At 58.4% G+C, this 57,671-nt stretch carries 49 protein-coding genes and 4 tRNA genes (2 of these 53 cut by a window edge); 14 read left to right on the forward strand and 39 right to left on the reverse strand.

The features are described from left to right. A protein-coding gene (pgl, locus tag Q668_RS02610) for a 6-phosphogluconolactonase (protein ID WP_022988042.1) crosses the window boundary here: on the reverse strand, positions 1 to 237 show its start. It extends 483 nt beyond the left edge of the window; only the first 237 of its 720 coding nucleotides appear in the window; its start codon is at positions 235 to 237; its stop codon lies beyond the left edge, outside the window. Further along, positions 224 to 1,696 (reverse strand): glucose-6-phosphate dehydrogenase, encoded by a 1,473-nt coding sequence (zwf, locus tag Q668_RS02615; RefSeq protein WP_022988043.1) that lies wholly within the window; start codon positions 1,694 to 1,696, stop codon positions 224 to 226. The genes pgl and zwf overlap by 14 nt, the downstream gene beginning before the upstream one ends. A gap of 181 nt (positions 1,697 to 1,877) precedes the next feature. Here zwf and Q668_RS02620 point away from each other — a divergent pair, with 181 nt between their 5' ends. After that, positions 1,878 to 2,750: a MurR/RpiR family transcriptional regulator gene (locus Q668_RS02620; RefSeq protein ID WP_022988044.1), complete on the forward strand. Its 873-nt coding sequence runs from the start codon at positions 1,878 to 1,880 to the stop codon at positions 2,748 to 2,750. A gap of 56 nt (positions 2,751 to 2,806) precedes the next feature. Here Q668_RS02620 and Q668_RS02625 read toward each other — a convergent pair whose 3' ends face one another. The 11 genes from Q668_RS02625 to Q668_RS02670 form a co-directional block, all read right to left on the reverse strand. Continuing rightward, positions 2,807 to 4,651 (reverse strand): SurA N-terminal domain-containing protein, encoded by a 1,845-nt coding sequence (locus Q668_RS02625; RefSeq protein WP_022988045.1) that lies wholly within the window; start codon positions 4,649 to 4,651, stop codon positions 2,807 to 2,809. Between the two features lie 158 nt (positions 4,652 to 4,809). Next, on the reverse strand, positions 4,810 to 5,082 hold the full coding sequence (locus Q668_RS02630) for an HU family DNA-binding protein (RefSeq protein ID WP_022988046.1): 273 nt from the start codon (positions 5,080 to 5,082) through the stop codon (positions 4,810 to 4,812). A 236-nt stretch (positions 5,083 to 5,318) separates the two neighbouring features. After that, positions 5,319 to 7,736 (reverse strand): endopeptidase La, encoded by a 2,418-nt coding sequence (lon, locus tag Q668_RS02635; RefSeq protein ID WP_022988047.1) that lies wholly within the window; start codon positions 7,734 to 7,736, stop codon positions 5,319 to 5,321. Further along, complete coding sequence (locus tag Q668_RS17185; RefSeq protein WP_022988048.1) at positions 7,733 to 7,900, reverse strand: hypothetical protein; 168 nt, start codon at positions 7,898 to 7,900, stop codon at positions 7,733 to 7,735. Before Q668_RS17185 ends, lon begins: the two co-directional genes overlap by 4 nt. A gap of 13 nt (positions 7,901 to 7,913) precedes the next feature. Next, positions 7,914 to 9,197 (reverse strand): ATP-dependent Clp protease ATP-binding subunit ClpX, encoded by a 1,284-nt coding sequence (gene clpX / locus Q668_RS02640; protein WP_022988049.1) that lies wholly within the window; start codon positions 9,195 to 9,197, stop codon positions 7,914 to 7,916. A 76-nt stretch (positions 9,198 to 9,273) separates the two neighbouring features. Continuing rightward, a complete protein-coding gene (clpP, locus tag Q668_RS02645) occupies positions 9,274 to 9,909 on the reverse strand; it encodes an ATP-dependent Clp endopeptidase proteolytic subunit ClpP (RefSeq protein ID WP_022988050.1) in 636 nt (211 codons plus the stop codon). A gap of 174 nt (positions 9,910 to 10,083) precedes the next feature. Continuing rightward, complete coding sequence (gene tig, locus Q668_RS02650; protein ID WP_022988051.1) at positions 10,084 to 11,388, reverse strand: trigger factor; 1,305 nt, start codon at positions 11,386 to 11,388, stop codon at positions 10,084 to 10,086. 217 nt (positions 11,389 to 11,605) lie between these two features. Continuing rightward, positions 11,606 to 11,690, reverse strand: a tRNA-Leu gene (locus Q668_RS02655). Positions 11,691 to 11,756: 66 nt separating this feature from the next. Further along, a tRNA-His gene (locus tag Q668_RS02660) sits at positions 11,757 to 11,832 on the reverse strand. An 88-nt stretch (positions 11,833 to 11,920) separates the two neighbouring features. Beyond that, positions 11,921 to 11,997: transfer RNA gene (locus tag Q668_RS02665), tRNA-Arg, on the reverse strand. A 33-nt stretch (positions 11,998 to 12,030) separates the two neighbouring features. Next, positions 12,031 to 12,107 (reverse strand) — tRNA-Pro (locus Q668_RS02670). 225 nt (positions 12,108 to 12,332) lie between these two features. Here Q668_RS02670 and folD point away from each other — a divergent pair. Then, entirely contained in the window at positions 12,333 to 13,193 is an 861-nt protein-coding gene (folD, locus tag Q668_RS02675) for a bifunctional methylenetetrahydrofolate dehydrogenase/methenyltetrahydrofolate cyclohydrolase FolD (protein ID WP_022988052.1), read from the forward strand. Positions 13,194 to 13,314: 121 nt separating this feature from the next. Here folD and Q668_RS02680 read toward each other — a convergent pair whose 3' ends face one another. The 4 genes from Q668_RS02680 to ltrA form a co-directional block, all read right to left on the reverse strand. Further along, on the reverse strand, positions 13,315 to 15,495 hold the full coding sequence (locus Q668_RS02680) for a malate synthase G (RefSeq protein ID WP_022988053.1): 2,181 nt from the start codon (positions 15,493 to 15,495) through the stop codon (positions 13,315 to 13,317). Between the two features lie 151 nt (positions 15,496 to 15,646). Further along, positions 15,647 to 17,032 carry a cysteine--tRNA ligase gene (cysS, locus tag Q668_RS02685; RefSeq protein WP_022988054.1) on the reverse strand — a complete coding sequence of 462 codons (1,386 nt, stop codon included), beginning with the start codon at positions 17,030 to 17,032 and terminating at the stop codon, positions 15,647 to 15,649. Further along, positions 17,032 to 18,711, reverse strand: a complete 1,680-nt coding sequence (locus tag Q668_RS02690) for a glutamine--tRNA ligase/YqeY domain fusion protein (protein ID WP_022988055.1) — start codon at positions 18,709 to 18,711, stop codon at positions 17,032 to 17,034. Before Q668_RS02690 ends, cysS begins: the two co-directional genes overlap by 1 nt. A gap of 139 nt (positions 18,712 to 18,850) precedes the next feature. Next, the gene (gene ltrA, locus Q668_RS02695) at positions 18,851 to 20,632 is read right to left on the reverse strand and encodes a group II intron reverse transcriptase/maturase (protein WP_022988056.1); all 1,782 of its coding nucleotides are present in this window, start codon (positions 20,630 to 20,632) and stop codon (positions 18,851 to 18,853) included. Between the two features lie 1,172 nt (positions 20,633 to 21,804). On the opposite strand from ltrA, the gene Q668_RS02700 reads away from it, so the two are divergent. Then, on the forward strand, positions 21,805 to 22,305 hold the full coding sequence (locus Q668_RS02700) for a peptidylprolyl isomerase (protein WP_022988057.1): 501 nt from the start codon (positions 21,805 to 21,807) through the stop codon (positions 22,303 to 22,305). Beyond that, a complete protein-coding gene (gene lpxH, locus Q668_RS02705; RefSeq protein WP_022988058.1) occupies positions 22,302 to 23,027 on the forward strand; it encodes a UDP-2,3-diacylglucosamine diphosphatase in 726 nt (241 codons plus the stop codon). Before Q668_RS02700 ends, lpxH begins: the two co-directional genes overlap by 4 nt. On the opposite strand, the gene Q668_RS02710 is transcribed toward lpxH, so the two are convergent. Further along, entirely contained in the window at positions 23,022 to 23,855 is an 834-nt protein-coding gene (locus tag Q668_RS02710) for a hypothetical protein (protein WP_022988059.1), read from the reverse strand. The two genes, lpxH and Q668_RS02710, sit on opposite strands and share 6 nt — an antisense overlap. Next, positions 23,856 to 24,626, reverse strand: a complete 771-nt coding sequence (locus Q668_RS02715) for a ferredoxin--NADP reductase (protein ID WP_022988060.1) — start codon at positions 24,624 to 24,626, stop codon at positions 23,856 to 23,858. It abuts the gene before it with no gap. 158 nt (positions 24,627 to 24,784) lie between these two features. Between Q668_RS02715 and Q668_RS02720 the strand changes: the two genes are divergently transcribed. Next, positions 24,785 to 25,663: a LysR family transcriptional regulator gene (locus tag Q668_RS02720; protein ID WP_022988061.1), complete on the forward strand. Its 879-nt coding sequence runs from the start codon at positions 24,785 to 24,787 to the stop codon at positions 25,661 to 25,663. Here the strand turns inward: Q668_RS02720 and Q668_RS02725 are convergent. Then, positions 25,660 to 26,274, reverse strand: coding sequence for a tRNA-(ms[2]io[6]A)-hydroxylase (locus Q668_RS02725; RefSeq protein WP_022988062.1), 615 nt, complete (start codon positions 26,272 to 26,274; stop codon positions 25,660 to 25,662). The two genes, Q668_RS02720 and Q668_RS02725, sit on opposite strands and share 4 nt — an antisense overlap. A 258-nt stretch (positions 26,275 to 26,532) precedes the next feature. Here Q668_RS02725 and Q668_RS02730 point away from each other — a divergent pair, with 258 nt between their 5' ends. Continuing rightward, complete coding sequence (locus Q668_RS02730; RefSeq protein ID WP_036219010.1) at positions 26,533 to 29,127, forward strand: bifunctional aconitate hydratase 2/2-methylisocitrate dehydratase; 2,595 nt, start codon at positions 26,533 to 26,535, stop codon at positions 29,125 to 29,127. Positions 29,128 to 29,451: 324 nt separating this feature from the next. Here Q668_RS02730 and putP read toward each other — a convergent pair whose 3' ends face one another. From putP to Q668_RS02790, 12 genes are all read right to left on the reverse strand, one after another. Then, the gene (putP, locus tag Q668_RS02735; protein ID WP_036218980.1) at positions 29,452 to 30,942 is read right to left on the reverse strand and encodes a sodium/proline symporter PutP; all 1,491 of its coding nucleotides are present in this window, start codon (positions 30,940 to 30,942) and stop codon (positions 29,452 to 29,454) included. 302 nt (positions 30,943 to 31,244) lie between these two features. Further along, complete coding sequence (locus Q668_RS02740) at positions 31,245 to 32,024, reverse strand: AraC family transcriptional regulator (RefSeq protein ID WP_022988065.1); 780 nt, start codon at positions 32,022 to 32,024, stop codon at positions 31,245 to 31,247. A gap of 68 nt (positions 32,025 to 32,092) precedes the next feature. Continuing rightward, the gene (gene tmk, locus Q668_RS02745) at positions 32,093 to 32,728 is read right to left on the reverse strand and encodes a dTMP kinase (protein WP_022988066.1); all 636 of its coding nucleotides are present in this window, start codon (positions 32,726 to 32,728) and stop codon (positions 32,093 to 32,095) included. Then, positions 32,728 to 33,798: an endolytic transglycosylase MltG gene (gene mltG, locus Q668_RS02750; RefSeq protein ID WP_022988067.1), complete on the reverse strand. Its 1,071-nt coding sequence runs from the start codon at positions 33,796 to 33,798 to the stop codon at positions 32,728 to 32,730. The genes tmk and mltG overlap by 1 nt, the downstream gene beginning before the upstream one ends. After that, on the reverse strand, positions 33,798 to 34,610 hold the full coding sequence (pabC, locus tag Q668_RS02755; RefSeq protein ID WP_022988068.1) for an aminodeoxychorismate lyase: 813 nt from the start codon (positions 34,608 to 34,610) through the stop codon (positions 33,798 to 33,800). The genes mltG and pabC overlap by 1 nt, the downstream gene beginning before the upstream one ends. 7 nt (positions 34,611 to 34,617) lie before the next feature. Beyond that, on the reverse strand, positions 34,618 to 35,865 hold the full coding sequence (fabF, locus tag Q668_RS02760; protein WP_036218982.1) for a beta-ketoacyl-ACP synthase II: 1,248 nt from the start codon (positions 35,863 to 35,865) through the stop codon (positions 34,618 to 34,620). Positions 35,866 to 35,990: 125 nt separating this feature from the next. After that, a complete protein-coding gene (gene acpP, locus Q668_RS02765; RefSeq protein ID WP_022988070.1) occupies positions 35,991 to 36,224 on the reverse strand; it encodes an acyl carrier protein in 234 nt (77 codons plus the stop codon). 131 nt (positions 36,225 to 36,355) lie between these two features. Further along, the gene (gene fabG / locus Q668_RS02770) at positions 36,356 to 37,099 is read right to left on the reverse strand and encodes a 3-oxoacyl-ACP reductase FabG (protein ID WP_022988071.1); all 744 of its coding nucleotides are present in this window, start codon (positions 37,097 to 37,099) and stop codon (positions 36,356 to 36,358) included. A 15-nt stretch (positions 37,100 to 37,114) separates the two neighbouring features. Beyond that, a complete protein-coding gene (fabD, locus tag Q668_RS02775; RefSeq protein ID WP_036218984.1) occupies positions 37,115 to 38,053 on the reverse strand; it encodes an ACP S-malonyltransferase in 939 nt (312 codons plus the stop codon). A 122-nt stretch (positions 38,054 to 38,175) separates the two neighbouring features. Next, a complete protein-coding gene (gene plsX / locus Q668_RS02780) occupies positions 38,176 to 39,180 on the reverse strand; it encodes a phosphate acyltransferase PlsX (protein WP_022988073.1) in 1,005 nt (334 codons plus the stop codon). 43 nt (positions 39,181 to 39,223) lie between these two features. Then, complete coding sequence (rpmF, locus tag Q668_RS02785; protein WP_022988074.1) at positions 39,224 to 39,403, reverse strand: 50S ribosomal protein L32; 180 nt, start codon at positions 39,401 to 39,403, stop codon at positions 39,224 to 39,226. Positions 39,404 to 39,433: 30 nt separating this feature from the next. Beyond that, entirely contained in the window at positions 39,434 to 39,991 is a 558-nt protein-coding gene (locus Q668_RS02790; RefSeq protein WP_022988075.1) for a YceD family protein, read from the reverse strand. A 150-nt stretch (positions 39,992 to 40,141) separates the two neighbouring features. Here Q668_RS02790 and Q668_RS02795 point away from each other — a divergent pair, with 150 nt between their 5' ends. After that, positions 40,142 to 40,738 (forward strand): Maf family protein, encoded by a 597-nt coding sequence (locus Q668_RS02795; protein ID WP_022988076.1) that lies wholly within the window; start codon positions 40,142 to 40,144, stop codon positions 40,736 to 40,738. A gap of 39 nt (positions 40,739 to 40,777) precedes the next feature. On the opposite strand, the gene Q668_RS02800 is transcribed toward Q668_RS02795, so the two are convergent. The 3 genes from Q668_RS02800 to rluC are packed head-to-tail and all read right to left on the reverse strand — an operon-like array spanning position 40,778 to position 43,610. Continuing rightward, positions 40,778 to 41,842, reverse strand: a complete 1,065-nt coding sequence (locus Q668_RS02800; RefSeq protein WP_022988077.1) for a S49 family peptidase — start codon at positions 41,840 to 41,842, stop codon at positions 40,778 to 40,780. Between the two features lie 38 nt (positions 41,843 to 41,880). Next, entirely contained in the window at positions 41,881 to 42,528 is a 648-nt protein-coding gene (locus tag Q668_RS02805) for an HAD family hydrolase (RefSeq protein ID WP_022988078.1), read from the reverse strand. After that, positions 42,528 to 43,610, reverse strand: coding sequence for a 23S rRNA pseudouridine(955/2504/2580) synthase RluC (rluC, locus tag Q668_RS02810; RefSeq protein WP_022988079.1), 1,083 nt, complete (start codon positions 43,608 to 43,610; stop codon positions 42,528 to 42,530). The genes Q668_RS02805 and rluC overlap by 1 nt, the downstream gene beginning before the upstream one ends. 590 nt (positions 43,611 to 44,200) lie before the next feature. On the opposite strand from rluC, the gene rne reads away from it, so the two are divergent. Beyond that, positions 44,201 to 47,314 (forward strand): ribonuclease E, encoded by a 3,114-nt coding sequence (gene rne / locus Q668_RS02815; RefSeq protein WP_036218986.1) that lies wholly within the window; start codon positions 44,201 to 44,203, stop codon positions 47,312 to 47,314. A 2-nt stretch (positions 47,315 to 47,316) separates the two neighbouring features. Beyond that, on the forward strand, positions 47,317 to 47,859 hold the full coding sequence (locus Q668_RS02820) for a YecA family protein (protein WP_022988082.1): 543 nt from the start codon (positions 47,317 to 47,319) through the stop codon (positions 47,857 to 47,859). On the opposite strand, the gene Q668_RS02825 is transcribed toward Q668_RS02820, so the two are convergent. Next, on the reverse strand, positions 47,856 to 48,728 hold the full coding sequence (locus tag Q668_RS02825) for a PHP domain-containing protein (RefSeq protein WP_022988083.1): 873 nt from the start codon (positions 48,726 to 48,728) through the stop codon (positions 47,856 to 47,858). The genes Q668_RS02820 and Q668_RS02825 overlap by 4 nt on opposite strands. Before the next feature lie 85 nt (positions 48,729 to 48,813). Between Q668_RS02825 and Q668_RS02830 the strand changes: the two genes are divergently transcribed. Both Q668_RS02830 and Q668_RS02835 read left to right on the forward strand, forming a co-directional pair. Next, positions 48,814 to 49,113 (forward strand): YciI family protein, encoded by a 300-nt coding sequence (locus Q668_RS02830; protein ID WP_022988084.1) that lies wholly within the window; start codon positions 48,814 to 48,816, stop codon positions 49,111 to 49,113. A gap of 121 nt (positions 49,114 to 49,234) precedes the next feature. Continuing rightward, positions 49,235 to 49,900, forward strand: coding sequence for a TIGR04211 family SH3 domain-containing protein (locus Q668_RS02835; RefSeq protein ID WP_022988085.1), 666 nt, complete (start codon positions 49,235 to 49,237; stop codon positions 49,898 to 49,900). An 85-nt stretch (positions 49,901 to 49,985) separates the two neighbouring features. Here Q668_RS02835 and rraA read toward each other — a convergent pair whose 3' ends face one another. Both rraA and ppsA read right to left on the reverse strand, forming a co-directional pair. Then, positions 49,986 to 50,465: a ribonuclease E activity regulator RraA gene (rraA, locus tag Q668_RS02840; protein WP_022988086.1), complete on the reverse strand. Its 480-nt coding sequence runs from the start codon at positions 50,463 to 50,465 to the stop codon at positions 49,986 to 49,988. 33 nt (positions 50,466 to 50,498) lie between these two features. After that, on the reverse strand, positions 50,499 to 52,871 hold the full coding sequence (gene ppsA, locus Q668_RS02845) for a phosphoenolpyruvate synthase (protein WP_022988087.1): 2,373 nt from the start codon (positions 52,869 to 52,871) through the stop codon (positions 50,499 to 50,501). A 112-nt stretch (positions 52,872 to 52,983) separates the two neighbouring features. Between ppsA and Q668_RS02850 the strand changes: the two genes are divergently transcribed. Beyond that, positions 52,984 to 53,799 (forward strand): pyruvate, water dikinase regulatory protein, encoded by an 816-nt coding sequence (locus Q668_RS02850; RefSeq protein ID WP_022988088.1) that lies wholly within the window; start codon positions 52,984 to 52,986, stop codon positions 53,797 to 53,799. On the opposite strand, the gene Q668_RS02855 is transcribed toward Q668_RS02850, so the two are convergent. Continuing rightward, positions 53,796 to 56,720, reverse strand: a complete 2,925-nt coding sequence (locus Q668_RS02855) for an insulinase family protein (RefSeq protein WP_022988089.1) — start codon at positions 56,718 to 56,720, stop codon at positions 53,796 to 53,798. The genes Q668_RS02850 and Q668_RS02855 overlap by 4 nt on opposite strands. Positions 56,721 to 56,820: 100 nt before the next feature. Between Q668_RS02855 and Q668_RS02860 the strand changes: the two genes are divergently transcribed. Further along, a complete protein-coding gene (locus Q668_RS02860; protein ID WP_022988090.1) occupies positions 56,821 to 57,276 on the forward strand; it encodes a hypothetical protein in 456 nt (151 codons plus the stop codon). Between the two features lie 115 nt (positions 57,277 to 57,391). After that, positions 57,392 to 57,671, forward strand: the 5' end (the start) of a protein-coding gene (locus Q668_RS02865) for a PEGA domain-containing protein (protein WP_022988091.1). Its footprint extends 1,016 nt past the window's final position; only the first 280 of its 1,296 coding nucleotides appear in the window; the start codon lies at positions 57,392 to 57,394; the stop codon falls past the right edge of the window.

The raw sequence follows: 57,671 nt of genomic DNA on the forward strand, positions 1-57,671 counted from the left end.
CTCGTCGGCCAGCAGCATCGTGACCCGGGCCCAGGCCAGCTCCTGCTGCGCCAGCGTTTGAAAGAAGGGCACCGGCGTAGAGCCACCGGACACCACCAGCGAAGCCCGTCCGCCCCGGCGGAGCCGGCCACGCAGGCTTTCCGCTGCGTGTAACGCCAGCTGGCCCGCACATTCCTGCGTGGTCTCACTGAAAAATGCCTGCACCCCTTCGGGTAGCGGCAGGTCACACGTCTTCATACCAGCTCCTGCCATCCCGGGTGATCATGGCAATCGACGCCACCGGCCCCCAGGTGCCTGCGGCGTAGCGCTTCGGCGGTTCGCCGCTGTCGTGCCAGTTACGGATGATCTGGTCGACCCAGCGCCAGGCGTGCTCTACCTCATCGCGGCGGACAAACAGGTACTGGTTGCCCCGCATGATTTCCCACAGCAACCGCTCGTAGGCATCCGGAATTCGATCGGTATCAAAGGTTTCGGAGAACGTCAGCTCCAGTGGCCCCTGGCGCAACCGCATGCCCTTATCCAGCCCCTGGTCCTTGGTGAGGATCTTCAGGGCCATGCCCTCATCGGGCTGCAGCCGGATAATCAGTTTGTTGTTGGCCAGGTGCTTCTGGTCCGGATCGAAGATGTAATGGGGTGCCGGTTTGAAGTGGATGATGATCTGCGACATTTTCTCCGGAAGCCGCTTGCCGGTGCGAATATAGAAGGGCACGCCAGACCAGCGCCAGTTATCAATCTCGGCCTTCAGTGCAACAAAGGTCTCGGTTTCGCTGGCTTTGTTGGCGCCCTCTTCGTCCAGGTAACCGGGCACCGGCTTGCCTTCACTGGTGCCGGAGGTGTACTGCCCGCGCACCACGTATTCCGCCATCATATCCGGGGTAATCCGTTTCAGCGCCTTCAGCACTTTTACCTTTTCGTCCCGGATACTGTCGGCAGACAGGTCCGATGGCGGGTCCATGGCAATCAGACACAGCAGCTGCAGCAGGTGGTTCTGGATCATGTCCCGGATCTGGCCGGCCTGGTCGAAATAACCCCAGCGGCCTTCAATGCCCATGCTTTCTGCCACCGTGATCTCCACGTGGGAGATATGGTTCTGGTCCCACTGGGAAGCGAACAGGTTGTTGGCAAACCGCAAGGCAATCAGGTTCTGGACCGTTTCCTTACCCAGGTAATGATCAATCCGGAACAGCTGGCTTTCCCGATAAACTTCAGCCAGTTCGTCATTGATCACTTTCGAAGATTCCAGGTCGTGGCCGATGGGTTTCTCCACCACCACCCGGGTACGTTCGGTACAGCAACCACCGGCCCTCAGATTCCGGGCAATCACGCCATACATGGATGGCGGCGTGGCCATATAGACAATTAACTGGTTACCGGGATGGCGCCAGTCGTTGAGCACCAGGAAACCGTCGGTATCGGTGAAATCCAGCTCCAGGTATTCCACACGGCTGACGAATCCCTGCGCTACGGTGGCGTCGAACTCCGGCTCCGGAATCTGCTCTTCCAGCCTGGCCAACAGCGCTTTGCGCAGGGCTTCGGTGTCTGTGTCGCGCCGGGCAATGGCCAGCACCCGGCTGTCCGACGCCAGCAATCCGGCCCGGTCAAGCTGATACAGCGCCGGGAACAGTTTGCGCTGGGCAAGGTCTCCCGAGGCTCCGAACAGCATCAGATCGCAGGCACACACAGGTTGATCCACCATCAGCGTCTCCTTCGCCCGGCGTACCGCAAGGCCGGATTTTTCGTAACTTTAGCCAAATAATGGCACTGTCCCGGGGCCAAGCCAAGGGCGCTTCCGATATATGACATATTTACTACCCTTTTGTTTCCCCGCAGCAGGTATAATGACGTCTTACCACCAGAACAGAAGGGAGTATAGCTGCATGGCGGACAACCCGGGACGCAGAGACGACAACCTGCTTGAGCAGATCCAGAATCGCCTGGAATCGCTGAATAAATCCGAGCGCAAGGTTGCCGAGGCCATTCTCAAAGACCCGAGTGCGGCAACCCGGTACTCCATCGCTGCCCTTGCCCGCGCAGCGGATGTGAGCGAGCCGACGGTCAACCGGTTCTGCCGCGGATTCTCCGCAACCGGCTTTCCGGACTTCAAAATCCGGCTGGCCCAGAGCATTGCCACCGGCACCCCCTACGTGGGCCAGGATATAGAGCCGGATGACAGCCCGGCGGAGTATGGCGAAAAAATCATGCTCAGCACCATCGCCAACCTGGACAAGGCAAGGCAGGCGCTGGACCCACAGGCCATTGCCACAGTGGTGGATTACCTGATCCAGGCCAAGCAGATTGGCTTTTTCGGCATGGGCGGTTCGGCCTCGGTGGCCCTGGATGCCCAACACAAGTTTTTCCGCTTCAACATCCCGGTAACCTCCTACGACGACGCCCTGATGCAACGCATGGTGGCCGCCGGTTCCGGGGTTGGCGACGCCATCGTGCTGATCTCCTTTACCGGCCGTACCCGGGAAACCGTGGAGATTGCACACCTGGCCCGGGCCAACGGTGCTACGGTTATCGGCATTACCAATCCGGAGTCGCCGCTGGCGGAAGCCTGCACCGCGGTTGTGGGTGTCACTGCACCGGAAGATACCGAGGTCTACATGCCCATGTCTTCCCGGATCATTCACCTGACGGTCATCGATATCCTGGCTACCGGAGTCACCCTCAAGCGCGGCCCGGATTTCCTGGATCACCTGAAAAAGATCAAGGAAAGCCTGAAGGCTACCCGCTTCCCCCAGAACTGATCCCCGGATACGAAAAAGGGTGCCCGAGGGCACCCTTTACGGTCTGAAGCCTGACCTTAATTCCGCTCGACTTCAGCGGTGTTTCTCAGGTACTGCTGATAGGCCTGGTACTCACGCTGTCCCTCAAGCTGCGCCAGGAACTGCTGCAGCTGGCGGTACTCAGGATTATCATCCTGAACCTCACCCGGGTTAACCGCGCTCAGCACGATCACCGCCGCCTCGCTACCACCCAGCGCCTTGCCGACAACCGGCTGCTCGCCTTCAGGATGCGGCAGGGAGAACACAGCCTGGGCAATGAACGGATCCAGTCCTGCCACGTTACGGCCCTCGCCTTCAAAACCCTGCCACTGGTCAGCCATCGGCTGCTCACCGGCTTCTACCGCAGCCACCAGCTCGGCCGCACGGTCATCCAGGGCCTTGCGGGTTGCACGGCTGGTCAGCAGGTCACGAACCTGGCCTTCAACATCCGCCAACTCCAGCTGGCGCGGCTCCTGATACTCGCGAACCCGGGCCACCACCGCACGATTATTTTCAACATCGATCAGTTCGGTGTTGTAGCCGCCAGTCAGCACGTCGTCAGAGAACAACTGTCGAACCAGTCCGGCGTGGTCAAACGGCCCAGGGCCGCCGTCGCGAGTTACACCAGAGACTTCCTGAACTTCCAGCCCCAGTTCGGAGGCCGGGCCCGCCAGGTCATCCGCAGCATAGGCAGCATCCGCCAGCTGGGACCGCACTTCGGCGAAACGCTCGGTTGCCCGGGCACGGGCCAGCTCGTCACGCAGTTCGGCCTCCAGCTCCGCAAATGCCGGCACATCGGCACGGCGCACTTCTTCAAGGCGAATCAGGTGCACACCAAAGCTGGTTTCCACCGGGCCGGAGGTTTCACCTTCTTCCAGTGAAAACAGCGCTTGCTCGAAAGCTTCGTCATAAACACCGCGACCTGCAAAGCCCAGATCACCACCCTTACGGGCGGAAACGGTATCAACCGAGAACTCTTCCGCCAGCGCAGCGAAGGATTCACCCTCGTCCAGACGCTGCTGGATGGTTGCCATGGTTTGCTCAGCCTCGGCACCCGCTTCAATCAGGATATGGGCGGCACGACGCTCTTCACGGGCAAAGTCTTCGGCCCGCTCATCATAGTAGCCACGCACTTCCTCATCGGAGATTTCGATGGCACTTGCCAGGGCCTCCAGCGACAGGGTGATGTAGGCGGCAGAAACCTGTTCCGGTTTACGGAACTGGTCTTTGTTGTCTTCGTAGTATGCCTCGATGTCTGCATCCGATACCGACACCTGGTCGGCTACCGCATCGGCATTAATCGTCAGTACGCGGAAGTCCCGGGTCTGGTTCTGGATTGCCAGCAGTTGTTCCGCCTGGGCGGGAACCGCAAGGCCGGTCTGGGCAATCGCCGCACGGATCTGGTTAACCACGTAGTTCTTGCGCAGGCTTTCACGGAATTCGGCAACACCCATACCCAGGTTACGCACAGTGGCCACAAAGCGGTCGCGGTTGAACTGGCCATCCACCTGGAACTGGGGCATCTGGGTAATCAGGGAATCGATGTCGGCATCGGAAAGTTCGAGGCCCTGGTTGGCAGCGTCCTGGGTGAGCACGGCTTCCTGGATCAAAGCCTCCAGAACATCCCGGCGAACCTGGTCTTCATCCACCAGTGACGGATCCGGGTTTTCCATCTGCATGAGGCGTTGCTGGGTTTCCAGCTGAACGGTGCGCAGGAACTCCCGTTCGGTAATGTCGTTACCGTTTACGGTGGCCACTTCCGGTTCACCGGTGAAGCCGCCAATGATCGCGTCCATCCCCCAGATCGACAAGGAAATGATCAAAAGGCCGATAATAACCTTTGCGATGGTGCCCTGGGCATTATCCCGAATATCTTGAAGCATGTTATTCCTGAATCCCTGTTCAAGGTCGTGCGGATGTTTTGTTGGCGAGAAGCTGTTCTGGCAGCCCCTTCTTAACGCAAAAAGGCGCACCCTTTACGGAATGCGCCTCGAGTTCCTGCGGCAGCTCCCGCGTGCGAAAGCCGCCAAAGAAAGAACCGTTACTTAACGGCGTCTTTCAGGGCCTTACCTGCTTTGAAGCCAGGTACTTTAGAGGCCGCGATCTTGATTTCAGCGCCGGTCTGCGGGTTGCGGCCGGTACGGGCTGCACGCTCTTTCACAGAGAAGGTACCGAAACCGATCAGGGTAACCTGGTCGCCTTTCTTCAGAGCACCGGTGATGGAGCTGGTCATTGCATCCAGCGCACGGCCAGCTGCTGCTTTGGAAATATCTGCGGATTCTGCAATTGCGTCGATCAGTTCGGACTTGTTCACACTAAACCCCTTCGATTTCAGGTTGAAGATGTTATAGGTCGGATTTTTTTAGCGGACTTTTCCGACTATCGCATAAGCAGTCGGAGAATTCCATTCTTCTGTTTTTTTATTCCTTGCGGTGTTTCACCGGTGATCGGAATAGGCACATACTGCGCGGGAGCCCTTGGTATTGGCTGCTTCACGGCGAAACAGTTATACCAATGGGCTCTCCGACGTGTCAACAACTCATCCCGTCATTAATGAGTATTTATGCGCTCGGTAACATCACTGGCATCTTCTTTTGCTTTCGAAGACGCCGCTTTGCCAGGGGCATTTTCGGCAGACGGATCCGGTGCGTATTCCAGGGCAATGTCCAGCACCTCGTCAATCCACTTCACCGGACGAATCTCCAGCGACTCCTTGATATTATCCGGTATCTCCTTGAGATCACGGACATTTTCATCAGGAATCAGAATGGTCTTGATGCCACCACGGTGGGCTGCCAGCAACTTTTCCTTCAGTCCGCCGATCGGCAGTACCCTGCCCCGCAATGTGATCTCACCGGTCATGGCCACATCGGCCCGCACAGGAATTCGGGTCAGTGCAGAAACCAGCGCGGTGCACATGCCGATACCGGCGCTCGGGCCGTCTTTCGGGGTTGCACCTTCCGGAACGTGGATGTGCAGATCGTGCTTTTCATGGAAATCGTCAGCAATTCCAAGCCCTGCTGCACGGCTGCGAACCACGGTGAGCGCAGTCTGGATAGACTCCTGCATCACATCACCCAGAGAACCGGTTTTCACCACCCGGCCCTTACCCGGAGTCAGGGCGCATTCGATGGTCAGCAGTTCGCCGCCCACCTGGGTCCAGGCCAGGCCCGTCACCTGGCCAACCTGGTTGTTCTCCTCGGCCAGGCCGTACTTGAACTTCTTCACGCCGGAATAATCTTCCAGCATGTCCGGCGTCAGGGTAATAGAAGCGTTATCACTGCTCTCTACGTGCTCACGCACCACCTTACGGCAGATCTTGGCAATCTCCCGCTCCAGGCCACGCACACCGGCTTCCCGGGTGTAGTAGCGGATAAGGTCGCGCAGGGTCTCTTCCGGCAGCTTGAGCTCGTCCTTACGCAGGCCATTAGCCTTGATCTGCTTGGGCAGCAGGTAACGCAGGGCAATGTTGACCTTCTCGTCTTCGGTGTAACCCGGAATCCGGATGATCTCCATACGGTCCAGCAACGCCGGCGGAATATCCATGGAGTTGGAGGTACACACGAACATCACATCGGAAAGGTCGTAATCCACTTCCAGGTAATGGTCGTTGAAGGTGTGGTTCTGTTCCGGGTCCAGGACCTCAAGCAGGGCCGACGCCGGGTCACCCCGATGGTCCATACCCATCTTGTCGATTTCATCGAACAGGAACAGCGGGTTCTTCACCTCTACCTTGGCCAGCTTCTGCAACAGCTTGCCCGGCAAAGCGCCGATGTAAGTTTTGCGATGACCACGGATTTCCGCTTCGTCACGCACGCCACCCAGGGCCATGCGGGTGTATTTCCGGTTGGTAGCCTTGGCGATGGACTGCCCCAGCGAGGTCTTGCCCACACCGGGAGGCCCTACCAGGCACAATACCGGCCCTTTGACCTTCTTCACCCGGCTTTGCACCGCCAGGTACTCAAGGATGCGCTTTTTGACTTCATCCAGGCCGTAGTGGTCCCGGTCGAGAATCTCGCGCGCTTTTTCCAGGTCGTGGCGAACGCGGCTGCGCTTTTTCCACGGCACTGCCAGCATCCAGTCGATGTAGCCCCGCACTACCGTGGCTTCGGCAGACATGGGAGACATCATCTTCAGCTTGTTCAGCTCCGCTTCGGTCTTCTTGCGGGCTTCTTCCGGCAGGCCGGCCTGCTCGAGCTTCTGCTCCAGCTCTTCAAAATCGTTGTTACCCTCACCCAGATTGCCCATCTCTTTCTGGATGGCCTTCATCTGTTCGTTCAGGTAATACTCCCGCTGGCTGCGCTCCATCTGCTTCTTCACGCGGCCACGGATGCGTTTTTCAACCTCGATCAGGTCGATCTCGCCGTCCAGCTTGCCCAGCAGCAGGTCTACCCGCTTGCGTACATCCAGGGCTTCCAGCAGTTCCTGCTTCTCCGGAATGCGCATATCCAGGTGCGCGGCCATGGTGTCTACCAGGCGCTCCAGCTCATTGATGCCGGTGAGTGCATTGGACACTTCCGAAGGCACTTTCTTGGACAGCTTTACGAACTTCTCGAATTCGCCCATCAGGGTCTTGGTGAGAACGTCTTCTTCGCGCTCGGGCAAAGACTCCTCATCCATCAGAACAGCCTGGCCGGTCAGGAAGTCGGCTTCTTCAATGCCGGTAATGCTGGCCCGGGCATTACCTTCAACCAGCACTTTAACGGTGCCGTCCGGCAACCGGAGCATCTGCAGCACAGTAGCCAGCGTGCCCATGTCGAACACATCTTTCGGGCCCGGCTCGTCGGTAGAAGCGTCTTTCTGGGCGACCAGAAGGATTTCCTTGCTGCCCTCCATCGCGGCTTCCAGGGCCTGGATGGATTTTTCTCGGCCCACAAACAGTGGCACCACCATGTGCGGAAATACCACCACATCCCGCAGCGGGAGCAGCGGATATTCTTGCACGGTTTCTTCAGGTATACGGGTCATAGGGAATCCTCTGACAGCGTTTCTTTCAGCATATCACCCATCATTGGGGCGCAGACAAAAATTGCAATCTTTTTACGAAAGGAAAGCACGGGCGGGATGATGCGGTTTTGTGAAAGCAGGCCAATGAAAAAGGGGCGTTGCCGCCCCTTTTTCTGATGCACCATGACGGTCCGGAAATCAGTCTTCCGGTACTGCCTTGGCGTGATCGCTGCTGGCGTAGATCTTGAAGGGCTCGGAATCGCCCTTGATCACGCTTTCATCAATCACCACCTTGGACACATCGTGCTCGGATGGAATCTGGTACATGGTATCCAGCAGAGTGGCTTCCATGATGGAGCGCAGGCCCCGGGCACCGGTCTTGCGTTCCATGGCCCTTCTGGCCACCGCGCGCAGGGCGTCTTCCCGGAAATCCAGCTCCACACCTTCCATATCGAAAAGCTTCTGGTACTGCTTGGTCAGTGCGTTCTTGGGCTCGGTCAGGATCTGCACCAGGGCCTCTTCGTCCAGCTCGGTCAGGGTTGCCACAACCGGCAAACGACCGACGAACTCCGGAATCAGGCCGAACTTCACAAGGTCCTCGGTTTCCACATCACGGATGATGTCGCCGGTGTTCTTGCTGTCGTCCGGGCTCTTCACCGTAGCGGAGAAACCGATGGAGCTGCGCTCGGACCGTTCCTGAATCACCTTTTCCAGGCCAGCGAAGGCACCACCACAGATAAACAGCATGTTGGTGGTATCAACCTGCAGGAACTCCTGCTGCGGATGCTTGCGGCCACCCTGGGGCGGAACCGATGCAACCGTGCCTTCGATCAGCTTGAGCAGTGCCTGCTGAACACCCTCACCGGATACGTCCCGGGTAATGGAGGGGTTGTCAGACTTGCGGGAAATCTTGTCGATTTCATCGATGTACACAATGCCGCGCTGGGCCTTGTCGACATCGTAGTCGCACTTCTGCAGCAGCTTCTGGATGATGTTTTCAACATCCTCACCCACATAACCGGCTTCGGTCAGCGTGGTGGCATCGGCAATGGTAAACGGCACGTTCAGCATGCGGGCCAGGGTTTCAGCCAGCAGTGTCTTACCGCTACCGGTCGGGCCGATCAGCAGGATGTTACTCTTGCCCAGCTCCACGTCGCTCTTGCCTTCACCATAACGCAGACGCTTGTAGTGGTTGTACACCGCTACAGACAGAACCACCTTGGCGCGATCCTGGCCGATCACATATTCGTTCAGGGTCTCCCGGATTTCCGCAGGGGTAGGCAGCCGGTCGCTGGCCTCTTCCTGGGCATTTTCCTGGATTTCTTCCCGAATAATGTCGTTACACAGGTCTACACACTCGTCGCAGATGAACACCGAGGGCCCTGCAATGAGCTTACGGACTTCATGCTGGCTCTTTCCACAAAACGAGCAGTACAGCAACTTGCCGTTATCGTCGCCTCTGCCGTTTCTTTCATCTGCCATTGAAATACCTCTGTTCTTCGTTGGTCGGCGCAATCAAACAGTACGCCGACCAGGGATGATGCGATGACTTTCAGTATTAGTTATTCGATACGCGCTTATCAAGTACTGTATCGATCAACCCGTACTCCTTCGCCTGGACCGGGTCCATGAAATTATCACGGTCGGTATCACGGGCGATGGTATCCAGGTCCTGGCCGGTATGGTGGGCCAGAATGGAGTTCAGAGTATGGCGAATCTTCAGAATCTCGCGGGTGTGGATCTCGATATCCGTTGCCTGGCCCTGATATCCGCCCAGCGGCTGGTGGATCATCACGCGGGAATTCGGCAGGCAGGCACGCTTGCCCTTGGCACCACCGGCAAGCAGGAAAGCACCCATGCTGGCCGCCTGGCCAATACACAGGGTAGAAACGTCCGGCTTGATGAACTGCATGGTGTCGTAGATCGACATACCCGCAGTTACGGAGCCACCCGGGCTGTTGATGTACAGGTGGATATCTTTGTCCGGGTTTTCGGATTCCAGGAACAGCAGCTGGGCAACCACAAGGTTCGCCATGTGATCTTCAACCGGGCCAACCAGGAAAATCACCCGCTCCTTGAGCAGACGTGAATAAATGTCGAAGGAACGCTCTCCACGTGCCGTCTGTTCAATTACCATCGGCACCAGACCGGCGCTGGTTATCATTGTAGGGCCATCAAACGGTTTCTGCGTCATGTGCGCCTGAACTCCTTATGGACAATGGGCATGGACTCCTGCGGAGGATATCCTGAATCGGCGATCAGGACACCCCTGAATACTTATACTCTGCCAGCAGTAAGCCCAGATGAAAACAGCCGGACACGCCGGCTGTTTCCAGAAAGCGGCACCGGGCACCAGGCCCGGGCCTGATCAGCGCTGCTGCTGACCAGCGGCTACCGCTTCTTCGTACTTCATTTTCTTCTCGCTCACCTTGGCCTGGGCCAGGACGTGGTCAACCACGGCATCTTCCAGTACAGAAGACTCAACCTGGGCCTTCTGGTCCGGGTTGCTGCTGAAGTGGGCGATAACTTCGTCCGGCTGCTCGTAGGTAGAAGCGATTTCCTGGATCTTCTCTTCAACCTTGGCATCATCGGCTTTCAGGTCGTTCTTCTTGACCACTTCCTGGAACAGCAGGCCGGTCTTCACGCGGCGCTTGGCCTGGTCTTCGAAGATTTCCTTCGGCAGCTGCTGGAAGTCAACCTGGCCACCGAAACGCTGAACAGCGTCCTGGCGCAGACGGTCGATTTCCTGGTCTACCAGGGCAGACGGAATGTCCAGCTCGGTGGTCGCCAGCAGGCCTTCAACAACGTCGTTCTTGACCTTGTTGGAAACCGCCTGCTTGAGCTCGCGCTCCATGTTCTTCTTCACTTCCTCACGGAAGGCCGCTTCGTCTTCGGCTTCGATACCGAACTTCTGGAAGAACTCTTCGTTCAGTTCAGGCAGCTGCGGCTCTTCAACCTTGTGAATGGTGATAGCGAACTTGGCAGGCTTACCGGCCAGGTCTTCGTTGTGGTAATCTGCAGGGAATTCCACGTCGATTTCCAGCTCTTCGCCGGCCTTACCACCAACAATGCCCTTCTCGAAGCCCGGAATCATCTGGCCGGAGCCCAGGGTCAGGCGATGGCCTTCAGCGGAGCCGCCTTCGAACTCTTCACCGTCGATGGAGCCTTTGAAGTCGATGGTCACAACGTCCTTGTTCTTGGACTTGCGCTTCACTTCCTTCATGGTGGCCTGCTGACGACGCAGGTTATCGATCATGGTATCGATGTCTTTGTCAGTCACTTCAGACACCGGCTTCTCGACTTCAACCTTGCTCAGGTCGCCCAGTTCGATTTCCGGCAGCACTTCAAAGATAGCCACGAACTCGAGGTCTTTGCCCTCTTCCATGGTCTTCGGCTCGAACCGCGGCCAGCCGGCCGGGTTAACGTCCTGCTCCTGCAGTGCCTTGATGTAGTTGTCGCGCATAACCTCGCCAACAATTTCCTGGCGGATGCTGTCACCGAAACGACGCTTGACCACGCTCATGGGCACCTTGCCAGGGCGGAAACCGTTCAGGCGAACAGTACGGGCAGTTTCCTGCAGGCGTTTCTGGACCGCCTGGTCGATTTCCTGGGCGGGCACACCAATCGTCATGCGACGCTCGATGTTGGAGGTCGTTTCAACAGACACTTGCATGGAAGATCCTCAAATTACAGATTCTGTATGTGAATGAAAATTAAAACAAAATCCCGAATGAAGCGGTTCACCCCAAAGGGACGCAAAATTAAAAGCCGGTAGTTTATCACGGTTTACCCTGCCGAGAGAATCACCCGACACGACGGAATAACGGTTTGAGACCAGCACCACAACCGTACTGGACAAAAGATGGGGACAAATCAGAAAAAAGAAAGGGTGGTGCGAGAGGAGAGACTTGAACTCTCACGGGTTGCCCCGCTGGAACCTAAATCCAGTGCGTCTACCAATTCCGCCACTCTCGCATATCCGTCGCAGCACCGATCCCGGAACGGGAAGGTCAGAACCACGGAAACAAACAAGGGGAAAAGTGGGGTGGACGAAGGGGTTCGAACCCTCGACCGCAGGAGTCACAATCCTGAGCTCTACCAACTGAGCTACGTCCACCACATCAGGGAGGTACCTTACGGTACGCATCTGCTTACTTCAACTTTGCTGGTTCGGCGAGTCCGGTGCCAACCTGCTTCGAGCAGTATGGCGCGCCCGGCAGGACTCGAACCTGCGACCATCCGCTTAGAAGGCGGATGCTCTATCCAGCTGAGCTACGGGCGCTTGACCGTTCGCCCACCTGAACATCCAGAAAAATGGTCGGGGTAGAGAGATTCGAACTCCCGACATCCTGCTCCCAAAGCAGGCGCGCTACCAGACTGCGCTATACCCCGTTAACTGAACAACAAGTGCCTCAGCAAAGTTGGCGCGCATATTACCGGCGCCTGAGGCATCCGTCAACACGGTTTTTAAAAAACCTGCGTATAACGTTGATTCAGAAGACTGCCTGCCCCCGCAAAAGTTCCCTCCGGGAAGCTACATTGGCGTTCACGACGAAGCATGAGACAATGCGCGGCCTCACTTCACCACTATTCATGCCCAACCGACAAGACGGAAACATGAGCGCCAAACTGATTAACGGAAAAGACATTGCCGCACAGGTCCGGCAGCGGGTTGCTGCCGGCGTGGAAGCCCGCAAACAGAAGGGGCTTCGTGTACCAGGCCTGGCCGTGGTACTGGTCGGCAACGATCCCGCCTCGCAAGTTTATGTAGGCAACAAGCGCAAAGCTTGCGAACAGGCCGGTATCCTTTCACTGTCTTACGACCTGCCCGCAGACACCTCCCAGCAGGCCCTTGAAGCCCTGGTAGACGAGCTGAACGAAAACCCGACGGTAGACGGCATCCTGGTACAGCTTCCCCTGCCCTCACACCTGGACGCAGACCCGATCCTGGTAAAAATTCGTCCGGACAAAGATGTGGACGGCTTCCACCCCTACAACACCGGCCGCCTGATGCAGCGCAAGCCCGCCCTGCGCCCCTGCACACCGGCTGGCGTGATTACCCTGCTGGACTCCGTTGGCACACCCTATAAAGGCCAGCACGCCGTGATTGTGGGTGCTTCCAACATCGTCGGCCGCCCCATGTGCATGGAGCTGCTGCTCAAAGGCGCCACCACCACCGTATGCCACCGCTTTACCGACAACCTGGAAAAGTTTGTCAGCGAAGCAGACATCCTGGTCGCCGCAGTGGGCAAACCCGGCATCATCAAGGGCGAATGGGTAAAACCCGGCGCCACGGTGATTGATGTAGGCATTAACCGGATGGCCGACGGAAAACTGTGTGGCGACGTGGACTTTGAGGCGGCAGCTGCGCGGGCCGCTTATATCACCCCGGTTCCCGGTGGTGTGGGACCGATGACCATTGCCACGCTACTGGAGAACACCTTGTATGCGGCGGATGTGCTGCATTCGGAGGTCTAGATTCTTCGGAGACCGGCGCTTACAGAAGGGTGGGGTCGTACCCCCGCCGGGGGTACGACCCCCTTGTAGCCTGCAAGGCCCACAAAAAACCCCGCCGAGGCGGGGTTTTTTGTGTCCGGTCTTACTGACCGTACTTGGCTTTTGCCTTCTGACGATAGGCGTGCAGCAGCGGCTCGGTGTAGCCGGCCGGCTGTTCGCGACCTTTCAGAACCAGGTCCACAGCCGCCTGGAAGGCAATGCTGTCGTCGAAGTTCGGCGCCATGTTGCGGTACCCGGCATCGCCGGCGTTCTGCTTGTCGACCACGGCTGCCATGCGCTTCATGGTTTCCATGATCTGCTCTTCGGTGCAGATACCGTGGTACAGCCAGTTGGTCAGCAGCTGGGAAGAGATACGCAGGGTTGCGCGGTCTTCCATCAGGCCGATGTCGTTAATATCCGGCACCTTGGAGCAGCCAACGCCGGAATCGATCCAGCGAACTACGTAGCCGAGGATACCCTGGGCGTTGTTGTCCAGTTCTTGCTGGATGTCTTCGGCCGTCAGGGCAGACGGATCTTCCATCACCGGCACCGTCAGGATGTCCTCCAGGGACGCCCGCTCGCGGTTAGCCAGCTCTTTCTGTACGTCAAACACATTCACCTGGTGGTAGTGCGTGGCGTGCAGGGTAGCGGCAGTCGGAGACGGAACCCATGCCGTGTTGGCACCCGCTTTCGGATGACCGATCTTGGCTTCCAGCATGCCAGCCATCAGGTCTGGCATGGCCCACATGCCCTTACCGATCTGGGCAACACCAGACAGGCCGGTTTCCAGGCCGATGTCCACGTTCCACTGCTCGTAGGCGCTGATCCAGGCCGCCTGTTTCATCTCACCCTTACGGATGAACGGACCCAGCTCCATGGAGGTGTGGATCTCGTCGCCGGTGCGGTCCAGGAAGCCGGTATTGATAAACACGGTGCGCTCTTTGGCAGCGTGGATACAGGCTTTCAGGTTAACCGTGGTGCGACGCTCTTCGTCCATAATGCCGACTTTCAGGGTAAAGCGCGGCAGGCCAAGGGCATCTTCAACGCGGCCGAAGAATTCGTTGGTGAAGGCCACTTCTTCCGGGCCGTGCTGCTTGGGCTTAACAATGTACACAGAACCCTTGGTGCTGTTCTGGAACTTGCCGTCACCCTTCAGGTCGTGGATGGCAATCAGGGACGTAACCAGGCCGTCCATCAGGCCTTCCGGAATCTCGCTGCCGTCTTTCAGCAGGATAGCCGGGTTAGTCATCAGGTGGCCGACGTTACGAACGAACAGCAGGCTGCGGCCCTTCAGGGTAACTTCGCTGCCGTCAGCGCCGGTGTAGCTGCGGTCGCCATTCATGCGACGGGTCATCATCTGACCGCCTTTCTCGAAGGACTCTTCCAGGTCACCCTTCATCAGGCCCAGCCAGTTTTTGTAGGCCAGCACCTTGTCATCCGCGTCTACGGCAGCCACGGAGTCTTCGCAGTCCATGATGGTGGTCAGGGCTGATTCCATCAGAACGTCTTTAACGTTGGCACCGTCGTCTTTACCGATCGGATGGCTGGCATCGACCTGGATTTCGAAGTGCATGCCGTTCTTCACCAGCAGAATACCGGTAGGTGCATCGGCAGCGCCGGTGTAACCCACAAAGCCGGACTCGTCTTTCAGGCCGGTCACTTCACCGTTCTGCAGTTTCACCGCCAGCTTGCCGCCGTCGATGTAGTACCTGGCAGCATCGTTATGGCTGCCGGAAGCCAGGGGCGCGGAGCCGTCCAGCAGTTTGCGGGCCCACTCGATAACCTTGGCACCACGAACCGGGTTGTAACCACGGCCTTTCTCGGCACCGCCTTCCTCGGAAATAGCATCGGTGCCGTACAGGGCATCGTACAGGCTACCCCAGCGGGCATTGGCAGCGTTCAGCGCGAAACGGGCGTTCATGATCGGCACAACCAGCTGCGGGCCGGCCATGGTGGCGATTTCCGGGTCTACGTTGGCGGTAGAAATTTTGAAATCCGCCGGCTCGTCAACCAGGTAACCGATTTCTTTCAGGAAGGCCTTGTACTCGGCCATGTCCAGCTTCTGGCCTTTATGGTCACGGTTCCAGGTGTCCATTTTTTCCTGGATCTCGTCGCGCTTGACCAGCAGGTCGCGGTTGCGCGGAGCCAGCTCGTTCACAATCTTGTCGAACTCGGCCCAGAATTTTTCAGCGTCAACGCCGGTACCCGGGATCGCTTCGTTGTTTACGAAATCGTACAGATTCTTGGCGATTTGAATGCCGCCAACTTGAACGCGTTCTGTCATCGTTGCTTGCCTCGATGGGTTATGTTTCCCGACTCCCCCTTAGCGCACCAGGTGCGGGGGCATTAGTATTTGAGCGGCGCATTGTACGTGAAAATCCCTACAAGGTCATTCCCACTCAGCACAATGCGACTTTATGTGTATCAACCGGATCTCAGGCGCGGCGCCAGGTGGTTCCTTCCCGGCTGTCATCCAGGATAATGCCCTTGTCCAGCAGCTCATCGCGAATGCGGTCTGCTTCAGCAAAATCCTTTCCCTTGCGCGCGTCGGCGCGGGCCTGGATCATCGCCTCGATATCTTCCGCCGTCAGCTCACTGCCGGTATCCGCCTGGAAGAATGCTTCCGGGTCCTGCTGCAGCAAGCCCAGCACCGCACCCAAACGCACCAGCACGGCCGCACTGCGCTTGGCAGCCTCTTCGTCACCTTCCCGGCGCTGATGATTAATGTCATTAGCTACCGCGTGCAACACAGCAATGGCGCCTGCGGTGTTGAAATCGTCGTCCATAGCCTCGGCAAACCGACGATCATGGTCGGATTCCGGCACATCGGCTTCTTTCGCCGGCGTGATGCCACGCAGGGCGTGATACAGCTTGGTCAGCGTGCGGCCAGCTTCGGCCAGGTTGTCTTCTGAATAGTCCACCTGGCTGCGGTAGTGGCTGGACACCAGGAAGTAGCGCACCACTTCCGCCGGGTATTTTTCCAGGATCTCGCGAATGGTGAAGAAGTTGCCCAGAGACTTGGACATCTTCTCTTTGTTTACACGAATGGCGCCGGCATGCATCCAGGTGTGCACAAACTTGTGGCCGGTGGCGCACTCGGACTGGGCAATCTCGTTCTCGTGGTGCGGGAACAGCAGGTCCGGGCCGCCGCCGTGGATATCGAAGGTATCCCCAAGGCACTTGGTGGACATGGCAGAGCACTCGATGTGCCAGCCCGGGCGACCTTCACCCCAGGGCGACTGCCAGCTCACCTCGCCCGGCTTGGCAGTTTTCCACAGGGCAAAGTCCGCCGGACTGCGCTTGGCTTCCTGCACGTCCACACGGGCACCCGCCAGCAGGTCTTCCAGTTTCTTCTTGCTGAGCTTGCCGTAATCCGGGAATGAATCCACCGCAAAGTACACGTCGCCGTTGTCCGCCGCATAGGCGTGGCCGCCGGAAATCAGGGTCTGGATCATGGCGATGATGTCGTCGATGTAAGCTGTCGCCCGGGGCTCGTCATTGGGCGCCAGCACGCCCAGACGCGCTTCGTCTTCGTGCATCGCGTGGATCATGCGGTCGGTCAGGTCGGTGTAGACCTCACCGTTTTCGTCCGCCCGACGCAGGATCTTGTCGTCGATATCGGTAATGTTGCGCACGTAGTGCACATCATAACCACGGTGGCGCAGGTACCGGGTAATCACATCGAAGGCCACCAGCACCCGGGCATGGCCCAGGTGGCAGTAGTCGTAAACCGTCATGCCGCACACATACATGCGCACCTTGCCCGGCTCGATGGTTTTGAACTCTTCCTTTTGCTGCGTCAGCGTGTTGTAGATGCGCATTACTTGCCTCCCTTACCCCAGGAATCCCTCAGGGTCACGGTACGGTTGAACACCGGCTTGCCGGCCTTGGCGGTCAGTTCCTGGTCGCAGAAGAAATAGCCTTCCCGCTCGAACTGGTAAGGCAGGTCGGTACGCGGCTCGGCCAGGCTTTTCTCTACCCGCGCGCCTTTCAGCACCACCAGGGATTCCGGATTCAGGTGGTCCAGGAAGTCGCCTTCCTTGTCGCTGTCCGGGTTCTCGTGGTTGAACAGACGGTCGTACAGATTGATATCTGACTCAACGCTATCAGTGGCCGACACCCAGTGAATCACGCCATTAGGCTTGTAGCCTTCGGGGTTCACGCCCAGGGTGTTCGGATCGTATTCGCACTTCAGCTCGACAATTTCGCCACTGTCATCACGCACAACCTCTTTGCAGGTCATCACGTAACCACCGCGCAGGCGCACCGCTTGGTCCGGGGCCAGCCGCTTCCACTTGCGTGGCGGCTCGATCACGAAGTCTTCCCGGTCGATGTACAGGGTCTGGCTCCAGGTCACTTCCCGCTCACCCATCTCCGGCTTCTGCGGATGCACCGGCAGGGTCAGGGTTTCAACCTGGTCGGCCGGGTAGTTGGTCAGGGTCACCTTGAGCGGGCGCATGACGCACATGGCGCGGGGCGCCCGGTCGTTCAGGTCTTCGCGAATGGCATATTCCAGCATGCCCACATCCACGGTGCCGCCGGCCTTGTTCACACCGATCATGTCGCAGAAACTGCGGATGGACTCCGGGGTGTAACCGCGACGACGCATGCCGGAGATGGTCGGCATCCGGGGATCGTTCCAGCCGTCTACCACGTTTTCGTCCACCAGCCGCTTCAGCTTGCGCTTGCTGGTGATGGTGTAGTTCAGGTTCAGCCGGGCAAATTCGATCTGGCGTGGGTGGCACGGAATGGTGATGTTATCCAGCACCCAGTCGTACAGCGGCCGGTGATCTTCAAACTCCAGGGTGCACAGGGAATGGGTAATGCCTTCCAGGGCATCGGAAATCGGATGGGTGAAGTCGTACATCGGGTAGATGCACCACTTGCTGCCGGTCTGGTGATGGTCGGCATAGCGAATACGGTACAGGATGGGGTCCCGCATGTTGATGTTCGGAGAGGCCATGTCAATCTTGGCCCGCAACACCAGCTCGCCGTTCTGGAACTTGCCGTCGCGCATATCCCGGAACAGCTGCAGGCTTTCCTCCACCGGACGGTCCCGGTACGGGCTGTTCTTGCCCGGCTCTTTCAGGGAACCGCGGTATTCGGCCATCTGTTCGGCGTTCAGCGCGCACACATAGGCCTTGTCCTTCTGGATAAGCTCTTCGGCGAAGGCATACAACTGGTCAAAGTAGTCCGAGGCATAGCGTACTTCGCCCGCCCACTTGTAACCCAACCATTCGACATCCTGCTTGATAGCGTCGATGTATTCCTGGCTCTCTTTTTCCGGGTTGGTGTCGTCAAAGCGCAGGTTGCATTCGCCATTGAAGGTTTCGGCAATGCCGAAGTTCAGGCAGATAGACTTGGCGTGACCAACGTGCAGATAACCATTGGGCTCCGGCGGAAAACGGGTAACGACCGTGCCGGTGTGCTCGCCCTTGGCGATGGCATCTTCGATCAGGCTTTGAATAAAGTTGTGGGCTTTCTTCGACTCGGCGCTCATACAATCTCTGTCAACGGGGGATGAAACATGGGAGCAATCCGAAGGCTCCGTGTCGGGTAGGGACAGGCCATTACTGGCCCATCCCCCCCTAAGAACCGTACGTGCGAGTTTCCCCGCATACGGCTCAAGCCTATTTAAGTCAGGCCTTCGCCTGACCGGCAGCTCGCTCAGTAGAGCGCATTCTAATGCCGCTCCACTTAAGAGTCACCTTTGTTCCGCCCTGGCTATGAACCTGGGCGTGGCAGTTGGGATGAAGTAGTACCCGATTCTGTAAGGTATCGGGGCCGCCGTCCACACGTCGAATGATGTGATGGTCGTGCCAGCCTGTTACCTCCGTCACCGGTTGCCCACAGAGTGCACAGAGTCCTTTTTGCCGGATATACAGGCTCATGATCTGTTTACGGAAACGCAGTTTGTGCCGTTGCCGCTGAACTCTGAGAGCTTCCCACTTCAGTTCGTGCTCTACGTCATAGGGCTGATAATCAACCGGTAGACGTTTATGGCGCACGATGGGCGTTCCAGGCAGGTAATACAGTTCCCGGTAGGCCCTCTCCCCTCTGCGATTTATGTAGGGGTACGCAAATACCCGCTTCCGACCGCCTATGTGATGGAAGTATTTCTTCCTGATCCAATTAGCGGACTTATTCGGATGCCTGCGTTTTGCCCACCTCCAGAGTCGCCAGAAAATCAGATTTTCCAGTTTACTGAAGATTTCCTTCGCCACGACTGGGGAATGGTAACTGGCCCACCCCCGCAGTATCGGGTTCAGTTGCGCGATGAGCGCCTCTTGCGTTAGCGCGCCGCTGCTTTTAATGACATCGCTTACCCTCCGATAGAACGTTTTCACGCTCTTCTTTGAGGGCTTGATCAGCAGCTTTGGCTTCCGGTACGGCGATTTCGGCACATACTTTCTGAAATTCCACCCCAGAAAGTCGAACCCCTCGGTGATGTGAGTCAGGTGCGTTTTCGCTTGTGACAGTTCAACGCCTCGCTGTGCAAGGAATTGTTCTATCCAAGGCTTGATGACGTCCGCCAACAGCTCTTTGGAGTCTGCTAGTACGACGAAGTCATCCGCATACCGTATCACATGCACCTTTCTCTTCCCGGCTTTTGTTTTTCCAAGCTGATCAGCCAGATGGCATTTCAGTTGAGCTTCCAGGCCGTTCAGAGTGGCGTTTGCCAAGCTAGGCGAAATGATCCCGCCCTGTGGTGTTCCGGCTGTGGTAGCCGAGTACTGTTGCCGGTCGATAACCCCGGCTTTCAACCACTTTCTGAGGATTGCCTTGTCCATACAGACATTGCGACTCAGCCACTCATGGTTGATGTTGTCAAAGAACCCCTTGATGTCGGCTTCCAGAATCCACTGCGCACCGGTTTGCGGTGCCAGCAGATGGAAGAGCTCCACCATCGCGTCGGCCGTCGAGCGATCTGGTCGAAACCCATAGGATTTCGGATCACTTGTGACCTCAACAACGGGTTCAAGGGCAAGGAGATGAAGCGCTTGCATGGCACGATCCAGCATGACTGGAATGCCAAGCGGACGCTTCTCCTTTTTGCCGGGCTTTGGAATCCATACCCGTTTTAGGGGCTTGGGTCGATAGCCGCGTTTCTCTGACAGACTTTGTACAGCACACCATTTGGCACTGGGCGTCCCCCAGGTGATACCGTCCACTCCGGGCGTTTTTTTGCCCTGGTTTTCGGTTACTCGTTTAACGGCCAAACATCGGCCGTAGAACGAGCTGACTAACAACCGTTGGAGGCGTTTTACCTTCCGCCAGTTTTCGTCTTTTGCCGCCTGCGCGATTCTCAACTGCGTTTTTCGAACAGTGGTTTCCACCGTGGCCCAAGGAACCTCCTGCCAAGATGTTACCCTGCTGCTGGAAGACGCAGACGTTTCTGGGTAAGCCAGATTTGTTTTCATACTGTCCTCCTTGAGGAATTTAAAGAATCCTCCGGAGGCAGATGTCCCCCGAGGGGGATATCTACCCCCTCGGGTTCGTTGCTTTAATCCTCGCCGAAATCGGCAAGTGTCATCACGCTAATAGACCAGGTGCACGTCAGCCATGGTTTCCCACGTCGGCGTGTTTCAGCCGCTATGCTCGCCATTACAGCCAGCCATTTGCTTTTTGCACCTTCCTACTCCTCACTCTGATCAGCTTCGCTTGCGCGTTGCCTGCCCTTTGCTGGGCCAGAGATCAGGGTTTCCACGTTCCCTGTCTGTCACCAATCCATCCCCTTAGGTTCCATCTATCCACCGGCGGTTCTTCGGTACCGCATCACTTAGTTCCACAGTAATGACCAACCGCGTTGCCGATTTTTGGCTGGGGCCGATAATCGCCGTAGGCCCGTCAATAGTTACGATGGGTTTGTCGATGATTCACATGTGTTAACCGTAGGGAGGGGTCACTAGCCGCACCAACTCCGTGCGATTCGGAGTTGATATCCATCTCGTCGCCGAGTTGGATAATCTCTGGGAATGCGACATTGTCAGACGGGCTTCACACCATCGGGTTGGCCCCAATAGCATGCCGTCGTAGTGAACTCGCAGGTACATGCGAGGATCCGATACCTTTCGCCAGGCAGGCGATCAGCCGGACATTAACAGACAGAGCTTTCGCTCCGCGTGGTTGGATACTAAGCACTCAAGTCTCGCGACTTTAGAGACATTGCACTCAGTAACCTATTTAGAGGGCGCACGAACCCCGTAGGGGTCGTGATCCCCTATAGGGCTTCGTGCTCTGTAACAATTTTTTACAAAAAATTGTCCTTCAGCTTTAAGAAATCACGAAAATCGATCACTTATTGATCGGATAGCCGTAGATTTCTTGTATCGGATGGTCCGATATTTTTCCTGAGCTGTTCGCCCAGTTTGGCTATTCAGCTATGCTTAGTATGCTATTTTCGGCTTCAAATCATTGAATATCAACGATTTCTGGTGCCAAGGCTAGCTACCACCAATCACACGACACGATAACGTGTCGCACGAAACCGCCTATTATACTCACAAATAGTCTCAGGACTCATGCACACAACGAAACTCTTCAGTACAATAGCGACTTTGATCATTCCGACCTCAAACTACAGGAAGCCCTGATGATTCTGCTGAAAACCAACCTCGGTGATATCAAACTGGAACTGGACTACGAAAACGCGCCGGAAACCGCCAAGAACTTCGAGCAGTATGTTCGTGAAGGTTTCTACGATGGCCTGATCTTCCACCGGGTAATCAGCAATTTCATGATCCAGGGCGGCGGCTTCGAGCCGGGCATGACCCCGCGCAAAACCCGCGAGCCGATCCAGAACGAAGCCGATAACGGCCTGAGCAACAAAACCGGCACCATCGCCATGGCCCGCACCATGGACCCGCACTCCGCAACTGCCCAGTTCTTCATCAACGTGCAGGACAACGGCTTCCTGGACCACACTACCAAGAATGCCGAAGGCTGGGGTTACTGCGTGTTCGGTAAGGTTGTTGACGGCATGGACACCGTGAATCAGATCCGCGCCGTTCGCACCACCATGAACGCCGGCCACCAGGACGTTCCCTTCGAGGACGTGGTTATCGAGAAGGCCGAGGTTCTGGAGGACGCGTGACCACGCTGTTTATCTCCGACCTGCACCTGGAAGAATCGCGCCCGGACATCACGGGCGCCTTTCTCGGGTTCCTGAAAACCCACGCCATGGGTGTGGAGCAGCTGTACATTCTGGGCGACTTCTTTGAAGCCTGGATTGGCGACGACGAACGCACGCCGCTGCAGGAACAGGTAGCTGCGGCACTCCGTGAAGTGCGGGACAGTGGCACAGAGATTTTCCTGATGCACGGCAACCGTGACTTCCTGATCGGCAATGACTACTGCGAGCGGGCCGGCGCCACCCTGCTGGACGACCCTACTGTGATCGACCTGTACGGCACCCCTGCCCTGCTGATGCATGGCGACAGCCTGTGCACCGCCGACGTGGAATACCAGAAGTTCCGGGCCAACATGCGCAATCCGCAGATGCAGAAAATGATGCTGGCCCGCCCACTGGAAGACCGCCAGCAGATGGCGCGACAGCTGCGCCAGATGTCCATGGCCAAGAATCAGGGCAAAGCCGAAGACATCATGGATGTCACGCCCGAAGAAGTGGTGAAAGAGCTTGAACATCATGGCGTACAGCTGATGATCCACGGCCACACTCACCGACCGGCCATCCATGACCTGGAAGCCAACGGCGAACCCGCCCGGCGGATTGTACTTGGTGACTGGGACACGCACGTTTGGTGGCTGGAAGCCCGTTCAGGGCAGGAACCGGACCTGAAGAAAGCCCCGCTATGATTCGGGGCCGCCGGCTGGCTCCCGATAGGTTTCCAGCCGCTTCAGCCAGCCTGGCAGCCAGCATTCCCGCTCAATCGGATTCCCGGCATTCTCCGCCCGCCGGGCAAGCACCCGGCCGGCGGCTTCCCGGAACGACTGCAATTCGGTTTTATCGCCTGCCGTGTCCATCTCCAGCAAGACCTGCAACAGCCCCCAGCCTTGGCCCTGGTAACGCTCACCTTCCGCGAGCCCCTCGCCCTTGAAGTTCACATAATCCATAAGGGCGTATACGCCGCCGGGGGTGGCACTCAAAGCTTCCAGGTGAGCACTTACCTGCTGCTGGCGATTCTCCGGAGCGGCCGCCACGATCTTGCCCAGAGATTCAGCTGCCCGCCGAAAAATGAACTCCGCCTGAAGCCCCTGGGTTCCGGCCAAAAACTCTCTCAACTCGGCAATCCTGGCAGAATCTTCCAGGACGAGAAACGCAGCCCTGTCAGGCCAGGGCGCATCGAAGGGCTCGAGGCTGCGCAACCAGTCTGGCACCTTGGCCTGGCGTTGCACCATGTAACGGATAAGCTGGGGGAAACTTTCTGTGAATCGGCCCTCTACCCCCTCCGGATACCAGATAAAGTGCCCGATACCCAGAGACGGAAAGGCTTCGCCTTCGTTCCAGTGCACCAGGCAATCGAACCGGCTGGCGCATTCGTTGGCGAAGATTTTCTGGCCCACCCAGTCCAGCTGGGCAGGCTTGAGGGCCAGCGAGTCCGCCGTCACCGGGTCCCGGTCCGCATCGCACCCGGACAAGGCCAACAGCATGGCCGTCAGCAACAACGGAATCAGCGGCCTCATTTACTGCTCCACAAATGCCCGCTCGATAACATAGTGGCCCATGTCACCGCCACGGGCTTCTTTAAAGCCCATGTCGTTGAGGATGTTGCAGGTATCCTTGAGCATGCTCGGGCTGCCGCAAATCATGAAGCGGTCCTGCTCGATATCAAATTCCGGCAGGCCCAGATCCCGCGTGATCTTGCCGGTTTTCATGGCTTCAGTCAGGCGGCCCTGGTTGCGGAACGGCTCCCGGGTAACGGTCGGGTAGTACAGCAGCTTGCCGGACACCATCTCGCCAAAGAATTCATTCTCCGGCAATTCGTCGATCTCTTGCTGGTACGCCAGTTCAGATACGTAGCGCACGCCGTGAGTGAGGATCACCTTATCGAAGGCCTCGTACACTTCCGGGTCTTTGATAATGCTCATAAACGGCGCCAGCCCGGTACCGGTGCTGATCAGCCACAGGTTGCGGCCCGGCAGCAGGTTATCCAGCACCAGGGTGCCAGTGGGCTTGCGGCTGACCAGGATCTCGTCACCTACCTTGATCTGCTGCAGGCGGGAAGTCAGCGGGCCATCGGGCACTTTGATAGAGAAGAACTCCAGTTCTTCCTCGTAATTGGCACTGGCGATGCTGTAGGCACGCATCAGCGGCTTGCCATCGGTTTCCAGGCCGATCATCACAAAATGGCCGTTCTTGAAACGGAAGCCCGGGTCCCGGCTGGTTTTGAAACTGAACAAGGTGTCGTTCCAGTGATGCACACTGGTCACGGTTTCTTTCATCATTTTGCTCATGGGGCCCTCGCCAGATTATTTGCGGTCAGTCATCAATTGGTAACCAGTTTAACCTTTTGCTTGAAATCGACAAAACAGGCTGTTCTCATAAACCTGTTCGATTTTATCGATAACATGGCCTCACCCATTAAAAAAGCTGCAACAGTGCCGGACCAATCATGAAATACAGTTTCCGTCAGCTCGAAGTCTTCCTTGCCGCCGCCCACTTCCAGAACATCACCCGGGCTGCGGAATCCCTGGCCATGTCGCAGTCGGCTGCCAGCAGTGCCCTGAAGGAACTGGAAAACCAGTTCGACATCCAGCTGTTCGACCGCGTAGGCAAGCGCCTGCAGCTGAACGAACTGGGCAGGCTGTACCGGCCTAAGGCCGAGTCCCTACTGGCCCAGGCCACCGAACTGGAACAGGCCCTGAGCAAGCACTCGGAAGTCGGCGCCCTGAAAGTAGGTGCCACACTGACCATAGGTAACTATCTGGCCGTTGGCGTGATGGCCCAATACATGAATACCCCTACCCGGCCGAAAGTATCGCTGGAAGTGGCCAACACCAGCACCATCGCAAAACGGGTCAGGGACTTTGAGCTGGACATCGGCTTGATTGAAGGCGAACTGCAAGCATCGGAACTGGAAGTGATCCCCTGGCGGGAAGACCGGCTGGTAGCCTTCTGCTCCCCTACCCACCCGCTGGCAGCAAAGGGCGAACTGACCGACGACGACCTGCGCGCCGCCACCTGGATTTTGCGGGAACAGGGCTCCGGCACCCGCCAGAGCTTCGAGCGCGGCATGCACGGCCTGCTGCCAGACCTGAACGTATTACTGGAACTGGAACACACCGAAGCCATCAAGCGCGCCGTGGAAGCGGACCTGGGCATCGGATGTCTGTCAGAAGTGGTGCTGGCCGATGCCTTCAAACGCGGCAGCCTGGTGCCCCTGAAAGTGCCCCACCGGCAGTTTGACCGGCATTTCTACTTCATCCTGCACAAGCAGAAATACCGAAGTGCGGGGATTGCCCGGTGGATGGCCTTGTGCCAGGAGCTTTAAGAACTTTTTGCCAAAGGCCCGCTATGAAACCGGAACTCCGAATCCGGCTCTTCAATCAGCCGCTGCTCGATGGCCATAAAATCCGCTACCCGCTCATCCACCGGGCCGCCGTTGGCCTGTACCGCCAGCTTCAGGTAATCCTGGTAATGCCGCGCTTCGGATTTCAGCAGGCTGTTGTAGAACTCCGCCAGTTTCTCATCCAGGTGCGGTGCCAGGGCTGCGAAGCGTTCGCAGGAGCGGGCTTCGATGATGGCACCGACAATCAGCACATCCACCAGGCGGCCTGGATCGTCCTTGCGCACGGCTTCGCGCAGGCCGGCGGCATAGCGGGCCGGCGTCAGGTGGGTGTAGGCCACACCCCGCTTGTTCATGATTGCCAGCACCTGCTCGAAGTGCCGTAGCTCTTCCCGTGCCAGGCGGGACATTTTTTTCAGCAGGTCGGTGTTGTCCACATACCGGTACATCAGGCTCAGGGCGGTGGAGGCTGCTTTCTTTTCGCAATGGGCGTGGTCAATCAGCATCAGGTCCTGGTTGGCCAGGGCGTTCTCGATCCAGCGCGATGGCGTTCGGCAGGGCAGGAAATCGTGTATCTCTTGCAGGGCTTCGTTCATGGCTTTGGCAACGGTCCGGTTCAACAAGCGCGGGAGTATAACGCACCTAACAGAACTCTCCGACCTCTGTCCAACTTAACTTTATAAGGGCTTTCCTATAGAATGCAGCGCCAGATCAAGGAGTCTCTGAATAAATCCTGAAACCCCATCGGTGATTTGAGGCCTTATTCAGAGGCTCCTGCGGCCTTTTCGCCAAAAAACTCCCGCCGGGCACCACGCCCACAGCGCGGAACATTCCAACTGATGAGGGTCCATATCGTGTTAGAAGCCTATCGTGAACACGTTGCTGAACGTGAAGCCCTGGGTATCCCGCCCAAGCCCCTGAACCCCGAGCAGACTGCTGGTCTGATCGAGCTGCTGAAGAACCCGCCGGCTGGTGAAGAAGCCACCCTGGTTGACCTGCTGGAAAACCGCGTTCCGCCGGGAGTGGACGAAGCCGCTTACGTAAAAGCTGCGTTCCTGACCGCGATCGTTAAAGGCGAAGCTGCTTCCCCGCTGATCGACAAGAAGAAGGCTGTCCAGCTGCTGGGCATGATGCAGGGCGGCTACAACATCGCTACCCTGGTCGACCTTCTGGACGACAGCGAACTGGCCGAACTGGCTGGTGAAGAACTCAAGCACACTCTGCTGATGTTCGACGCGTTCAACGACGTTAAAGAAAAGATGGACGCCGGCAACGCCGTTGCCAAGTCTGTTGTTGAGTCCTGGGCCAACGCCGAGTGGTTCACCAACAAGAACAAGGTTCCCGAAAGCACCAAGATGGTGGTGTTCAAGGTAACCGGCGAAACCAACACCGACGACCTGTCTCCGGCTCCGGATGCCTGGTCCCGCCCGGACATCCCGCTGCACGCCCGCGCCGCCTATAAGATGGAACGCGACGGCCTGAAGCCGGAAGAGCCCGGCGTAACTGGCCCGATGAGCCAGATCGAAGAAATCAAGTCCAAGGGCCTGCCGGTTGCCTTCGTAGGTGACGTAGTCGGTACCGGTTCTTCCCGTAAGTCTGCCACCAACTCTGTTCTGTGGTTCTTCGGCGACGACATCCCGGGCGTGCCGAACAAGCGTGCCGGCGGTGTGTGTATCGGTAACAAGGTTGCCCCGATCTTCTTCAACACCATGGAAGATGCCGGCGCCCTGGTTTTCGAAGCACCTGTAGACAACATGAACATGGGCGACGTGATCGAAATCCGCCCGTACGAAGGCAAGATCCTGAACGAAGCCGGCGAGACCATCTCCGAGTTCAAGTTCAAGTCTGACGTCATCCTGGACGAAGTTCAGGCCGGCGGTCGTATCCCGCTGATCATCGGCCGTGGCCTGACCGCCAAGGCGCGTACTGCACTGGGCATGGGCCCGACAGACCTGTTCCGCCTGCCGAAAGATCCGGAAGCCGGTACCAAGGGCTTCACCCTGGGCCAGAAGATGGTCGGCAAGGCCTGCGGCCTGGAAGAAGGCCAGGGCGTGCGCCCGGGTACCTACTGCGAGCCGCACATGACCACCGTTGGCTCCCAGGACACCACTGGTCCGATGACCCGTGACGAACTGAAAGACCTGGCGTGTCTGGGCTTCCAGGCTGACCTGGTTATGCAGTCCTTCTGTCACACCGCCGCTTATCCGAAGCCGGTTGACGTTGAAATGCAGCACACCATGCCGGACTTCATCCGTACCCGTGGCGGTGTTTCCCTGCGTCCGGGCGACGGTATCATCCACTCCTGGCTGAACCGCATGCTGCTGCCGGACACCGTGGGCACCGGTGGTGACTCCCACACCCGTTTCCCGATGGGCATCTCCTTCCCGGCCGGTTCTGGCCTGGTCGCGTTTGCTGCAGCCACCGGTGTTATGCCGCTGGATATGCCGGAATCCGTTCTGGTTCGCTTCAAAGGCGAAATGCAGCCGGGCATCACCCTGCGTGACCTGGTACATGCCATTCCGCTGTACGGCATCAAGAACGGCATGCTGACTGTTGAGAAGAAAGGCAAGATCAACGAGTTCTCTGGCCGCATCCTGGAAATCGAAGGTCTGGAGCACCTGACCGTTGAGCAGGCGTTCGAATTGTCTGACGCTTCTGCTGAGCGCTCTGCTGCCGGTTGTACCATCAACCTGTCTGAAGAGTCTGTTGCCGAGTACCTGCGCTCCAACATCGTGATGCTACGCTGGATGATTGCCGAAGGTTACGGCGATCCGCGTACCCTGGAGCGTCGCGCCCAGCAGATGGAAGAGTGGCTGGCCAATCCGAAGCTGATGCGTGCTGATGCAGACGCAGAATACGCCCACGTGGTCGAAATCGACCTGGCCGACATCAAAGAGCCGATCGTGTGCTGCCCGAACGACCCTGACGATGCCAAGTTCCTGTCCGAAGTGGCTGGCGACAAGGTAGACGAAGTGTTCATCGGTTCCTGCATGACCAACATCGGTCACTTCCGCGCTGCCGGCAAGCTGCTTGAGCAGAACAAAGAGCCGCTCAAGACCCGTCTGTGGATGTCTCCGCCCACCAAGATGGACCAGCAGCAGCTGATGGAAGAAGGCTACTTCAACACCTACGGCACCGCCGGTGTTCGCACCGAGATGCCGGGCTGCTCCCTGTGCATGGGTAACCAGGCACGTGTAGCTGCCAAGTCTACGGTTCTGTCTACCTCTACCCGTAACTTCCCGAACCGTCTGGGCGATGGTGCCAACGTGTACCTGACCTCTGCGGAACTGGCAGCTGTGGGCGCGGTACTGGGCAAACTCCCGACTCCGGCGGAGTACATGGAGTACGCCAAGGATTTGAACAGCATGTCCAAAGAGATCTACAAGTATCTCAACTTCGACCAGATGGAAGAGTACACCCAGAAGGCATCTGAGGCTTCCGTAGCCTGAGACCCTCTGAGGTAGCTTTACCTCTGATCTGAAACGCCAGCCTTCGGGCTGGCGTTTTTTTATGCCTCAGGTTTACCCAAATAATTGTTTTTCAGGAAACCCAGTGCCCGTGTGGAATTCCAGCCCGGGAGTTGTGCCGGCCCCGCGGCGGGGGGAGTCTTTCTTCCGGGAAAAACAACTCGCTTCGCTCAGACATCTTTTTCCCTGCAGAAAAGACTCCCCCACCCCGTGGCCAGCGCCGAACCATGTGTGGGTTTCAGGTACAAAAAAGGGCTCCCCTTGGGGAGCCCTTGTCAGAACACTGATGTGAATCAGTGGATTCTGTTACCGCTGGATATGCTGGTACTCACCAGAATCCTTGGTGGCCAGGCTGACCACTACGATGGCAATGAAGGCGGCAACGAAACCAGGGATGATTTCATATACGCCCGGGCCACCCATGAAGCTGCCATTCCAGCCCAGGGAGATCCAGATCATTACAGTCGCAGCACCCACGACCATACCGGCAATGGCACCGGCGCCGTTGGTGCGGGACCACATCAGGGACAGCAGGATCAGCGGGCCGAAGGCGGCACCGAAGCCTGCCCAGGCGTTACTGACCAGGGCCAGGACCTGTGAGTCCGGGTCAGAGGCGATAACTGCCGCTACCAGGCCAACGGCTACAACGCAGGCACGGCCGACGTTTACGCACTCTTTGTCGGTCGCTTCTTTGCGCAGGAACAGGCGGTAGAAGTCCTCAGTCAGTGAGGAAGACGATACCAGCAGCTGACTGGAGATGGTGCTCATGACCGCCGCCAGCAGGGCTGCGTAAAGGAAGCCGGTGATCAGCGGGTGGAACAGCAGGTCAGACAGGATGATGAAGATGGTTTCCGGGTCTGCGATGTCCATACCGTTACGAACGGCGTAGGCACGGCCGAAGATACCCAGTGAGATGGCACCGATCAGGGAGATACCCATCCAGCCCATACCGATGTTACGGGCGGTCGGAACGTCTTTCAGGGAGCGGATAGCCATAAAGCGCACAATGATATGCGGCTGGCCAAAGTAGCCAAGACCCCAGGTAACCGCTGACAGCCAACCGATAAAGGTCAAGCCTTCGGTCCAGGACAGCAGGGTCGGGTCGACGCTGTTCAGGGTTTCAGAAGCCTGGGCGAAGCCGCCACCGCCTTCACCGAACAGAACCACCGCCGGCATGATCACCAGTGCCAGCATCATGATGCAGCCCTGCACGAAGTCGGTCATGCTCACTGCCAGGAAGCCGCCTACTACGGTGTAGGCCAGAACCACGCCGAGGGTGATTACAATACCCACTGCATAATCGCTCAGGCCGCCGAAGTTGAAGATGCCGGCAAAGGCACTTTCAAACAGCTTGCCACCGGCAACCAGGCCGGATGCGGTGTAAACCGCAAAGAAGATAACGATAACAATGGCAGACACGGTTCTCAGGGACAGGGCCTGAGTCGGGAACCGGTTTGCAAGGAAAGACGGGATGGTGATGGCGTTACCGTAGTGAACGGTTTGTTCCCGCAGGCGGGGTGCCACCAGAACCCAGTTAAAGAATGCGCCCACAAACAGGCCGATACCGATCCAGGCTGAAGCCAGACCGGATACATACAATGCCCCGGGCAGACCCAAAAGCAACCAGCCACTCATATCGGAAGCACCGGCAGACAGTGCCGCTACTTTCGGGCTGAGTGCCCGCCCACCGAGCATGTAATCTTCAGATGAAGACGTAGATCTCTGCATTGCATAAATGCCAATGGCAATCATGATTGCAAAGTACGCAAATAGACTGATCCAAACGCCACTAGCCATAAGGCTCCTCCGGTTTAAGTGAGTCGGACCTCGGTCCGCTCTCAGAGCACAGCGCCGGCACGTGGCCTGCGGACTGCACTGTTTTTCTTGTTTACCTGAAATCTTCCTGACTGGAGCGGGACTTACCCGCACGGATACTCCTTCACTATAGTCGACCGCCGCTGGTTTGCGACAATCGCCTACCCTGCTTCCGCAAGGCGGGAATACAGACGCTATAAGTTAGTATTACTACGGATGCCCGGCTTACAAAATCCTACGATTGTTTTGCACAATCCTACGGGACTGTCGGTTTTACGGGCAGATCAGGCTACCCGGTCACCAATCTGTAACCGGGACGGGGTCGTTCCCTTGTATTTGCGCAGGGCATTGGTGAGTGCGCTCTGGGAGGAAAAGCCGGTCCGGTAACTGATTTCAGACACCGAGAGGGACGTTGACGACAACAGGCGCACGGCCTGGTCGAGCCGGGTCTGAATCAGAAACTGATGCGGGGTAATGCCCGACACTTCGCGGAACACTTCGTGGAAACGGCTGGTACTCAGGCAGGCTTCCCGGGCCAGGTCCTGCACGGTGATCTTCCGGTGCAGGTTATCGACGATATACCGGCGAATGGCGTCCGGGCTGATGCTGTGCCGGCTGGCACGGGTGGCCTGCCCGTCTACAATCCGGTCGGCCATGGAATACAGGATACTGGCCGCAAGGTGCCGGTGCAGGGGTTCGTTATCCGGGGAGCGGTCGAATTCTCCGGCGGCAAACTGCACAAGGCCCTGCAGCCGGTTGTCCATCTGGATAGTGCGGGGCTTCTCGAAGACCCCGGCCATGCGTTCGTAGTCGGCATGGGCCGGGGAATCCAGGACAGGGCTCAGCGGGTCCAGGTTAATCACCAGCACGTGGTTCTCGTAGTCCCCGCAGTAGTCGTGCCGGGCTTCGGTTGGCACCAGGCAGGCTTTCCAGGTGTCCAGAAACGAACCCACGCCGTCGACACTCAGTTCGGCAGCGCCACGCACGCCCACCACAATCTGGTGATGTTCGTGATGGTGTTGGTGTGAATTGACCGGCAGTTTCAGAAGCTTTGCGTCAAGCATTCAAGCTGCACGCCTTTAATCGAGAATGTGTTGCAATTAAAGCAGATCGCGACAGAAAGTGCACGAAATCAACTATCAACGCGGGCAAGGGCCGACAGCAATCCCGTCACACTTTCCGAAACCTGCGCCAGGGGCAAGGCGGCATTCACAACATGGTATTGCATGGGTGCAGCGGTCGCCCGGGCCAGGTAGGTATCGCGAATCCGCTGGAAAAAGGCCAGTTCTTCCTGCTCGAACCGGTCCAGTTCGCCCCGCTTCTTTGCGCGGGCCATGCCGGTTTCTACCGGTGCGTCCAGAAGGACAACATGGTCCGGCCGCACATCGCCCTGCACCAGGGTTTCCAGCAGCGCTATGCGCTCCTCAGGCACCCCCCTGCCCCCTCCCTGATACGCGAAGGTGGCATCGGTAAAGCGGTCACACAGCACCCACTTGCCTGCGGCCAGTGCCGGCAGAATCCGGTTGTGCAGGTGCTGGGCACGGGCGGCGAACATCAGCAGCAGTTCGGTGGTTTCATGCACCGGTTCTTCCCTGGGGGCCAGCAACAGCTCCCGGATCTTTTCCGCCATGGGCGTGCCACCCGGCTCCCGGGTAACCACCACATCAATCCCCAGCGATGTCAGCGTGTCTGCCGCGTTCTGCAACTGGGTGGATTTACCAACCCCCTCGGTGCCCTCAAAGGTAATAAAGCGGCCTCTGGCAGCCATCAGTTTTCCTCGTTGTCATCTGCGCCGGCATCCGGTGCCGGGAAGGATCGGTAATCTTCTCTGCGGTTCAGCTGGAACTCCCGGACCGCTTTCTGGTGTTCGGCCAGGGTGCGGGAGAACGTGTGGCTTCCGTCACCACGGGCTACGAAGTACAGGGCGTCGCCGTCGTCCGGGTGCAAGGCGGCATGTACCGAATCCCGGCCGGGCAAGGCAATGGGCGTGGGTGGCAGGCCGTCAATCCGGTAGGTGTTATAGGGCGTGTAGGCGCGCAGGTCCCGGGTACGGATACGGCCATCGTAGCTGTCACCCATGCCGTAGATCACCGTCGGGTCGGTCTGCAGGCGCATGCCTTTCTGCAAGCGGCGCACAAACACACCGGCCACCTGCTGCCGCTCATAGGCTACACCGGTTTCCCGCTCGACAATCGAGGCCATGATCAATGCTTCGTAGGGGGAGCTATAGGGCAAGCCTTCTTCCCGGTTCTCCCACTCTTCTTCAAGGACAGCCGTCATCCGCTTATAGGCGCGTTTGAGGATATCCAGGTCGGTCTCGCTGCCACTGAACATGTAGGTATCCGGGAAGAACCAACCCTCAGGGTGTTGGCCTTCGGCGCCAACGGCTTCCATAACCTGCTCGTCAGTCCAGTCTGTGGTTTCTTTCCGGAGCCGTCTGGAGTTGGCCAGGGCGGTTCTCATGTCAGAGAAGGTCCAGCCCTCAATAAACTGGACGGACCAGAGTTTCACCTTGCCCTGTACCATGGTGTCGAGCATGGCCAGTGGCGTCATCCCCGGTTGAAGTTCGTAGTCACCGGCTTTGATACGGGTCTGTTCCGGGTTCAGGCGGCCGTATAGCTTTAACCAGAGCGGATCGCTGACCAGGCCGTCGTCCGACAGCTTCTGCGCCAGCCGGCCAAAGGAGGTGCCCTGCTCTACACTGAACAACACCGGCTCATCCAGGGCAACCGGTTGCTTCAGGGTCTGCAGGCCCTGCCATAGCCACAAACCGGCGCCAGCAGCCGCCAGGATCGCGAGAGCCACAATCAGAATCAGTAACTTCCTGAACACACGCATTATTCCAAAGTTGTGGAGAGACGGCAGATTGTCGCAAGGCACCGCTCTGCAGGCAAATCCTGGCCCGCCAGGTTGCGAACCCTCACTACCCCGAGCACGCTGTTGGTGAGGTACAGGCCCCGGCAAACTTCCGGCTGCAACTGTTCCCTGGTGATGGGTGCTTCCTGGAACGGCTCCCCGGCCTGCTGCAAGCGCTCGATAACCAGCTGGCGCATAACACCAGCCACGGCCACCGAATTCCCGGGGGGTGTTATCCAGCCTTCATCGGTGAGTACAAACAGATTGGTTCGGGTGCCCTCGACAATATGCCCTGCGGCATCTGCCATCAGCACCTCAAAGCAGTCACCGGAGAGCTCCCGGGCCGCCATCACCTGTTCCAGGCGATTGAGGGATTTGATACCGGCCAGCAAGGGATTGACCGTAAGGGGTACTGATGAGAACTCCACCACCACGCCGGCAGAATCGGGCATCGGCGGCGCATCGGAACAGGAAACCAGCAGGTTGGGCTCCATACCGCCCCCCGGGCGATAGCCTCTCCCACCCGCACCACGGGTCAGGATCAACTTCAGGACCCACACCTTCCCGGGGCTTCCGTAACGCTCAAGGGCTTCGCGGCTGGCCGCGAGCAGTTCGTCCTGACGCACCTCAATTCCCAGCCGGGCAGCATCCCGCACCAGTCGGGCCAGGTGGTAATCCAGCCAGGGGGCTGAGCTCCCTTCTGCACGAATGGTTTCAAACAGGCCATCGCCGTAGGCCAGGCCCCGGTCTGCCGCCGGCAAACCGGTTTCATCTGCCCAGAAGCGCTTTACCACAGAGGTCTCAGCCTTCGTAACGGCGGAAAATCAACGTACCGTTGGTACCGCCAAAGCCGAAGGAGTTAGACAGCGCTACCCGGGCATCGGATTTGCGGCTCTGATTGGCCACGAAGTCCAGGTCGCAACCTTCATCCGGGTTATCCAGGTTGATGGTTGGCGGCAGAATGCCGTCGCGCAGGGCCAGCACCGAGAAAATGGCCTCAACGGCACCGGCAGCGCCCAGCAGGTGGCCCGTCATGGACTTGGTGCTGCTCATGGCCAGCTTTTGCGCATGGCCACCAAATACCGATTTAACAGCAGCCACTTCGGCTACATCACCCACCAGGCTCGATGTGCCGTGGGCGTTGATGTAATCCACTTCTTCCGGCTTCAGGCCCGCATCCCGCAAGGCATTGGCCATGGACCGGGCAGCGCCGTCGCCGTCTGCAGGGGGTGCGGTAATGTGGTGGGCGTCATCGCTCATGCCAAAGCCGACCACTTCGCCGTAAATCGTCGCGCCACGGGCTTTTGCATGTTCCAGATCTTCCAGGACCAGCACGCCAGCCCCATCACTCAACACAAAGCCGTCGCGCTCCTTGTCCCAGGGGCGGCTGGCCTTTTCCGGCTCATCATTGCGGGTCGACAGGGCACGGGCGGAAGAGAATGCCGCAATGCCGGAACGGGTGGTGGCCATTTCGGCACCACCGGCCAGCATCACGTCAGCGTCGCCATAGGCGATGGTGCGGGCCGCATAGCCAATATTGTGGGTACCGGTGGTGCAGGCGGTCACAATGGCGATGTTCGGGCCTTTGTAGCCAAACCGGATAGCCGCATTACCGGAAATCATATTGATCACAGACGCCGGCACAAAGAACGGAGATACCTTGCGGGGGCCGGCCTTTTCCATCTGGATAATGTTCTTTTCGATGTACTCCAGGCCGCCAATACCGGAACCGATGGCAATGCCCACCCGCTCCTTGTCGAGCTTGTCGAACTGTTCCAGGCCACTGTCGTCCACCGCCTGCTGGGCGGCAATCAGGCCATAGTGAATGAAAGCGTCAAGCTTGCGGGCTTCTTTGGAAGACAGCCAGGGTTCGATATCCAGGTCCTTCACCGCCCCGCCGATACGCGTGCCGTATTCACTGGCATCGAACCGGTCGATCTGGCCAATGCCACTGCGCCCGGCACACACTGCGTTCCAGGAGGTACTGACATCGTTCCCTACCGGGGACAACATCCCCATGCCTGTAATGACAACCCGTCGCTTGCTCATAACCCCACTCACCTGAATATTCCGTGTCGTTTTTAACCGAAATGCTGATATTCAGCCAATAAAAAAGCCGTCCTTCAAGAAGCCTAAAGGACGGCTTTTAGCCTGGCTATCTGATCTACTGAGTATCAGGTATGCGCGACAATATAGTCGATTGCGTCCTGAACGGAGCCCAGCTTCTCAGCCTCTTCATCAGGAATTTCAGTTTCGAATTCCTCTTCCAGGGCCATAACCAGCTCAACAGTGTCCAGTGAGTCAGCGCCAAGATCCTCTACAAAAGAAGATGTGTTCTGAACTTCGGACTCTTTAACGCCCAGCTGCTCACAAACAATCTTCTTCACGCGCTCTTCAACTGTACTCATAATGTCCTCACTTTAGTGTCAACCAAGCAACTCAATGGCTGCCAGTTTAGTTTAAACCCTACCTGCAAACAAGCAGGGATTCAGTTAAACATGTTGTGCGACAAGGGGTTGCACTACAGCCCGAAACGGGCTTAACCCATGTACATGCCGCCATTCACATGAATGGTTTCTCCGGTAACGTAAGCTGCGCCCTCAGAGGCCAGGAAAGCCACCACAGAAGCTACTTCTTCCGGCTCGCCCAAACGCCCTGCCGGAATAATTTCCAGCATAGCGTCACGCTGCTTGTCGTCCAGTTTTTTGGTCATATCGGTGTCAATAAAACCGGGCGCTACACAGTTAGCGGTAATGCCGCGGTTAGACATTTCTTTGGCCAGGCTGCGGGTGAAACCCTCAACCCCGGCCTTGGCAGCGCAATAATTGCCCTGCCCCGGGTTGCCCATGCCGGCAACCACGGAACTGATATTGATAATCCGGCCCCAGCGGGCCTTGGCCATACCACGCAAAACGGCCTTGCTGGTACGGTAAACGCTGGAAAGGTTGGTTTCCAGCACCGACGTCCAGTCGTCGTCTTTCAAGCGCATCAACAGGTTATCACGGGTGATACCCGCATTGTTGACCAGGATCTGCGGAGCACCAGACTGTTCGGTCAGCTGCTTCAGGCCCGCCTCGATGCTGTCGGCATCGGCTACGTTCATCACAATACCGTAGCCCTTGAAGCCAGCAGACTTCAGGCCTTCGGTAATGGATTCAGCACCTTCAGCACTGGTAGCCGTGCCCACAACTTCCGCACCCTGCCGGGCCAGCTCATGGGCAATGGCCTTGCCAATCCCCCGGGTAGCACCGGTTACCAGTGCAACTTTGCCTTCCAAAGACATAAACAACTCCGCTTATCAGGACTGGCCAAACGCCTTCAGGGCGGCTGCCAGAGAATCGGGATCTTCGATGCTGCTCACCGCCAACTGGCGGTCAATGCGCTTGGCCAGCCCGGCCAGAACCTTGCCGGCACCACACTCAACCGACACGTTAACGCCCTCGGCAACCAACGCCCGCACAGAGTCTGTCCAAAGCACCGGAGAATACAACTGCTTCAGGAGGTTTGCCTTGAGCGTATCGGCATCTTTAACCACGGCTGCATTCACATTCTGAACCACCGGAATGACAGCATCGTTAAAGCGGACATCCTCCAGTGCTTCAGCCAGCTGCTCGGCAGCGCCTTTCATCAGGGAGCAGTGGGAAGGCACGCTCACCGGCAGCGGCATGGCCTTGCGGGCACCCTTTGCCTTGCAAGCCTCGATTGCTCGCTCTACCGCCGCAGCGGAACCGGCAATCACCACCTGGCCGGGTGCGTTGAAGTTCACTGCTGCAACCACGTCGCCCTGGGCAGCTTCTTCACAGGCCGCAACCACATCGGCGTCCTCCAGGCCCAGAATGGCTGCCATCTTGCCTTCACCGGCAGGCACGGCATCCTGCATCAGCTCGCCGCGCAGTTGAACAAGCTTTACAGCTTCAATGAAGTCGAGGCTCTCAGCCGCCACCAGGGCGCTGTACTCACCCAGGCTGTGGCCAGCCAAGAAGTCCGGGCGCGGGCCTTCAGACACGCACCACTGGCGCCACAAGGCGACACTGGCGGTCAGCAACGCAGGCTGGGTTACCATGGTCTGATTCAGCTCTTCAGCCGGCCCATGCTGGCACAGGTGCCACAAGTCATAGCCCAGAACATTAGACGCTTCATCAAAGGTTTCACTGATCATAGGCCACGCCTCGGCAGCAGCAGAAAGCATGCCTACCGACTGGGAGCCTTGTCCGGGGAAAATAAACGCTGATTTCATGGGCGGAATCTTATCGTCATTGAAGGGTGGGTGGAGATTAGCCAATAGTACAACTCAGGCCAATTATCCGCGAATAAGGGCGCAAATGCGGGCAGACTTTAGTCTCAGCAGTCGTTGGCGACCTATAAAATCAGGTCATCGAGCCGTTCGTTGATGCGACGAGGCACTTCCAGCTCCACTTCGCGAACTGCCTGCCGGATTGCCGCCAGCATCGCACGCTCGTTGGCGTTGCCGTGGCTCTTGATAACGACTCCCTGAAGCCCCAGCAAACTGGCACCGTTATGCCGTGAAGGGTCCATCAGCTGCAAAAGCCGGCCGATAATCGGCTTGGCCAGGAGCCCCACAAAGCGCCCCCAGAGCGAGCGGGTAAAGGCCTGCTCCAGCAGTTCGATCAGCAACCCCGCAACACCCTCACCGGTCTTCAGGGCAATATTGCCCACAAAGCCGTCACACACTACAACATCGGCCACATCACGGAAAAGGTCGTTGCCCTCGACATACCCTATGTAGTTCAGAGTGTCGCACTGGGCAAGCATATGGGAGGCCAGGCGAACCTGTTCGTTGCCCTTGATCTCTTCCTCACCCACGTTCAACAGGGCCACGCGAGGTTCGGCCAGGCTACAGATCGCCGTGGCCATCAGCGATCCCATCAAGGCGTACTGGTAGAGGTTTTCGGCGCTGGAATCCACGTTGGCGCCAAGGTCGAGCACGTGGCAACGGCCCCGCAAAGAGGGAACCAGCTTGGCAATGGCCGGCCGTTCAATGCCGGGATACATGCGGATAATTGATCGCCCGAAAGCCATCAGCGCACCGGTATTTCCGGCACTGACACAGCCCTGAGCTTCGCCATCACGCACCAGGGAGAGCGCAATGGCCATAGAGGAGTTTTTCTTGTGTCGCAGCGCATGGGAAGGGCGCTCGTTCATGCGCACCACATCCGCCGCTTCAACAATGCGGATTCTGGCATGCCCATCACGCAACAAGGCCTCGAGCTCGCTCCGGATACCTACCAGAACGAGACTCAAGGCCTCATTTTCGCGCACTGCTTCCAGCGCTGCATGGACCACCACTGAAGCGCCACGATCACCGCTCATGGCATCAATGGCTATGGTGACTGGTTTACTCACCACGGGTCCATGCGACACAGGTCAGAAGAGTTTCCCGACGATCTTACTCGTCGCGAGCTTCAACAACCTGCTTGCCGCGGTAGAAACCGTCCGGAGATACGTGGTGACGACGATGTACTTCACCAGTAGTTGCGTCGGTGCTCAGAGCAGCAGTGCTCAGGGCATCGTGTGAACGGCGCATGCCGCGCTTGGAACGGGTCTTGCGATTTTGCTGTACAGCCATGATTATGCTCCTGACCTGATTACGAAAACGTTAGTGCTTGGTGTTCTTGAGGCCCGCCAGAACACTGAACGGGTTATCCTCGCGTTTCTTTGCCTCGGGCTTCTCGGTGGCCTGCTGTGGTTCCAGTGCTTCCAGTTCCTTGCTCGCCGGGCAATCCTGGCGTTCATGCAGGGGGAACGGCGGCAGAACCAGCAACAGTTCATCTTCCACCATGGCCCACAAATCTGCGTTGTAGTCTTCCATCGGCAAGGGTTCCAACGCCTTGGGCAACCTCTGAGCCTGCTCATCGTTGAGCACAAGCCCCAAATCAAAACGGGATTCCAGCGTTGTCTGCATGTTATTCATGCAACGCTGGCATTCCAGTATCACCGGTGCGGATACTTCACCCGACACCAACCGGCGACGTTCGCTATCCATAAAAAAGGAAAGCTTAACGTGGCACTCGCTGCCTTCCGGCAACCCCGGAACCGCTTCGGAGAAACGAACAAGCCCCGCGAGCGGAATAATTCCCTCCAGGGTCGTGTTCTGTTCCGCCAGCCGGTTAGGGTCTACGGATTTTGGCAGTTGAGCATTCGGTGCTTCAGACATAGGCGCGCAATTTTAGGGGCGAGACCGCCTGCTGTCAAAGACTTAATCGCTTTTAACCCACCCCTTCCCGTTTAAGTAGGGGTATTTTACGATAACCTCCGGCGTTTCCGCCTGAATCACCGCACCATACACCTGAACCAGAAGGCATTCATGAACCAACCGCCCCTGCTGCTCGCCTCATCCTCCCCTTACCGCAAAGAGCTGCTGGCAAGGCTGGGGCTACCCTTTAACAGTGCGAGCCCAGACATTGATGAAACGCCGGCTCCCGGCGAATCCGCCGAACAACTCGCGCTCCGGTTGGCCACCGGCAAGGCCCGGGCCCTGGCAGAACACTACCCGGACACAATCATCATCGGTTCCGACCAGGTGGCCACACTACCGGACGGCACCTTACTGAACAAACCCGGCAGCCACCGGAAGGCCCGGGAACAACTAGGCCTTAGCAGCGGCAACAGCGTGAGATTCCTGACCGGGCTTGCGGTACTGGACACCCGTAACGGCACCCTGAAAACCCGGTGCGAACCTTTCGAGGTCCACTTCCGGGAACTGACAGCTGAAGAAATCGAAAACTACCTGAATAAGGAACAGCCCTACGACTGCGCCGGCAGCTTCAAAATGGAAGGGCTCGGCATTGCCCTGTTCCGAAGCATGGAAGGGCGAGACCCGAACAGCCTGATCGGCCTGCCGCTGATCGCGCTGATCGACCTGCTCAGGGAACTGGGCGTTAATCCGCTGCTGCAGCCCTGATCAAGCCGGACCAGGACTGCTTCACCCGAAAAGCCTGGCTCAGCGAATCTCCAGGCGGGACTCCAGCATGCGGCTGGCCACGCCCTCACCCACCGCAACACCAAGCTGGTCCACCAGTTCCTGGAACGGCGAACGGTTGCGGCTGTAATCAACCAGTTTTTCTTCGCCCACCAGCTGGCGAGCCACCCAGGAGGTGCTACCCAGCCCGTCAATCAAGCCAAGCTCCAGCGCCTGCTCGCCGCTCCACACCAGGCCGGAGAACAATTCTTCGTTATCCGCCAGGCGGTCACCCCGGCCAGCCTTAACAGCTTCCACGAACTGCTTGTGGGTGTTTTCAAGCACGCTCTGCCAGAAGGCAACCTCGCCTTCACGCTCGGGTGAGAACGGATCCAGGAACGCCTTGTTTTCGCCAGCGGTATAAAGCCGCCGATCAACACCCAGCTTCTCCATCAGGCCGGTGAAACCGAAACCACCGGCAACCACGCCGATAGAACCCACCAGGCTTGCCCGGTTGGCGTAGATTTCATCAGCCGCCGCGGCAATGTAATAGGCACCGGAAGCCCCAATATCGGAAATCACCGCATACAGCTTTTTATCCGGGTACTCTTCCCGCAGGCGCTTGATCTCGTCGTAGACATAACCGGACTGCACCGGGCTGCCACCCGGGCTGTTGATGCGCAGCACAACCGCCCTGGAGTTCTCGGCCTCGAAAGCCGAGCGCAGCGCACCCACCAGATTGTCGGCACTGGCCAGCTCATCCGCCGCAATGGTGCCATTCACTTCTACCAATGCCGTGTGGGCACCGGTGGCACCCGCCATGCCATCACCGATGGGAGACCGGATCAGGAACAGCAACGCGAACAGGTAACCGAAGGTCAGAAACTTGAAAAAGATGCCCCAGCGCCGGCTTCGTCGCTGCTCCGCCTGCAACGACATCACCAGCTTCTCGATCAGCCGCCAGTCCCGGCCAGACTCCGGCGGCATAGCCGGCTGCTTCTTGCCAAACCAGCCTTTCTTACCGGAAGACGCACCCTGCCCTTTTTCTTCAGGTTGCGCCGGCTCATCGCCCCAGCCGGGCTGCTTGTCCGAATCCCACTCGCTCATCCGCTATCCCTTAACCGATCAATGCGGTAACAAAACCATTAAAGCCCCAGAACCCGCCGCAACTCGTCTACCGACGTAACTACCGCGCGGGGGTCGTATTCCTGCAGCACATCCCGCTGGTGCACACCCCACTCAACGCCAATGGACGGCATACCGATACGCCGGGCCATATCCAGGTCGTAGCGGGTATCACCAATCATCACCGCCTCTTCCGGCTCATAGCCGTAGAAAGCCAGGATCTCCTCCAGCATCAGCGGATCCGGCTTGGAACGGGTTTCGTCCGCACACCGGGTGATATCGAAGTGCGGGCCCAAGCCACTGGAGGTCAGGGCCCTCGCCAGGCCGCGCCGGCTTTTGCCGGTCGCCACAGAGCAGCCGCACCCGGAACGCCGGATATCGGTAACCACGTCGGCCATACCGTCAAATACGTTCTGCGGGGTGGTCACCTTCTGGAAGAAATACCCTGCGTAACCATCGCGGATGCGCTGCATTTCGTCGCGGGTCAGCCCCGGATACAGCTTTTCCAGAGCCTCGATCATGCCCAGGCCGATGATATCCCGATAGGCCTCACGCTCCAGTTCCGGATACCCAAGCTCGGTGGCGGCCTGGTGCAGGCTGTCAGCAATGTGGTCTACGGAATCAATCAGGGTTCCGTCCCAGTCAAAAATCACTACTTTTACATTCATCAGAACTTACCTTTACTGCGACGGGCAAGCGCATCAACCAGCTTGCCGAAAGGGGTATCATACGGAGCTTCCAGCCGCATTGCTTCACCTGAACCGGGCAATGTGAACTCCAGTGCCCGGGCGTGCAGCATCAACCGTTCACCACCCACGGCCCGAAACGCCTTCAGGCTGGCGTCATCCATATACTTGTCGTCTCCGGCAATCGGGTGGCCCGCCCAGGCACAATGTACGCGAATCTGGTGGGTACGGCCGGTAACCGGCGAAGCCTCAACCAGCGAATAACCCTCAAACCGCTGCAAACACCGATACAGCGTGAGCGATTCCTTGCCCTCGCCACTCACCTTCACCCGGCGCTCGCCGTTAGGCATCTCGTAACGCAACAGCGGCTCGGCCACCCGCGCCAGCTTTTCCGGCCAGGTGCCCGCCACCAGCGCATGGTAGTGTTTACGTATCCGCTTGTGGCGCAGTTCATCCTGCAGAAAACGCAGGGCTGATCGTTTCTTCGCCACCATCACCAGCCCGGAAGTATCACGGTCAAGCCGGTGCACCAGCTCCAGGAACTTCGCCTGTGGCCGGGAAGAACGGAGCACTTCGATCAGCCCGAAGCTCAAACCGCTGCCGCCGTGCACGGCAATACCGGAGGGTTTGTTCACCACCAGCATATCGTCGTTTTCAAACACCACGGCTGCTTCCATGACGCCCTGCACCCGGTCACCGGGCTTTGGCTGCTCCGCTTTCGCCTGCTGCACCATGGGCGGAATACGTACCACATCACCGGCCTGAAGGCGGGTATCCGGCTTCACGCGCCCTTTATTAACCCGCACCTCGCCCTTGCGGACAATCCGGTACACCGTGCTTTTGGGCACACCCCGCAAGCGGGCCATCAGAAAGTTATCCACCCGCTGGCCGGCCATATCCTCATCTACGCTGACCCATTGCACCCCCTTCTGCACCGTGCGCTCCGCCGGCGCGGCAGCCGGCGCAGGTGCCGCAGCCCTGCCCTGCCCTGCCCGGGAAGAGCCCGGCCGGCCCGGTTTGCCAGCCCTGGACGGCTTGTTACGGGAACCAGAATTACGCGCCATGGGAAACCTTTTGCGGTGGATGAATGCAGGATTGAATGATCAGCCCTTTACTGTTATATTCCGGCGTGCTCTGCCGTTTGTCTACGGCCTGACGAACTCTGGTCAGAAGCCGGAGCGGCAGCAGTATACCGACACTGATTAAGAGATTGAACGCCGCAAGCCCAATCATTACCGGGCACGGCGGGAGACAAACTTCCGGACTCACAGGCCAGACCCAGAGAGGCTGCACCTGACCGGGAGCTGAAACAACCGAACGGAAAACCGTCGGGCGACATCGCGAAGAATCATTGCCACGCGAACCCGGGCCGTCTGCAAACCAATACGACGTGAGACCCAGGAGTTTGTGTGAACCTGAAAACGGATATTATGCGTCAACAGACACTCAACCTGAACGAACTCTCCCTGCCCACAGGCAGGCGAATCACAGGCGGTGGTCTCAGACTTACAGGATCTCACCCCATAAGGGTATGATCCGTCTGGCCGCCGGCCCCTCCCTGCTGTAACAGGGCCTGCGGCACGCACATCCTGCTTCGCTGATGCGAACCCTCCGGTTTTCTGTCACTAACAAACGACAGGAACCCTTTCTTTCCATGAAAAGAATGCTGATCAATGCAACTCACCCCGAGGAGTTGCGCGTAGCGCTTGTAGACGGCCAACGGCTGTTTGACCTGGATATCGAATCCAGCACCCGCGAACAGAAAAAATCCAACATTTACAAAGGCCGCATCACCCGCGTAGAGCCCAGCCTGGAAGCTGCCTTTGTCGACTTCGGTGCCGACCGCCACGGCTTCCTTCCCCTGAAGGAAATCTCCAAGGAATACTTCAAGAAATCCCCGGGCCAGATCGAAGGCAAGATCAACATCAAGGATGTGGTCTCCGAAGGCCAGGAAGTCATCGTACAGGTCGATAAAGAAGAGCGTGGCAACAAGGGCGCAGCCCTGACCACTTTCATCTCCCTGGCCGGCCGCTACCTGGTGCTGATGCCGAACAACCCCCGTGCCGGCGGCATTTCCCGCCGTATCGAAGGTGAAGAGCGGGCCCAGCTGAAAGAAGCCATGAACGGCGTCCAGGTGCCCAAGTCTATGGGCATCATTGTGCGTACTGCCGGCATCGGCCGTACCACCGAAGAGCTCCAGTGGGACCTCGACTACCTGGTGCAGTTCTGGGAAGCCATTACCCAGGCGGCCGGCGAGCGCAAGGCTCCGTTCCTGATTCACCAGGAAAGCAACGTGATCATCCGCGCCGTGCGCGACTACCTCCGCCAGGACATCGGCGAAGTCCTGATCGACGCCGAAAGCGTGTACGAAGACGTCCTGAGCTTCGTTCGCGCCGTCATGCCCACCTTCGAAAACAAGATCAAGCTGTACAAGGATGAAATCCCACTGTTCAGCCGTTACCAGATTGAAGGCCAGATTGAGACCGCATTCCAGCGCGAAGTAAAACTGCCGTCTGGCGGCTCCATCGTGATCGATCCGACCGAAGCGCTGGTATCCATCGACATCAACTCCTCCCGGGCCACCAAGGGCCACGATATCGAGGAGACTGCCCTGCAGACCAACCTGGAAGCGGCCGAAGAAATCGCCCGCCAGTTGCGCCTGCGCGACATGGGTGGCCTGATCGTGATCGATTTCATCGACATGACCCCGGCCAAGCACCAGCGTGAAGTCGAGCATAAAATGCGTGAAGCCCTGGAAATCGACCGGGCCCGCGTTCAGGTTGGCAAGATCTCCCGCTTCGGCCTGCTGGAAATGTCACGGCAGCGCCTGCGCCCGTCTCTGGGTGAAACCCGCAGTGAAGTGTGCCCTCGCTGTGAAGGCCAGGGCACCATCCGGGGTATCGAATCCCTGGCCCTGAGCATCATGCGCCTGATCTACGAAGAGTCTTCCAAGGAAAAAACCGCCGAAGTCCGCGCCATGGTGCCGGTCTCTGTGGCCACCTTCCTGCTGAACGAGAAGCGCAAGCAGCTGGCCGATATCGAAGCCCGCCAGGGAGTCTCTGTTGTGGTTGCCCCGGTGCCCAACATGGAAACCCCGCACTTCGAGATCATTCGCCTGCGCCAGGATGAAGCCACCCCGGAACACGTTTCCAGCCACCAGGTTGCCCAGCAGTACAACGAGCGCGAAGAAGAAGCCGTTGTTGAAATGCCCGGCACCGAAAAGCCGGTACGCGAACAGGCCGCTGTAAAAGCCATTCGCCCGGCGGCTCCTGCGCCCACTCCGGCAGCGGCGCCAGCCAGCCAGGAAGCCAGCGAGCAGGAAGAAGGCCTGTTCCGCAAACTGGGCAAGAAAATTGCCTGCTTCTTCCGCGGCGACCAGCCGGAAAGCGAAGGCACCACCAACCAGCGCAGCACCACCCGCGAGCGTACTGACGACCGTCGGCCCCAGGCCCGCCAGGATCGCCGGAAAACCCGCGTAGCCCGTGATGATCAGCGCAGTGGCGGTGGCAGCAGTAACCGCAACGGCAACGATCGCCGCCAGGGCGGTTCCCAGAACCGCAGCGACGACAACCGCAGCCGGAACCGCAACAACCGCAGCGACGACCAGTCCCGCAGTATCGGCAGTCGCCAAGGCCAGCAGGACAAGTCTGCCGACAACAAAGGCGCGGATAACCGCGGAAACGACAACCGTCGCGATAACCGCCGGGATTCCCAGAACCGCAGCCAGAACCGTAACCGTCCGCAGCGGGATCCGAAGGACCAGAAAGACCAGAAGGAAACCCGCGACCAGACTGACAACCAGCAGCCGCAGCAGGCCAGCGACAAGCCGGCAGCCGATGACAAGCGCCGCAAGCCGCGTCGTCAGCGTAACCGGGACGGTTCTCCGGCCGAGGCTCCGGTGTCTACTCCGGCTGAGCGTAAAGCCGAGCGTAGCGAAAAGCACCAGAAAGACACCCAGCCGGAAAAAGCCGTCGAGCAGGATACTGCTGAGGTGAAGAAACCTGAGGTGGCCAAGGCCGAGGTGAAGCAAGAGGTTGCCAAGCAGCCCGAGAAGGCTCCGGCGGCGGAAGAAAAGCCCAGGGCCGAGACGGCAGAACAGCCTGAAGCCAGCAAGCCAGCCGAAACCAAGCCGGTTGAAACCAAGCCTGCTGTAGAGTCGAAGGTTGAAGAGCCGAAGGTCGAAGAGACCAAGCCTGCAGAGCCCAAGGCTGAAGAGACCAAGCCAGAAGCGGAAAAGGCTGAGGCGAAAGCTGAGCAGACTGAAAGCACCGAAGCCAAGGCCGAAGACAAAGCGGAAGCCAAGGCCGAGGAAAAGCCCCAAGCCAGCGAAGACAAGCCGGCCCGCAAACCCCGCTCCGGCGGCCGCCCGCGCAAGCCCAAGGCTGCAGAAAAAGCAGAGAAGGCAGACAAGGCGGATAACGCTGACAAGCCGGAACAAGCCGACAAGGCAGAGACAGCTCCGGAAGCCACCAGCAAGCCGGCCGAAGCGGCTGAGCCTGCCAAGGCTCCTGAAGCGAAAACCGAGCTCAAGGCTGAGGAAAAGGCTGAAGCCAAGCCGGAGAGCAAGCCTGAAGTGAAGGCCGAAGAAAAGCCGGAAGCAAAGGCCGAGAAGGCGGAAGAGCCAGCTCCCGAAGCCCAGGCCAAGCCGGAAGACGTACCGGTAACTCCGGGCCGCGCTTACAATGATCCAAGAGAGGTCCGCAAGCGTCAGCGAGCGGCCGAAGAAGCTAAAAAGGCCGAAGCTGAAAAGCAGGCCGGGAGTAATTGATTATGCTGACCAATTCGGACATCGAAGCGCTGGAAGACATCCTCTTCGCCGAGCCCTGGGGTGACGACGCCCTGGACTTCTTCGGACTGCACGGGGTGGTATGCGCCAGCGTCGTTGGCCCGGTCAGCCTCGGGGCGGAAGATATCTTCCGCCTTGCCACCGGCGCAGATAACCTGCCCGATGGCGGGGTACCCGAGATCTTCGCTCACTGCGTGAACGAACTCTCCAGGGAAATGGCCCACCTGCTGGATATGGGCCAGTCGCTGGAACTCCCGGAGCCGGAAGACGGCGACCCCATGAACGCACTGGAAAACTGGTGCGCAGGGTTCGTAGACACCTTCCTGGATCACGAGGAAGAATGGCTCGAAGCCGCCGATGAAGAAGAAGTGGCAGACCTGATGGTGCCCATGCTGACACTGTCTGGCCTGTTCGACGATGAAGACTTCCAGAAAGTCCGCAACGACGAGAAACTGGCCAGCCGGATGGCAGAAGCCATCCCGGATTCACTGACCGATCTGTACCTGCTGTTCCACGCGCCGGATTAAACCCCGGCGCTGACCGGCTGCTTGAAATGATGCCAGACGGGCTCCAGCCCCTCTGGCATTTTTGTTATCTTGCCCAGCTCGCACCAGGGCGCACCGGGAAAGTGGAAATCACTGCCCTGCGATGCCAGCAGCTTCTCCCGCCTGGCCAGTTCCGCCACAAAGCCCAGATCACCACTGGACTGCCCGGAAACAGACACCTCGATACCTCGCCCCCCGGCTCTTCGGAAATCCGCCGTCAGCTCCCGCAACTTGGTCGCGGTCAGCTTGTACTTGCGGGGATGCGCCAGCACAGAGATCCCCCCGGCCCGCTCAATCCAGCCAACCACCTCGTCCAGTTCCGGCCAGCAGGCTTTCACATCACCCGGCTTGCCGGTACCCAGATAGCGCTTGAAGGCGGCATCCATTCGGGAGACCACACCCTCATCAATCAGCACCCGGGCAAAGTGGGGGCGGCCCGGAACATCCCCACCGGCATGGGCGGTGGCCTTTTCCAGCAATCCATCCACTTTCAGCTTGGACAGCTTGTCGGCGATCAACCGGGCACGCTGCCAGCGGTTGTCATGCTGGCGCGCCAGCGCTGCCAGGAAATCGGCATCCTCGTGATCAAAATCCAGCCCGACGATATGAATGGTCTGGCTGCGCCATACGCAGGACAGCTCAGTGCCGTTAACCAGTGTCATCCCGTGCCCTGCAGCCGCCTGTCGCGCCGGCTCCAGGCCGTTGATCGTATCGTGGTCAGTCAGGGCCAGGTGGGTAACGCCCTGCTCTGCCGCGCGCTGAACCAGCTCCTCGGGAGCCAATGCGCCATCCGACGCGGTGCTGTGGCAATGCAGGTCGATGCATGGATTCTGGTGTTGGGGTATAGTCACGGGCATTCCTGTCATAAAACGTGGCCACAGTGTATCAGCCTTGGCCTGCGGGCCGTTACCCCGGCCCACGATAACCGGAGCACCTATGTATTACGCCATTATCAGTGAAGACATCCCGGACAGCCTGACCCTGCGCAAACAGGCGCGCCCGGCCCACCTGGCCCGGCTTGAAGACCTCAAAAACCAGGGCCGCCTGCTGGTTGCCGGCCCGCACCCGGCCATCGACTCACCGGAACCGGGCGATTCCGGCTTTACCGGCAGCCTGGTAATTGCCGAGTTTGAATCCCTTGAGCAGGCACAGGCCTGGGCCGATGCCGACCCGTATGTGGATGCTGGTGTTTACAAGGAAGTGAAAGTGAAGCCCTACAAGGTCGCCCTGCCCTGAGCAGCATGAGCGGATTGTAACCCTCGGGCGCTTTTGAACCACGGCCATCCTGTGACAAAATTGGCGCCTTGATTTTCAGGCAAACTAAAGCAACAACCGTCAAACTCAGGGAAACCCGCCCGTGACACCGTTTCGTTTATTTCTCAGCTTACTGCTTATCATCAGCTCGGTTGCCGTGGCCCAGGCCCGAACGGTTTGGGTAGACGACAAAGTTTACCTGCCTGTCCGCACCGGCGCCGGCTCCCAGTTCCGCATTATCGAGAACGCAGTCAGCGGCACCCGCATGGAAGTGCTCGAAACCGGAGACGGCTACACCCGGGTACGCACCTCCAAGGGTAACGAAGGCTGGGTAGCCAGCCAGTATCTGAGCAACCAGCCCATCGCAGAAGACCGTCTGCAACAGGCAACCCGAGACCTTGAAACCGCCCGGGCAGAACTGGCCCAGGCCCGGGAACAGCTGAATACCGTTACCTCCGAGCGCGACGAACTGGAGAGTGCCGAAAGCAACCTGTCCAGCCGGTCCCGGCAATTGCAGACAGAACTGGAGCGCATCAAGAACATCGCCGCCGACTCCATCAACCTGGAGCGCCGCAACCGGGAGCTGCTGGAAGACAACCAGAAACTGCGTAACGACCTGGAAGTACTGACCGCAGAAAACGAGCGCCTGGAAGCCGGCAAAGAATCCGACTTCATGCTGCTGGGCGCCGGCCTGGTGTTTGCCGGCGTGCTGCTGGCGCTTCTGGTGCCCATGCTCAAACCTACCCGCAAGACCGACAACTGGGCCTGATCACCGGCCCTTCAAGTTCCAGTCCTGCAAACAAAAACGGCGGCCCATCTGGCCGCCGTTTTTGTTTCTGCTTCCTGCCCCGGAATTACACCAGGGGCTTCTCGGAAACAATGATGCCGTTGTTATCGGCATAGACATACTGCCCCGGGTGGAACGTCACCCCGTGGAAGGTCACCGGAATGTTCAGGTCACCAATGCCACGCTTCTCGGTCTTGCGCGGAATGGTACCCAGCGCCTGAACACCCAGATGGGTCTTGCCGATCTCGTCTACATCGCGGATGCAGCCATAGATAACCAGCCCGGCCCAGCCGTTCTCAGCGGCTTTCTCGGCCAGCATATCGCCCAGCAGCGCATTCCGCTTTGAGCCGCCACCGTCAACCACCATCACCCGGCCGTTGCCCGGCAGGCCAACCTGCTCTTTTACGATGGAGTTATCTTCGAAGCACTTAACCGTTACGATTTCGCCGCCAAACTGGCGAACACCACCGTAGTTGTTGAAACCGGCTTCCACCACCTGTACTTCCGGAAACTCGTCGCACAGATCCGGCGTAATAATATTGCTCACCTTGCTACTCTCCTTTTTCCGAAGCGTTCGTAATCAGTCAATCTTTTCGTCGGCCAGGAAGAACCAGGTATCCAGGACAGAATCCGGGTTCAGGGATACCGTATCGATACCCTCGTCCATCAGCCACTTGGCCAGGTCCGGATGATCCGACGGGCCCTGACCACAGATGCCGATGTACTTGCCGGCTTTCTTGCAGGCCTGGATAGCGTTGGACAGGAGGATCTTCACCGCATCGTTCCGCTCATCGAACAGGTGGGCAATGATGCCGGAATCCCGGTCCAGGCCCAGGGTCAGCTGGGTCAGGTCGTTGGAACCGATAGAGAAGCCATCGAAGTGCTCCAGGAACTGATCCGCCAGCAGAGCGTTGGCCGGCAGCTCGCACATCATGATCACCCGCAGGCCGTTCTCGCCGCGCTTCAGGCCGTTCTCGGCCAGCAGGTTCACCACCTGCTCGGCTTCGCCTACCGTGCGCACAAACGGAACCATCACTTCCACGTTGGTGAGGCCCATCTCGTTGCGCACCTTTTTCAGGGCACGGCATTCCAGCTCGAAACAGTCACGGAAGGTTTCGGAAATATAGCGGGACGCACCACGGAAGCCCAGCATCGGGTTCTCTTCGTCCGGCTCGTACAAAGTACCGCCGATCAGGTTGGCGTACTCGTTGGATTTGAAGTCAGACAGGCGAACAATCACCTTCTTGGGCGCAAAGGCTGCGGCCAGGGTGGAAATACCCTCAACCAGCTTGTCCACGTAGAAGTCCACCGGCGAGGTGTAGCCGGCAATGCGCTTGTCTACGGTCTGCTTGATATCCCGCGGCAGGTTGTCGTAGTTCAGCAGTGCTTTCGGGTGCACGCCGATCATCCGGTTGATGATGAACTCGAGGCGGGCCAGGCCCACACCTTCGTTCGGCAGCGCCTGGAAATCAAAGGCACGGTCCGGGTTGCCCACGTTCATCATGATCTTGAACGGAATGTTGGGCATGGAATCGACGGTGTTCTCACGCAGTTCGAAGTCCAGCGCACCCTCGTAGATCATGCCGGTGTCGCCTTCGGCGCAGGACACAGTCACTTCCTGGCCATCGTTCAGCAGCTCGGTGGCATCACCACAGCCGACTACCGCCGGGATACCCAGCTCACGGGCAATGATCGCCGCGTGGCAGGTACGGCCGCCACGGTCTGTCACAATGGCAGACGCACGCTTCATGACCGGCTCCCAGTCCGGGTCGGTCATGTCTGTTACCAGCACGTCGCCGGGCTGCACACGGTCCATCTCGTTAATGCTGGTGATAATCTTCACCGGGCCACTGCCGATCTTGTGGCCGATACTGCGGCCTTCTACCAGCACCTTGCCGGTTTCTTTCAGCAGGTAGCGCTCCATTACGTTGGCAGACGCACGGCTCTTGACGGTTTCAGGGCGGGCCTGAACGATGTAGATCTTGCCGTCATCGCCGTCTTTGGCCCACTCGATGTCCATCGGGCGCTGGTAGTGCTTTTCGATGATCATGGCTTGCTTGGCCAGTTCTTCTACTTCCGCGTCGGTGATGGAGAAGCTGTTGCGCTCGTCGTGGTCTACCTTCACGGTCTCCACAAACTTACCTTCGCCGGGCTCGGAATGGTAAACCATCTTGATGGCCTTGCTGCCCAGGTTACGGCGCAGCACAGACGGACGGCCCGCTTCCAGGGTCGGCTTGTGTACATAGAATTCGTCAGGGTTTACCGCGCCCTGTACCACTGTCTCGCCCAGGCCATAGGAAGAGGTGATAAACACCACGTCACGGAAACCGGATTCAGTGTCCAGGGTAAACATGACGCCGCTGGAAGCGGTTTCACTGCGCACCATTTTCTGGATACCGGCAGACAGCGCCACCAGCTTGTGGTCAAAGCCGTGGTGAACCCGGTAGGAAATCGCACGGTCGTTGAACAGGGAGGCAAATACTTCTTTGACAGAAACACGAACCTGCTCCAGGCCAACCACGTTCAGAAAGGTTTCCTGCTGGCCAGCGAAAGATGCATCCGGCAGGTCTTCCGCAGTCGCAGAAGAACGAACAGCAACCGCCATGGACTCATTGCCATCCCGGAGTTTCGCGTAGGCTTCTTTCAGGGCATTATCAAGAACGTCGGGGAACGGGGTGTCGATCACCCACTGGCGAATCTGTGCGCCAACCCGGGCCAGTTCGTTAACATCGTTAACGTCCAGGGCATCCAGGGCTTCATCAATGCGGTCTTTCAGGCCATCGGTGGCCAGGAATTCCCGGTAGGCGTGTGCAGTTGTTGCAAAACCGCCAGGAACGGTAACACCTGCATTGGCGAGATTACTGATCATTTCACCGAGGGAAGCGTTCTTGCCTCCAACACGGTCAACATCGGACATTCCCAGGTGGTCAAACCAGATAATGTAATCTTCCAAAGCGTGGTCTCCCTTGAGTCTGTGTGGCGCGGAGTCTCGAATATGGCGGCTATGATACTGTAAGCTGCGGGAATTACCTAGGGACTAGCCTAAAACTGAACGGAAAGAAATCATGAAAAGAACGGCTTTTTTTATCTCGGACGGCACAGGGCTGACCGCCGAAGCACTGGGCCACGCGCTGTTGGCACAGTTTGAAAAAATCGATTTCGAACGGGTAACCGTGCCCTATATTGATGACGAAGACAAAGCCCGCGAGATGGTCATCCGCATCAACAAGGCCGCTGAAGTGGATGGCGAACGGCCCCTGGTGTTCGACACCATTGTGAACAGCACCATCCGCGAGATTATCAGCGATGCCGAAGGCTTCATGATCGATATCTTCGGCACCTTCCTGAGCCCGCTGGAGCAGGAACTGAGTTCGTCGTCCTCTTACTCGGTGGGCAAGTCCCACTCCATCAACAACGAAGGCAGCTACGAGCGGCGCATCCATGCAGTCAACTTTGCACTGGATAACGACGACGGCGCCCGCACCCGCCACTACGACGAAGCAGACCTGATCCTGGTAGGCGCGTCCCGCAGCGGCAAAACGCCTACCTGCCTGTACCTGGCCCTGCAGTACGGCATCAAGGCCGCCAACTATCCGATCACCGAAGAAGACCTGGACGACCAGAAAATGCCGTCGGCCCTGCGGCCCCACAAAGAAAAGCTGTTCGGCCTGACCATCGACCCGGAGCGGCTGGCCACCATCCGTAACGAACGGCGGCCCAATTCCCGGTACTCGTCCATCCAGCAGTGCATGCACGAAATCGAAGAAATCGAGCTGATGTACAAGCGGGAACGCATCCCCTACCTGAACACCACGGCCTATTCGGTGGAAGAGATTTCAACCCGGATTATGGTAACCACCGGGTTGAAACGTCACCGTTAAAGCTCCTGGATAGCCAGCCCCAGCCCTTCGGCAACTTCCCGGTTGTCCGGGCTGGTGACTACCGCCACGCTGGCGTTTTCCGGCTTCAGCCAGGTGTCTGCCACCCGGCGCAGCTCATCCATCGTCACGCCCAGCACCCGCTCCCGGAACCGGGCACGCTGCTCCGGTGACCGGCCAAACAAGCCATTATGGAACGCATGGCGAGCCGCACCGGCCGGAGAACGGGGCCGGTCAAGCTGGCCGATCACGCCCAGAATAGCTTCTTCCAGGGATTGGTGATCATGCTGTTCGGTGCGCAGCCATTCGAGCGCCGCATCGAAATCATCCAGGGTTTCCGCCAGGCGTGGATCGCGGTACGAGAAGAACCGGAACACACCGTTCACACTGTCCTGCCCGGAACCACCACCGTAGGCGCCGCCCTTCTCACGAATAGCCCGGTGCAGGTAACCGTTACGCAGGAAGCCACCCAGTACCGTCAGCGCTGCTGCATCCGGATGGTCCACGGCAACAGTGCTGTAGGCCTTGGCGCAGAAGTTCACCTGGGTAGAGGTCAGCCAGGCTTCGCGGGTGTTGTAGTTCACCGGCTCCATGCTCCAGCTTTCGCTGGTTTCACCGCTGTCGTTCTGCCAACAAGCTTTCAGCTCGTCCAGCATAGGCGCCAGCTGGCCATCTTCGCCAATCAGCAGGAACTGGCGACCCTGGTTGCGAATCTTGACATGCAGCGCGGCCAGGCTGGCACAGAAATCCTTCAGGGCCTGTTCGTCTTTCAGGGACTTGTCCAGGGCCTTGGTGCCCCGAATCCCTTCCAGGCCACCCAACCGGAACGTCAGCCAGGCGCCGGCGCTCAGACCCTGGGCGGCAGCACCCATAGCCAGTGCGTGGCCACTGCCGGTGACCGCCTGTTCGCGGCGGGCACGGGCCTGGGCCACGATTTCGCGAATGCGATCGTGCTCGTCAAACCGCACACCGGTATACACATCTTTCAGCAGACGGGTCAGCGCCGCACTGTTGCGGGCCAGTGCCTTGCCGCTGAAGATCAGGTAGCCGGACATAGCCTGTACATCGTCAATCCGGCCCTTGGCGGTAAAGGATGCGCCAATGCCGCCGGATTCCGCGGAAATACGATCCTGCATCTGCAGGTAATCCAGGTCGCCACAACCCAGTTCGGAAATCAGGGTGGTGTAGTAAGGCAACAGCAGCAGTTCGTCTTTGCTCAGGGCCGGAAGTGGCAGCACAACCTGCTGGTACACCAGGCCGTTGGTGCCGCGGGCATAAACCGTAGCGCCAATTTCAGCATCGTAACTGCCGACTGGCTCCGGCATCTGCAGGGGCACATCGTCCAGCCCTACCTTCGGCAGAATGGAATCGTCGTCTTTGCGCAGCTGGCGCTCTTCCAGCGCCTGTGCCCGCTCGACAATCTGCTGCACTTCCTCTTCGCTCAGGCTGGCCTTGCGCCTGGCCAGGGTTTCCCGGATCGCCTTCTGATGCTGGCTTTCCAGGTTTTCGTCCGGGCGCAGGGTCAGGGTTACCCGGTGCGGGTTATCCAACAGTTTGCGACGAATCAGGCCTGGCACGTAGTCCGGGTCTTTGATCTTTTCACGCAGGGTAGCCAGTACCGGCTCAAGGTCCAGCAGCTCTACCGGATCCCCGCCGTGCACCATGGGTGAAATCGCGTGCATGATCAGCTGCAAACCATAGGGGAAGCTGTCGCCGGCGATCTCCCGCTGATGCAGTTCCAACTGGTGCAGAATGGCTTCCAGCCGCTCCTGGCTGATGCCTTCATCGGCCACTTTCTGCAGGGTAGACTCCACCAACTGCTCCAGCTCGGCACGGCGCTCCGGCTCACTGCCCTCAATACCGCATACAAAGGTCATTTCCCGGTTGGAATCTTCCAGCCCGCACATGGGCGATGGCGCGTGGCCCAGATCGGTGGTTTCCAGCGCCCGCATCAGCGGTGATGCACTGTTTTCCAGCAAAACGGAAGACAGCAGCTGGCCTTCAAGGTTTTCCTGCAGGTCAAAGCTGTGGCCCAGCAACCAGCCCATCACAATGTGGGTTTTGTTCTCGGTGCCTTCGCCTTCATTCACCGCATAGCCCTGCTCTACCCGCATAGGGGCGAACATGCGCTTTTCGTCCCGCACCGGCAGTTCGATGTCCAGCTTGTCGAACTGTTTCAGAGCCAGCTCTTCGAATTTCTCGTGGTGCTCATAGGCGGGAATATTGCCGTAGGTGGCAAAAATCGCGTTGCTCGGGTGGTAATGGTGCTTGTAGAACTTCACCAGGTCCTGGTAGGTCAGGTCCACTATATGGTCCGGCTCACCGCCACTGTTGTAGTGGTAGGTGGTCGTCGGGAACAGGTGGCTGGTCAGGTTCTGCCACAGCTGGGAAGTGGGCGCACTCATGGCCCCCTTCATTTCGTTATAGACCACGCCCCGGTACACCAGGTCGCTGGACGGGTCGTCCGGCTTGTCGAACTCCAGGCGATGGCCTTCCTGGGCAAAGTCCAGCGGGTCCAGCTTGGAGAAGAATACCGAATCCAGGTACACCGACAACAGGTTGTCGAAGTCCTTGCGGTTCATGCTGGCGAACGGGTAGGCGGTCCAGTCGCTGCTGGTAAAGGCGTTCATAAAGGTGTTCAGGGAACGCCGGATCATCATGAAAAACGGGTCGCGAACGGGATAACGCTCACTGCCGCACAGTGCCGTATGCTCGAGAATGTGCGCAACACCGGTGGAGTCCATCGGGAAGGTACGCAGGGCCACGAAAAACACGTTCTCGTCGTTATCTGCCGCCAGGTGAAGATGGCGTGCACCGGTTTTCTTGTGGCGATACTCCTCAACCTCCAGGTTAAGGGTGCCAATCCGGTGACTGCGAATTTTCTCGAAAGCCGGATGGATTGCGTTGTCTGTCGCTGCAGCCATTAAAACGATCCTGTGTATTGAACAATTGGAGAATTACAGGGTAACACGTACTATCGGATATGATGCACGGAACGGACTCAACAAGGTAGCCTGCCGATTTATGACAGACCATACCCAGAAGCACATAGACTCTCCTGAAGTAGCCGCCTGGTGGGCCGAACGCCGCCGGTACCTGGAGCAGATCCGCAAAACACCGGAACTCAGACGGCAGTTTCGCAAGGAAGTTGCCCTCTACCTGCTACGCCGCGCCCTGTGGTGTTACGGCTTCTTCCCCGTGGTGATCGCCTTCTGGCTGCCCTTTGTACTGTCCAGTTTTAACCCGGTGGTGATGGCCAACAGCCTGATCCCCATGCTGCAGGAGTTCGTTGCCTCCAACCCGGAACAACAGGCCACCACCCTGAGCACCCTGACCATCGCCTGGCTGTCCATCGGCAGCTTTTTCCTGGTGTTCGACTTCGTTCTGACCCCGTTCCGGTCACCCTATGAATATGAAGCCGATGTATACATGAAGGCGTGGGAGCAGGTTAACCATGACCCGCTTCCGGACAAAGTGTGATTTGGCCAGCATTCTGACCAACTGCAGGCGGTTTCTGTTACATAACGTTGCACACAGTGGTTAAGATGAAACCACAACAAAAGCATCCGGAACGTATGGATCACGAGGTTTCATCATGGTCGATTTCAGACCACTGCTGTTCATCAACGCGCTTGCCCTAATGCTGCTGGTTACTGCCGGATTTGCCTCGGTACGCAAAGACATTGCCCTGCCCGTAGCCCAGGCGCCCCAGGTGGAAGCCGCCATTGCCAAAGCCAGTGCAGAGCCAGGCCCGGAGCCAGCCGAAACCCCGGAAATGATCTTTGCCGATGCAGAACCCCAGCCTGAGCCCGAACCAGAGCCTGCCCCACAGGTTCAACCCGAGCCGGCCCCGGAACCCGAACAGCCCCTGATTG

The organism is Marinobacter sp. ES-1 (assembly GCF_000475255.1).
GTDB classification, from domain to species: Bacteria; Pseudomonadota; Gammaproteobacteria; order Pseudomonadales; family Oleiphilaceae; genus Marinobacter; species Marinobacter vinifirmus.

Bases quoted from the DNA above. Each gene is read 5' to 3' on its own strand.
- zwf (WP_022988043.1), bottom strand. From the start codon at position 1,696: ATGGTGGATCAACCTGTGTGTGCCTGCGATCTGATGCTGTTCGGAGCC.
- Q668_RS02620 (WP_022988044.1), top strand. From the start codon at position 1,878: ATGGCGGACAACCCGGGACGCAGAGACGACAACCTGCTTGAGCAGATC.
- Q668_RS02625 (WP_022988045.1), bottom strand. From the start codon at position 4,651: ATGCTTCAAGATATTCGGGATAATGCCCAGGGCACCATCGCAAAGGTT.
- lon (WP_022988047.1), bottom strand. From the start codon at position 7,736: ATGACCCGTATACCTGAAGAAACCGTGCAAGAATATCCGCTGCTCCCG.
- Q668_RS17185 (WP_022988048.1), bottom strand. From the start codon at position 7,900: ATGGTGCATCAGAAAAAGGGGCGGCAACGCCCCTTTTTCATTGGCCTG.
- clpX (WP_022988049.1), bottom strand. From the start codon at position 9,197: ATGGCAGATGAAAGAAACGGCAGAGGCGACGATAACGGCAAGTTGCTG.
- clpP (WP_022988050.1), bottom strand. From the start codon at position 9,909: ATGACGCAGAAACCGTTTGATGGCCCTACAATGATAACCAGCGCCGGT.
- tig (WP_022988051.1), bottom strand. From the start codon at position 11,388: ATGCAAGTGTCTGTTGAAACGACCTCCAACATCGAGCGTCGCATGACG.
- folD (WP_022988052.1), top strand. From the start codon at position 12,333: ATGAGCGCCAAACTGATTAACGGAAAAGACATTGCCGCACAGGTCCGG.
- Q668_RS02680 (WP_022988053.1), bottom strand. From the start codon at position 15,495: ATGACAGAACGCGTTCAAGTTGGCGGCATTCAAATCGCCAAGAATCTG.
- cysS (WP_022988054.1), bottom strand. From the start codon at position 17,032: ATGCGCATCTACAACACGCTGACGCAGCAAAAGGAAGAGTTCAAAACC.
- Q668_RS02690 (WP_022988055.1), bottom strand. From the start codon at position 18,711: ATGAGCGCCGAGTCGAAGAAAGCCCACAACTTTATTCAAAGCCTGATC.
- ltrA (WP_022988056.1), bottom strand. From the start codon at position 20,632: ATGAAAACAAATCTGGCTTACCCAGAAACGTCTGCGTCTTCCAGCAGC.
- Q668_RS02700 (WP_022988057.1), top strand. From the start codon at position 21,805: ATGATTCTGCTGAAAACCAACCTCGGTGATATCAAACTGGAACTGGAC.
- Q668_RS02710 (WP_022988059.1), bottom strand. From the start codon at position 23,855: ATGAGGCCGCTGATTCCGTTGTTGCTGACGGCCATGCTGTTGGCCTTG.
- Q668_RS02715 (WP_022988060.1), bottom strand. From the start codon at position 24,626: ATGAGCAAAATGATGAAAGAAACCGTGACCAGTGTGCATCACTGGAAC.
- Q668_RS02720 (WP_022988061.1), top strand. From the start codon at position 24,785: ATGAAATACAGTTTCCGTCAGCTCGAAGTCTTCCTTGCCGCCGCCCAC.
- Q668_RS02725 (WP_022988062.1), bottom strand. From the start codon at position 26,274: ATGAACGAAGCCCTGCAAGAGATACACGATTTCCTGCCCTGCCGAACG.
- putP (WP_036218980.1), bottom strand. From the start codon at position 30,942: ATGGCTAGTGGCGTTTGGATCAGTCTATTTGCGTACTTTGCAATCATG.
- Q668_RS02740 (WP_022988065.1), bottom strand. From the start codon at position 32,024: ATGCTTGACGCAAAGCTTCTGAAACTGCCGGTCAATTCACACCAACAC.
- tmk (WP_022988066.1), bottom strand. From the start codon at position 32,728: ATGGCTGCCAGAGGCCGCTTTATTACCTTTGAGGGCACCGAGGGGGTT.
- mltG (WP_022988067.1), bottom strand. From the start codon at position 33,798: ATGCGTGTGTTCAGGAAGTTACTGATTCTGATTGTGGCTCTCGCGATC.
- fabF (WP_036218982.1), bottom strand. From the start codon at position 35,865: ATGAGCAAGCGACGGGTTGTCATTACAGGCATGGGGATGTTGTCCCCG.
- acpP (WP_022988070.1), bottom strand. From the start codon at position 36,224: ATGAGTACAGTTGAAGAGCGCGTGAAGAAGATTGTTTGTGAGCAGCTG.
- fabG (WP_022988071.1), bottom strand. From the start codon at position 37,099: ATGTCTTTGGAAGGCAAAGTTGCACTGGTAACCGGTGCTACCCGGGGG.
- fabD (WP_036218984.1), bottom strand. From the start codon at position 38,053: ATGAAATCAGCGTTTATTTTCCCCGGACAAGGCTCCCAGTCGGTAGGC.
- rpmF (WP_022988074.1), bottom strand. From the start codon at position 39,403: ATGGCTGTACAGCAAAATCGCAAGACCCGTTCCAAGCGCGGCATGCGC.
- Q668_RS02790 (WP_022988075.1), bottom strand. From the start codon at position 39,991: ATGTCTGAAGCACCGAATGCTCAACTGCCAAAATCCGTAGACCCTAAC.
- Q668_RS02795 (WP_022988076.1), top strand. From the start codon at position 40,142: ATGAACCAACCGCCCCTGCTGCTCGCCTCATCCTCCCCTTACCGCAAA.
- Q668_RS02800 (WP_022988077.1), bottom strand. From the start codon at position 41,842: ATGAGCGAGTGGGATTCGGACAAGCAGCCCGGCTGGGGCGATGAGCCG.
- Q668_RS02805 (WP_022988078.1), bottom strand. From the start codon at position 42,528: ATGAATGTAAAAGTAGTGATTTTTGACTGGGACGGAACCCTGATTGAT.
- rluC (WP_022988079.1), bottom strand. From the start codon at position 43,610: ATGGCGCGTAATTCTGGTTCCCGTAACAAGCCGTCCAGGGCTGGCAAA.
- rne (WP_036218986.1), top strand. From the start codon at position 44,201: ATGAAAAGAATGCTGATCAATGCAACTCACCCCGAGGAGTTGCGCGTA.
- Q668_RS02820 (WP_022988082.1), top strand. From the start codon at position 47,317: ATGCTGACCAATTCGGACATCGAAGCGCTGGAAGACATCCTCTTCGCC.
- Q668_RS02830 (WP_022988084.1), top strand. From the start codon at position 48,814: ATGTATTACGCCATTATCAGTGAAGACATCCCGGACAGCCTGACCCTG.
- Q668_RS02850 (WP_022988088.1), top strand. From the start codon at position 52,984: ATGAAAAGAACGGCTTTTTTTATCTCGGACGGCACAGGGCTGACCGCC.
- Q668_RS02855 (WP_022988089.1), bottom strand. From the start codon at position 56,720: ATGGCTGCAGCGACAGACAACGCAATCCATCCGGCTTTCGAGAAAATT.
- Q668_RS02860 (WP_022988090.1), top strand. From the start codon at position 56,821: ATGACAGACCATACCCAGAAGCACATAGACTCTCCTGAAGTAGCCGCC.